This is a genomic window from Sanguibacter gelidistatuariae (assembly GCF_900096585.1).
GTDB lineage: Bacteria > Actinomycetota > Actinomycetes > Actinomycetales > Cellulomonadaceae > Sanguibacter > Sanguibacter gelidistatuariae.
Genome location: NZ_FMYH01000005.1, coordinates 281,340 through 334,834, shown reverse-complemented (window position 1 = coordinate 334,834; position 53,495 = coordinate 281,340). Strand labels below are relative to the sequence as shown.

Sequence of the window (53,495 nt, the reverse complement as noted above, 5' to 3'; positions counted from 1 at the left end):
ATCTGACGTGGGGTCCGCGACCGTTTCAGGTCCGCCAGGACCCGGGCTCGCAGGACCTTGTCGCCGGCGATCTTCCCCGTCTGAGGGCGGCTGCGGCTCCGCTCGGCCCGGCAGTCAGCCGCGACCAACCGGTACCCCAGCGTCTTCGTGGAGTTGCGCCGGATCTCCCGGCTGACCACCGACGGTGCCCGGTCGATATGAGCTGCGATCCTGCGCACCGACCACCCGGCCTTGAGGCCCGTGGAGATCTCCACCCGATCGGCGACCGTCAACATCCTGCGTCCCACACCCGCACCCCTCGCTGACCAGCACTGTTGCTACGAGGCTATGACACCAAGGAGGCGCGCGCGTGACTGCCACCGAGAGTGAACGCATCCAGCAGGTGGCCGATGCGACTACAGCTGTAATCCAGGAGCAGGGCTGGTTCCCGCTGAAGGTTCTCGTCCTGGCGTCGATCGTCCAGGAGAACGGCGAGCGTGAGGTCCTGATCGCGCTCGGCAGCGACATGAAAGCCGTGAACACGCTGGGCCTGTTTCTGTACGCCACAGTCATCGAGGATGCGTGGCATCGCTGCGGAGGCGGATCTGTGAGCGAGCCGTGGCTGCCCGTCCGCTTCTCGGCTCCGCTGACGGGCGCGGAGGACTTCACCACGCACGAGGACTGGTTGCTGCGCCTGGTGGACATCGTGTGGCGTCTGCCGTTCCGGGGCACCCGTGGAGGTCGACGAGTGGCAGCGATGGCTGCTGCGCCACATCCTCGAGACGTACCCGCCGGGCCACGCGCTCACCGGTGAGCTGCCCTACCGCCAGGTCGTGGTCTCCATGGGCCGCCAGGGACGGCAAGCGCGTCCTGTAGGCGATCCTGGGCCTTCATGGCCTGGTCCGCGAGGCAGGCGCGCTCCTCATCGGCATCGCCTTGAGCGCCGAGCAGGCCCAGATCGTCTACACGCGGCTGCTGACGGCGATCCAAGGCAACGCGAAGCTGCGCGACCGCTTCGAGCGCCTGGCCGACGAGGCGCACCTGATGAAGGCCGCCCTCTGGTCGGACCTGGTCAACGGTGTCGTGGCCGGGATCACCACGGCCGGCGACGACCAGTCGGACCTGCTCAAGACCTCAACCAGACGATCGACGGGGGCCCCAGCGAGCGGTACGGGTTCGTCGTCGGGGAGGCGCCCGAGGCGCAGGTCCCCGACGACGAGGACACCTCGTAGGCACTCACAAGCTGAGCTGGTTCAACTACGCCCCGATGGCACCTTCAAGGAAGATGCGGCTCAGGCGTGCGGGATCCAAAATGAGACGGTTACGAGCGATCGTCAGACGAACCGACGGACTAAGACGACGCAAAGCGACCCTCCGCGTCACCATGCCGAAACCCGCCGCGCATTTCCCCGAAGCTCAAGGTGAGTGCCGGACTGGAACGGAGATTGGCAGGAGGGCCGCGGCTACGAGGGTATGAATGTCCAGCTCGACCTCGCCGAGGTCCACACTGACGACAACGGAGTACGGGAGGTCTTTCTCCCACCCCTCGCGGGCATCCTCCCACCAGCCGAGGACCGGATAGACGGCAAGCAGTCGCGTGCCCGCAATATTCGCTGCCGGGACAGTGGTGTGGTCGTGCTGAAGCGTCCCGCGCGAGCGATCGTCCGCTGGAATCACCCAAGGGTAGGAGCCTGCTCCAGGGGTCACACCTTGCTCGTGCACAACCCTGTTGATGCGGGCACGGAACCCGTCCCCTGTCTCAGACGGCCCTTGGAGGTCCCACCGGAGACGGCCGCCGACGTATGCGCGCCGAGTGAGATTGTCTGTCGGTTCCGCGAAGTAGGAAAGCGTCACTGTCAATTCGACAATCGAATCGCCGATGGCGTGCAACTCGTCCTCAGGAAACGGAATCTCGATGAAGTCTGCCTGGCGATCGGGCTTTGAGCGTATGCGGCGGCTCGGCCTGAGCGAGCCTTCGTAGATCATGACTGGGCGGTTGGAGTCGCTGGCCATCGCAAGCTCGGTCCGTGGAACGCCGTAGCCGAACGAGCGCAGCAGATCACGCCGGTCAGGGAACTGCGCGACAGCGGCCTCCGGCCAGCGGGCGGTGTGTACGAGCAGGGCGCGCCATGTCGCCGGCGCGAGATCGGGATGCGCTGCAGCGATCTGCGCGAGTGCATTTGAGGCAGCAGCAGCAGCGGGGCTGGTCTTGTAGGTCCTCCGCAGAAGGCTTGCCGATCCTCCAGCGGTCGAGCGGAGAGTGAGGATACTCAGGCCTTGAGCTTCAGGGTTCTCCAAACCCCCACCAGGACCGGTGTTGCCGGCCTCCATGACGATGTCCGGTTTGATCGGGCTGTTCGCGACGGCGGCCGTCCGGCTGTGAGGACTCAACTGGCCTGGCCGCGCCAATGGTGCTGGGTAGCCCATGGAGGTGTCTTCGACCGTTAGCGCACCCAAGGCACTGTATCCGCCGACCGTCAAGACGTTCCATGCCTGCCCGGGCTGTTGCAAGTACGACGGCCCGAGGTTGATGTATGGGTAGTCGGCCGGATCCGTGATCGTGTCGGCATTCCCGCCAGCAACGACCAGGACTCGCCCTTGACCACCGTTCCAGGCCAGGACGTCAGCCGAGACTGACCAGGCGGTTCGATCGGTCCTGCCGATCGCGGGGTTGTCGGCGCCGATGCTCAGGTTGTGCACCACGGGACGATCACCGGCGAGCGACTCAGCCACTTCGACCGACTCGGCGGTCCGCTCGGCCCACATCACACCTCGTTCGGGGTCTCCCCCAGCGTCGGCAGAGGATTCAAGGAGTCGCATAGCGATGAGCCATGCATCTGCGTGCAGGTACCCGCCAGCCACCCCGTCCGCAAGCGCCGAGTATGCGGCGACTCCCGCCATCTGGGTTCCATGTCCGTCAGTGTCAGTTGCGCCGAGAACACCCGGTACAACACTCGCCGCACCAAGAAGGATGGGGTTGACATACGGATGAGATGAGTCGACCCCACTGTCGTGAACAGCGACAACGATGGCATTCTCAGGTGGTAGATCAACGCGCGCCAACTCACCGGCATCATCCCGCGACTCTGCCAGAACGATCGGAAAGACAGCGGGCGCTAGGTGTACTTCAGCGGCATCCGGGAGAAGAACTGGAAGAGCCTTCAAGGAAGCCCCGCTCGCCAAGACGACACGCACGTCGCGCTCTGGTCCATGGAAAACTGGGATCACATCGAACGAATCGGTCGTGAGTGCGGCAAACGCTGCTACGGCGGCGTCGATGCCCTGGTGCTCTGCGGGACTCAGCCGCGCTCCACCGCGCGTCCAGATCTCGACCCACAATCGATCCTCATCTGCAGTGTCGTCCGGAATCTCGCCGAGGCTCAGGTCCGCAATCGTGGCCATCGCGATCTGGTCAATGCGAGCGACCAAGTCCCCAAAACGCGGATTGCCCTTTGGTGTGTCTTCTTCCGTGTAGGCGACCGCCTTCGCCCTCAGGCCAGCCAAGTCGTCCGACACACGGAAGACCACACGGCCTTCGTCGCTGACAAGCAGCTCGCTTCCCGAATTGGCCGGCGCCAGCTGCCGAGACACCGTGTAGTCGTCCAGATGCGCTCCCCGAGCAGTCACGATCGACGAAGACCCTGGCTCCGCTCGGATCGCAGCGAACTGTTCTGCGAGACGGTCGATCTGGTCGAGCAAGGACGCGCCGTGCTGGCTCCGGTCGCGCTCCGGCGCTTTGGGCGTGCGGGCCGAGCGACGCGTAACAAACCTCTCTCGGTCTGCCGGTCGCAACGAGAGCATTGGTAGGCCGCTGACGATCATCGTCCGATTCTGTCTGGCGATCGCTTCAACCGGGCGCTGACACGCCCGACACATTCACTGCGTTACTCGCGCGACGAAGTAGATCGTCCAGCGTCAGCCCAAGCGCGCCGGCGATGGCAGCCACGACCGCGAAACCCGGGTCCGTCACGGCTACCTGCTCAATCTTCGCAATCGTGTGTCCCGAGACGCCGCTCAACTCGGACAAGCGCCGACGAGTCAGCCCGGCATCGCGACGAGCTTGCGCCAACGTGACCACCACCGCCCGAGCCAAGTCTTCGCGCGAACGCGCTTCTCGAGTCGGCCTGCCACGCTGCTGCATGCGGCCATCATAGTGCTAAATTAATACCTCAACCCTCAAAGGTCGTAGGCTACTCACGAGGAGGTGGACCATGGCAAACGCCGAGTACTTGACCGAGTTGGTGCGAGCGCACTACAGCGGAGACAATCGACGCTTCTCCAACCTCCTCAACCAGGTGATCGCCGCCGAATCGCGGGCCGGCCACTCGCGCCTGGCCGAACGCCTGAGGGAACTACGGATAGAGGGCTCTCGTCCAGACTCCGCAGCGCAAGCCACACCACTCGCGCGAGCACCTCGCAACCTCGAGCAAATCCTGTCTGTCGGCTACAGCGATACCAAACTCACCGACTTGGTGCTGACACCACAAGCCCGCGTCGCCCTTGAGCGGTATGTGGTAGAGCAACGAAGAGCACATGTACTGGCCGACCATGGCCTCAAACCCCGACGGCGTCTCCTCCTTCATGGCCCACCAGGCTGCGGGAAGACCATGACGGCGCAAGCACTCGCAGGCGAACTGCAGTTGCCATTGATCCGCGTACGACTAGAGGTCGTCTTCAGCAAGTACCTCGGCGAGACCGCGAGCACGCTGGCAGATGTCTTCGCCGAAGCAACCCGAGTTCGCGGCGTCTACCTTTTTGATGAGTTCGATGCTCTAGGTCGTACTCGCCTCGACGACAGCGAGGTCGGAGAGATGAAGCGAGTCGTCACTACTTTCCTGCAACTGCTTGATTCCGACCACAGTGACAGCCTTTTGGTCGCGGCGACGAACACCGGCCATGCCCTCGACAGTGCGCTATTCCGTCGCTTCGACGATGTACTGGAACTGCCTGAACCAACTGAGGAACAACGCCAAGAAATGCTCACCCGGTTGTTGCGCCCGTGGCGGCTGAAGGCAACCGGCGACCTCGTCGAGGAGACTGCAGGGCTGTCGTTCGCCGACATTCGTGCTGCCGTCGAAGACGCCCACAAGGACGCCATCCTCAGCGATCAACCCCGGCCGTCTCGAGAGATCGTCGTCGACAGGCTCGCGGAGCGTCGATCACGAGTGCCCACCCGCATCATCAAACGATACTGACCCTCGAAGGGTCCCCCGGGACATGGACGTCGAGGTCACGATCATCAACGACGGCAACATGACGGTGACCACCGACGGCATGGCAGGCGTCGCCGGCCGGACGGGCCTCTGAGCCAGGCTGATGGCACCCCTGTCATCGAGCTCCTTCCCGGGGACAGCCGCGTGCTGTCCTCCCGGGTGGACAGCATCTGGACTGCCGGCCTCTTCCTCGTCACGGCCTCCCTGACGACCTCCACCCAAGGAGGCACACTGCTCACCGTCGCCGGGTCCACCCAGGTCTGGGCACTTCCGTGGCCACAGCTGGCGAGCCTGCTCGGGGTAGCGCTCGTGGCCTATGCAGTTCTCCCTGATCGGCGCCGTCGTTCTACCCACGTTAGCGGGCTGCTTGACGCGGCCCGGGCCGAAGGGCGCCTGGAGTCAGCTCACACCACGTCCCACGTTGAGGAGAAGTAGCCAGGTCAGCCCCCGCGATCAGGCAACTGCTGCTGTCGACTGCCGTCGCCCCCGCTGCGGCCTCCATGCCGTGGCCCGCTCAGGCCCACACTCTCGAGGACCCCTCAGTCGTCGGGGTGACGGTCAGGATCACCCCGATGCGCACTTCTGGCCTCGGATGCCACGCACCGGTGCTGCCGCACACAGGGTCTTCCCATCCCGAGGCACCGACCCTCAGCAACACCGGGGCCAAGGCCATCCCAGTGCTCGTCGCGACGTCCCTGGTCCTCGGTGGCGCCGGCACGGTTGCGCTCCTTCGCAGACGTGCGCACCTGCGCCGCCCAAGTAGGCAGCAGCTCCCGGCGTAGTCCATGCTCCAAGCACAACGCCCCACCGACCAGACGGTCGGCGGGGCGTGGCAGTGAAAGCTAAACCGTCACTTGATGAAGAGCATCTCGCGGTACTTCGGCAGCGGCCAGACGGCGTCGTCCACCTCGACCTCGAGGGCGTCCGCATGGCTGCGGGCAGTGTCCATGAGCCCCCTGATGGAGGTCGCCGAGTGCAACATGTGAGCCTTGGTGTCGGCGAAGTCGTGGCGTTCCAGCTCGGAGCTCAGCGAGGCGACCGTCGACAGCAGCAGGTTCGCGTTCTCGGCGATGACCTTGACCTGGGTCGTGTCGAAGGACACGCCCACCTCGTTGGCGACGGCGTACGTGTTCGCGAGGTCGGCGGCGTACTTGAGCGCGGCCGGGTAGATGATCGTCTTGGCCATGTCGATGACCAGCTTGGCCTCGACCGCGATCGAGTTGATGTACTGCTCGGCGTACACCTCGTAGCGAGCGTTGAGCTCGAGGGCAGACAGGACTCCGGTCTTCTCGAACAGCGCGATGATGTCGGGCTCGGTGAAGACCGGGAGGGCTTCAGCGCTGGTCGGCAGGTTGCGCAGGCCGCGCTCCTTGACGGCGGCCTCGTGCCACTCGGAGGAGTAGCCGTCGCCGCCGAACACCGCGTCGCTGTGGAGCTCCATGAGCTCCTTGATGACGATCGCGACAGCCTCCGGGCGAGTCTTGCCGGCCTCGAGCTGCACCTCGAGCTGGTCGGCCACCCACTGGAGGGAATCAGCCAGGATGGTGTTCAAAGCGGTCAGCGGACCGGAGACCGACTGCGAGGAACCGACTGCGCGGAACTCGAACCGGTTGCCGGTGAAGGCGAACGGGGAGGTGCGGTTGCGGTCGCCCGGGTCACGCTGGAAGTTGAGGATCTGCGACAGACCGAGGTCCATCACGCCACCGTCGGAGGAGACCGAGATCTTGCCGGCCTTGATGTCGTTGAAGACGCCCTCGAGCTGGTCACCGAGATAGACCGACAGGATCGCCGGCGGGGCCTCGTTGGCACCGAGGCGGTGGTCGTTGGACGCGGTGGCGATCACGGCGCGGAGCAGCGGTCCGAACTTGTGCACACCGCGGATGACGGCACCACAGAAGAGCAGGAAGTTGAGGTTGTGCTCCGGCGAGGTCCCGGGGTCGAGCAGGTTGCCCTGGGTGGAGTTGGCCACCGACCAGTTGACGTGCTTGCCCGAGCCGTTGATGCCCGCGAACGGCTTCTCGTGCAGGAGGCAGAGGAAGCCGTGCTCAGCGGCGGTCGCCTTCATCACGGTCATCAGCAGCTGCTGGTGGTCGGCGGCGACGTTGGCGGCCTCGTAGTACGGCGCGATCTCGAACTGGCCGGGGGCGACCTCATTGTGGTGGGTCTTGGCCGGGATCCCGAGGCGGTAGAGCTTCTCCTCGAAGGCCTGCATGAAGACCTGCACGCGCTCGGGGATGGCACCGAAGTAGTGGTCGTCGAACTCCTGGCTCTTGGCCGGGGCGGCACCGAAGAGGGTCCGGCCGGCGAGCAACAGGTCGGGACGCGCAACGGCGAAGTGCTGGTCGACCAGGAAGTACTCCTGCTCGGCGCCGCAGCTCGCGTTGAACGGCGCGATATCGGTCTCCCCCATCAGGGTGAGCACGCGGCGAGCAGAAGCGTCCATGGCTGAGATGGAGCGGAGCAGCGGGATCTTCTTGTCGAGGGACTCACCGGTCCAGGACATGAAGACCGACGGGATCATCAAGGTCGCGCCGTTGGCGGTCCACATGATGTACGCCGGGCTGGTCGGGTCCCAGGACGTGTAGCCGCGAGCGGCGTTGGTCATGCGCAAGGAGCCGTTGGGGAACGAGGAGCCGTCCGGCTCGCCCTTGATCAGCAGGCTGCCGGTGAACTCGGTGATCGCGTTGCCCTCTGGGTTCGTGACGATGAACCCGTCGTGCTTCTCGGCCGTGATGTTGGTGAGCGGGTAGAACACGTGCGAGAAGAACTTCGCACCCTTGCCCATCGCCCAGTCCTTCATCGCGGCGGCAACGATGTCGGCCGTGGCCGAGTCGAGAGGCTCACCGGTCTGAACGGTCTTCTTCATGGCCTTGAAGGCGTTCTTGGAGAGCGCCTCCTCCATCTTCGCCAGGTTGAACACGTCGATCGCCCAGATCTCACTCAGCGGGCGGGTCTCCACGGTCTCCACAGCGGTGCGGTTGAGCACCTCGGTGATTGCCTGGCTTCGGACTTCGTTGGCGGTCATGGTCCAGCTCTCTGTCGACGACGTTCGCTCCGAGCATGCTAGGACCCCACTGTTACCTGAAACGACGCAATGTTTCAGGCATGTTTCCGGAGGGTGGGACGGGCTAGACCTGGCGAGGGCACTCCCCCACTGGTCGTGGAACCGAAACTCCGCAGGCAGCCCCCGCATCGTGACGGGCAGCGCGCACGGCACCATAGAGTTGCCAGACTTTGCCGAGTTGCCGACTCATAGCCCCTCGCTCCCGTCCCCCTTCCCCCAGGAGATCCCCCTTGACACTGACAACCCTCGATTCCAAGACCGCACTGATCGTCGTCGACCTCCAAAAGGGCATTGTCGCCCTGCCCACCGCCCACCCGACGGACGACGTCGTCCAACGCGCAAGCGAGCTCGCCGGCGCGTTCCGCAGCCACAACCTCCCCGTGGTGCTGGTCACCGTCGTCGGCGGTGCCCCCGGCCGGACCGAACAGCCGCCACGCGCAGGCGGCGAGCGCCCCGCTGGCTGGGCAGACCTCGTCCCAGAACTCAAGCAGCAAGCCAGCGACCACACGGTTGTAAAAAGTACCTGGGGGGCGTTCCCCACCACCGACCTTGACGACTACCTGAAAAACGCGGGCGTCACGCAGGTGGTGGTGCTGGGCGTTGCCACGAGCGTGGGCGTCGAGTCAACCGCCCGGCAGGCATACGAGAACGGCTTCAACGTGACCCTGGCCGTCGACGCCATGACCGATATGAGCCTCGACGCGCATACGTACACCGTCACCCGCGTCTTCCCGCGGCTGGGCGAAACCGGGACGACCGCGGAGATCATCGACCTCCTGACCGCCACCCGGGCATGACCACGGGCGCCGCGGCGCCCTCGACCGCCTGGGTCGGCTTGAGACCCCTTGCTACGCGGTCTCCATCAGGCAGTAGGCGTAGGCCTCCATCAGCACGTTGTACCGCCGAGCCTGACCATGGCGTCGTATACCTGGCGAGGGCTCATGGGCGGCACCGGGAGCGGATGGGCACGCTCCGCCCGGAAGGCATCGAGAACCAGGTACAGGTAGCGACGCCGGGCGTCTGGGGCGCTGCGGCGCGGAGGTGGCGGGCGAGCGTGTGACTATATTGATCTTGATTAATATAGATCAGGGTCGATACAGACCGGATGTTCGCCTTCTCGAGATTGGCCGCAGTCGTGACCGACGCCCCCACACTTACTGCACCACCGGCCCAGACGGGCAGGGCCCGTCTGTCCACCCTCGACCGGTGGCTCCCGGCCTGGATCGGCATCGCTATGGTCGCCGGCCTGGTCCTGGGCCGCTTCATCCCGGGTCTGTCGGACCTGCTCTCCCGGATGGAGGTCGGCGGGATCTCGGTGCCGATCGGCCTGGGACTGCTCGTCATGATGTACCCGGTCCTGGCCAAGGTCCGCTACGACCGGGTGGCCTCGGTCACCGGGGACAAGCGCCTGCTGATCAGCTCCCTCGTCCTGAACTGGCTCGTGGGCCCAGCCGTGATGTTCACCCTGGCATGGATCTTCCTGGCAGACCTGCCCGAGTACCGCACGGGCCTGATCATCGTTGGCCTGGCGCGCTGCATCGCGATGGTCGTCATCTGGAACGACCTGGCCTGCGGTGACCGAGAGGCCGCCGCGGTGCTCATCGCCATCAACTCCGTCTTCCAGGTCGTCGCGTCCTCCCTGCTCGGGTACTTCTACCTCACGATCCTGCCCGGCTGGCTCGGACTGGACACCGCTGGCTTGGACATCTCCATGGGGCAGATCGCGCTCAACGTCCTGGTCTTCCTCGGTGTCCCCCTCGCTGCCGGGTTCGCCTCCCGTGCGATCGGTGAGCGCACCAAGGGGCGGGACTGGTACGAGGAGAAATTCCTGCCGGTCATCGGCCCGTGGGCGCTGTGCGGGCTCCTGTTCACGATCGTGCTGCTCTTCGCCCTCCAGGGTGAGGCCGTCACCTCCCAGCCGCTCGACGTCGCCCGCATCGCACTGCCCTTGCTGGTGTACTTCGCCCTCATGTGGAGCGTGGGGATCGTGGCGGGCAAGGTCCTGGACCTGGGCTATGCGAAGTCCACGACCTTGGCGTTCACCGCGGCCGGCAACAACTTCGAGCTCGCCATCGCCGTGGCGATCGGCACCTTCGGGGCCACCTCGGGACAGGCGCTGGCTGGGGTCGTCGGCCCGCTCATCGAGGTCCCCGTCCTGGTCGCCCTGGTCTACGTGACCCTCTGGGTGGGGCGGCGCTGGTTCCACATCGACCCCTACCAGACCCTGCCCCAGAAGTAGAGGACGCCCCATGACCACCGCCATCGTCCCCTCGTGCGAGCCGGCCTCGCCGGCAGCGCACACCATGAGCGTGGACGCCGCCGCGCAGGTGGCCACCGTCCTCAAGGCCCTGGCCGAGCCGCTGCGCCTGCGCATGCTGTCCTGCATCGCCACCAGCCCCACCGGGGAGGCCTGCGTCTGCGACATCGCCACCGTCGCCGACGTCGCCCAACCCACGGTCTCCCACCACCTCAAGGTCCTCAAGGACGTCGGGATCCTCACCTCCCAGCGCCGCGGCACGTGGGTCTACTACCGCATCGCACCCGACCTGCGCGGCTCGGTGAGCACCCTCCTGGACGCCTTCGCTCCCGCGATTCTCGACGCAGCCGCCCCTGGTGCGCCAGAGGGGTTGGCCGACGTCGACGCGGTGCTGACCCGTGTCGCCGACGACCTGAAGGCCCGGTTCACCGATCTCGAGCCCCACCTCGTCACCACCACCGTCCGGGAGTCCTACGCCGCCCTCGCCCGCAGCGCAGGCGTGCGGTCCCACCTGGTCGTCACCGCCGAGCGCTTCGCTCGCCAGCGCCTGGAAGACATCACCCGGGCCGAGCAGTCCGGTACCCGACCGCCGCAGGTGCTGTTCGTCTGCGTCGCGAACGCCGGCCGCTCCCAGCTCGCCGCCGAGCTCGTGCGCCGCTATGCCGGCGACGCCGTCGTCGTGCGCTCGGCCGGGTCCGCGCCCGCCGGCGACATCCACCCCCAGGTGCGCGACGTCCTGACCGGGCTGGGCGCCGACACCGACGCCGCCTTCCCCAAGCCGCTCACCGACGACGCCGTCCGCGCCGCCGACGTCGTGGTGACCATGGGCTGTGGGGACACATGCCCCGTCCTGCCCGGCACCCGCTACGAGGACTGGATTGTGGGCGACCCGGCTCTGGCCTCCCGCGAGGGCGTCCTGGCCATCACCGCCCAGATCGACGCCCGCGTGCGCACCCTGCTCACCTCCCTGCTCCCCGACCTCACGTTTCCCGAATCCGCGTGACCGGCACCCCCATCGCACACCACCAGGAGAGACACCATGACTGACGCCACCACCGCGACCAAGCCCTCAGCCCTGTTCGTCTGCGTCCACAATGCCGGCCGCTCCCAGATGGCCGCCGGATTCCTCCAGGCGCTCTCGGGCGGGCAGGTCGAGGTTCGCTCGGCCGGGTCCCAGCCCGCCGACCAGATCAACCCGGTCGCCGTCGAGGCCATGCTCGAGGTCGGCATCGACATCCGCGCCCAGACGCCCAAGGTCCTCACCCCCGACGCCGTCCAGGCCTCCGAGGTCGTCATCACCATGGGCTGCGGCGACGTCTGCCCGATCTTCCCCGGCAAGCGCTACGAAGACTGGAAGCTCGACGACCCGGCAGGCCAGGGCATCGCATCTGTCCGCCCCATCCGCGACGACATCAAGGCCCGTATCCTCGTGCTGCTCAACGAACTCAGCATCGACCCAGCACCCCTCACCCAGCCATGACCGACCATTCCCGACGTTCCCGATCCTCGCCACGATCGCGATCCTCGTCGGCCTCACCGCCTGCGGCTCGGACGGAGTGACGACCCCGACAACCACATCCGCCGACGGCCTCGCCTTCGCCCGCTACGCCGACGCCGAGCCCGGCGTCGGGGACGCCGCGCTCCTGACCGGCGTCGTGCATGACAGCGACGGCTGCCTCACTGTCCAGGACCCCGTCACAGGCGGGACGGTCACCCCGATCTTGCCGTCGTCCGTGGAGCAGGCCGAGTCGCTCAAGGAAGGCGACACGGTCGAGCTGCGTGGCGGCGCCACGGACGAGCCCTTCGCCTACGCCGACATCCCTGACATGTGCGCCTCCTCGGGACAGTTCTGGTTGGTCGTCGCGCACGCGTAGGTCCCCCCCGAGCGCCGGGCCGGGGGACCTCCGGCCCGCGCAATCCCCGCGCGCGCCGATACGATGTCCGGGCAGCCCGGCCTCGTTCCGGGCACCGCGCACCCCCTCCCCCCGGAGCCACGACCCCCATGACCGACACCCTCGTGCACCGGATGTTCCGCAAGAGCATCCCCGCCGACGCCCTCACCACCGCAGACACCCCCAGCGGCGACCCCGCCACCCAGGTGCACCTGCGGCGGTCGATCACGACCTTCCAGCTGACGATGATCGGGGTCGGCGGGACGATCGGCACCGGGATCTTCTTCATCCTGTCCGAGGCGGTCCCTGAGGCCGGACCGGCGGTCATCGGGTCCTTCCTGCTGGCCGCGATCGTGGCTGGGCTTACCGTGCTCTGCTACGCCGAGCTTGCCTCGACCATCCCGTCGTCGGGCTCGTCCTACTCCTACTCCTACGCGACCCTCGGGGAGGCCGTCGCCTTCGTCGTCGGCGCGTGCCTGGTCCTGGAGTACGGGGTCTCCGCGGCCGCGGTGGCCGTCGGCTGGTCGGAATACCTCAACCTGCTGCTCGAAGGCACCATCGGGTGGCATTTCCCGGACGCCCTCTCCCTGGCCCCGGACAGCGGCGGCGTCATCAATCTGCCCGCGATGATCCTCGTCGCCCTGTGCGTCCTGCTGCTGCTGCGCGGGGCGAGCGAGTCCGCACGCGCCAACGCGATCATGGTGATCATCAAGATCAGCGTGCTCGTGCTGTTCATCACCGTCGGGCTCACCGGCTTCCAGGCCGACCACTTCTCCCAGTTCGCGCCCTTCGGCTTCGCCGGGGTGTCTATCGCGACCGGCTCGATCTTCTTCTCCTTCATCGGCCTCGACGCGATCGCGACCGCCGGCGAGGAGGTCCACAACCCGAAGAAGTCCATCCCGATCGCCCTCATGGCCTCCCTCGCCGTGGTCACCGTCGTCTATCTCCTGGTGGCCTTCGTCGCCGTCGGCGCCCAGCCGTGGGGCGAGTTCGAGGGGCAGAAGGCCGGCCTCGCCACGATCCTGGAGAACATCACCGGCTCCAGCTGGCCGGGTCTGCTGCTCGCCGCCGGCGCGGTCATCTCGATCTTCTCGGTCACGCTCATCTGCCTCTACGGCCAGACCCGCATCCTCTTCGCGATGGGCCGTGACGGCCTCATCCCCCCGGTCTTCGCTCGGATCGACCGCCGCACCCAGACCCCGATGACCAACACCATCATCGTCGGTGTCGTCGTCGCCGTCCTCGCCGGGGTGGTCCCGCTCGGCATCCTCGCCGACCTCACGTCGATCGGGACGCTCGTGGCGTTCTCGCTCGTCTCGGTGGGTGTCATCGTGCTGCGCCGCACCGCCCCCGACCTCCCCCGCGGTTTCAAGGTTCCCGGCTACCCGGTGACCCCCGTCCTGTCGGTCCTCGCGTGCGCCTACGTGATCAGCGGGCTCGGCTCGGTCACCCTCATCGCCTTCGTGATCTGGGCCGGGGCCGCCCTCGTCTTCTACTTCAGCTGGTCCATCAAGCACTCCGTCCTGGAGACGCTCGCCGCCGGCCCGCCCCTGGACCTCACCGACCGCATGCCACCTCAGGAGAAGTCATGACGATCGTCGTCGGGCAGGCACTGGACACCGGAGACCGCGGCGCGCTCGCCCTGGGCGGGCTGCTCGCCCGGTCCCTGGCGACCGACGTCGTCGTCTGCGGCGTTCTCCAGCATCGCTGGACCGGCCCGACGCCGGCCCACGCCGCCGCCCAGCGCGAGGCGGCCACCTCCTTCCTCACCGCCGCGCGCGCCCTCCTGCCCGCGGGTGTCCCGGCCACGGACGACGTCCGCCTCGCCCGGTCTGTCCCGGCCGCCCTGCACGACGCGGCGACCGAGCACGCGGCCACGACCCTCGTGCTCGGATCGAGCGAGGACGGGGTCCGCGGCCGGATCGCCGTCGGCTCCGTCGCAGACCGGGTGCTGCACTCCTCGCCCGTCCCCGTCGCGATCGCCCCGCGCGGCTTCTCGGCCGACGGCTCCGGCCGTCTTCTGACCCGGGTGACCGTCGCCGTGGACTCTGGCCCGTCCAGCACCGAGGTGCTGGCCATGGGCGCCCAGATGGCCCACCGGGCCGGCGTGCCGCTGCGGATGGTGACCTTCGCCATCCGCCGCAAGACCATGTTCCCGCCGGAGATGGGCTTCGACATCGAGGACTCCGTACTCGACGCGTGGCGGGAGCAGGCCGAGGCGGGACAGCGCCGCGCCGTCGCCGAGCTGTCGGGGCGCCCGGACGCCGCCCAGCTCGCCCCGGTCGACGAGTCCGCCGTGGTGAGCGGGCCCAGCTGGGAGCATGCCGTCGCGGACCTCGACTGGCAGGCCGGCGACGTGCTCCTGATGGGCTCCTCGTCGGAGTCCGCGCTGACCAAGGTCTTCCTCGGGTCGACTGCGACCAAGCTGTTGCGAGCCGCGACGGTGCCCGTGATCGTCCTGCCGCGCAACCGGAACCCGGCCGTGCGGTAGGTCGCCTGCGGTTGCCTGCCCGGGAACTTGGTCGCGCCGCGCACTAGACTGGCCGCATGTCTTCGATCGCGCTCGTCCGCCGTCCTGGTCCGCGTCTTCCCGAGGGGCTCGTCGAGCACATCGAACCCGTCCCGGTCGATCTTGAGCGCGCCATCGCACAGTGGGAGGCCTACGTCGGGGTGCTCAACGACCATGGCTGGACCACGATCGAGGTGCAGCCTGCCGACGACTGCCCCGACGCCGTCTTCATCGAGGACTCCGTCGTCATGTACGCCAACGTCTCTGTGTCCTCCCGCCCGGGTGCCCTCTCCCGGCGCCCCGAACCGGCCGGCACCCGCTCGGTCGTCGAGGACCTGGGCTGCTCGCTCAATGAGATCCGCGAACCGGGTACCCTCGACGGCGGCGACGTCCTCAAGGTCGGCTCGACGGTGTACGTGGGCCGCGGCGGCCGCACCAACGCCGAGGGCGTGCGCCAGCTGCGCGCGATCCTCAGCCCGCTCGGCGCCCAGGTGGTCGCCGTCCCGGTGACCAAGGTGCTGCATCTCAAGACCGCCGTGACCGCGCTGCCCGACGGAACCGTCATCGGCTACCCGGACTTCGTCGACGACCCCTCGATCTACCCCCGGTTCCTGCCGGTCCCCGAGCCGCACGGCACGGCTGTGGTGTGCCTGGGCGGGGCGTCGCTGCTCATGTCCGCCTCGGCGCCGGCGACCGCCGCCCTGCTCAGCGACCTCGGGTACGACGTCATCACGGTCGACATCTCCGAGTTCGAGAAGCTCGAGGGCTGCGTGACCTGCCTGTCCGTGCGGGTGCGCGGCCTCGACTAGTCTCGGGCGATGAAGCCGACGTCGCGCAGCGCGACCTTTGACTCCGCGCGCCCGCCGAGATGGTTGCCGCGGGCGTTGCTGTTGACCGTGCTCACCGTGTTCGCCGCGATCTTCGTCTGGCGGGCGATGGGGTCGCTCACGTCGCTGTTCGTCAACCTCATCATCGCGCTGTTCCTCGCCCTGGCGATGGAGCCGATGATCGTGTGGCTCGTCAAGCACGGCTGGAAGCGCGGCGGCGCGACCGCCGTCGTGCTCTTCGGCCTGCTGGCCAGCGCGATCGCCGTGCTCGCACTGTTCGGCCGGATCTTCGTCGAGCAGGCTGGGGAGCTCATCACGTCCCTGCCGAACACGTACGAGTCAGTGGCGACCTGGATCGAGGGGCAGTTCAAGGTCGAGGTCCCGGCCATGGAGGACCTGCAGGCCCAGCTCATCCAGGACTGGGGCAACGAGGTCGCCAGCCGGGCGCTGGCCATCGGCACGTCGGTGATCTCGGGCCTGTTCGCCTTCACCACGATCATGCTCGTCGCGTACTACCTGGCCGCAGCCGGGCCGAGGTTCCGCGCGTCGATCTGCGGGTGGCTCAGCCCGAAGAACCAGACTGAGGTGCTCAAGCTCTGGGAGATCACTCAGACCAAGATCTCCGACTACATCAACTCCCGCGTGGTCTTGGCGGCCGTGGCGAGCCTGTTCACCGGGGTCTTCCTGACCATCATCCAGATCCCCTACGCGCTGCCGCTCGCGCTGTTCACCGGCGTGGTCTCCCAGTTCGTCCCGACCATCGGTACGTATATCGGTGGCGCGCTGCCGATCGTCTTCGCGCTGACCACCGACGGGCCGAAGAAGGCGATCCTCGTCCTGGCGTTCATCATCGCCTACCAGCAGGTCGAGAACCTGTGGCTCTCCCCCAAGGTCTCGGCCAGGGCCCTGCAGATGAACCCGGCGATGTCGTTCGTCGTGGTGCTCGCCTTCGGTGCGGTCTTCGGCGCGCTGGGCGCGTTCTTGTCGTTGCCGATCGCGGCCACCATCCAGGCGGTCGCCACGACGTACCTGCGCCGCCACGAGCTGGTCGACTCCCACATGCTGCGCGACCCCACGGCCACCCCGGCCAACCGCGAAGCCGAAGAACCGATCACGCCCTGAGGTCCCATCCCCAGGAGACTTCGCTGAGTGCGGTGGAATGGCTGCCTCGTGTCCGGTTCGGGCAGCCTATTTCGCGCACTCAGCGAGTGGTGGCACGCCTCAGCGGCGGGTGGAGTGAGCCGCTCGTCCGACACGATGCGCGGCTCGGCGGTGGAGGACCAGGCCGACAAGGACGAACGCCAAGCCGGTGATCAGCGTCACCGTCTCACCTGACGTCCACCCTCCGCCCCGCAGCTCGGCGTCGGAGGCATACCCTTCACGAATCGCGAAGGCGCAGAACCCCACGGCGCTCAGCGCGGCGAGGGCGTAGAACCAAAACCACGCCTGGCGCAGCGGCGAAAGGTGGTCGGCGCGCGCCGCCGTCGGGTTCCCGATCGGCACGGTCACCAAGGAGCTCAGCACGGCTGGACCCGCGGACGCATCACGCTTCATCGTTCTCCCCATCGGCCGGATCCCAGACCCCGCGCAATCCGCTGAGTGCGGTCGAATGGCTGTCCGGTGTCCTTTTTGGGCAGCCTATCACCCGCACTCAGCGGGAGGGATGGACGGAGATGTCAGGCGTCTTCTTCGCCGTAGAAGAGGCGCTCCATGACCAGGCGGGCCCGGCGCGCGGTGCGCAGGAAGTCCTCTTCGAGGTCGGCGCCTCCACCCGGGTAGCGCAGCGCCGTGGCGATCCCGCGCAGGGCCCTGTGGTCGGAGGGCAGCACGTCGGCCGTCGCGCCGCCGATCCGCCCCGACCACAGCACGAGGGCGTCGCGCAGGTTCGAGGCGAGCTGCCAGGCAGCACCGAGGACTTCGGCGTCGTCGGCGCTGATGAGCTCCGCTTCGCAGGCGGCACGCAGCCCCGCGAGAGTCTCCGTGGTGCGCAGCCCCGGGACGGCGTACCCGTGCTGGAGCTGGAGCAGCTGGACCGTCCACTCGACGTCGCTGATCGCCCCTCGGCCCAGCTTGAGGTGACGTGCCGGGTCCACGCCGCGAGGCAGCCGCTCGGACTCGACGCGCGCCTTGATCCGGCGGATCTCCCGCACGGTCGCGGCGTCGATCCCGCCCTCCGGGTACCGCAGAGGGGCGATGAGGTCCATGAACGCGTCGCCGAGCCCCGGATCGCCCGCGGCCGGCCGGGCCCGCAGCAGGGCTTGGCTCTCCCAGGCGGCGGACCAGCGCCCGTAGTACTCGGCGTAGGAGTCGAAGGACCTCACGAGCGGTCCGTTGCGGCCCTCGGGCCGCAGGTCGGCGTCGACCTGGAGTGGGGGCTCCTCGTTCGCGCCTCCGAGCAGCGTGCGCATGCGCTGGGCGACTGCCTTCGCAAAGGCCTGCGCCGCGGCGTCGTCGGCGTCGTTGGCGCGGGTGTAGACAAACATGACGTCGGCGTCCGAACCGTAGCCGACCTCACGCCCACCGAGGCGGCCCATCGCGATCACGGCCATGGTCGCCGGTGCCTGGTCGTGAGGGATCCCCTGCTCGTCGCAGACGACGCGACGGGCAATCCGCAGCCCTCCGATGAGCAGCGCGTCAGCGGCGTCGGAGATGCTCGGGGCGGATTCGCTCGGGTCGCTCACCTCGAGGAGCTCCGCACACGCGATCCGGGCCAGCTCCCGACGGCGCATGGCGCGTAGCACCGTGATTGCCCGCTGCGGGTCGTCGGCGCGAGAGAGGAACGCGTCCGACTCTGTCAGCAGACGGTCGAGGCTGCGCGGGCGCAGGTCGGCGTCGTCGGCCAGCCACTTGACCGACTCGGGAGACCGGCCGAGCGCCTCGGCCACGTACTTCGACGTCGACAGCAGCGACGCGAGGCGGTAGGCGGCCGACCCGGAGTCGCGCAGCAGCTTGAGGTACCAGTGGGTGGTGCCGAGCTCGTCGGAGAGGCGCCGGAAGGCCAGCAGACCGGAGTCGGGATCCGACCCTTCGGCGAACCACCCGAGCATGACCGGCAGCAGCTGGCGCTGGATCGAGGCACGGCGGCTGACCCCGTCGGTCAGCGCGGCGATGTGCCGCATCGATCCGGCCGGGTCCCGGTAGCCGATCGCCGCGAGGCGCGCCTTGGCTGCCTCGGGCGCGAGGCTCGCTTCCTCTGCCGAGAGCTGGGCGGTCGCCGGCAGGAGCGGGCGGTAGAACAGCTCCTCGTGCAGGGTCCGCACGTCGCGGCGGACCGTCCGCCAGCGGGCGAGCAGACCCTCGGGCCCGTCCAGGCGCAGCCCGGCCGACCGGGCCAGGCGGCGCAGGTCGTCGTCGGCGGTCGGCATGAGGTGCGTGCGGCGCAGGTGGAACAGCTGGATGCGGTGCTCAAGGACCCGCAGGAACCGGTAGCACACGGCCAGCTGGGCGGCGTGCTCCCGGCCCACGTACCCGGCGCTGGCCAGCGCCGCGAGCGCCGTCAGGGTGTTCGAGCTCTGGATCGAGGGGTCGGACCGGCCGTGCACCAGCTGGAGCAGCTGGACCGTGAACTCGACGTCGCGCAGGCCTCCCTTGCCCAGCTTGAGCTGGCGGTCCGCCTCGGCGGCCGGGACGTGGTCCTCGACCCGGCGGCGCATCGCCTGGGAGTCCTCGACGAAGTTCGCCCGGCTCACCGCGGACCACACCATCGGCGTGATCGCCTCGACGTAGGCGTACCCCAGCTCGGCGTCCCCTGCCACGAGCCGCGCCTTGAGCAGGGCCTGGAACTCCCAGGTCTTCGCCCAGCGCTCGTAGTAGGAGACGTGGCTGGCCAGGGTGCGCACGAGCGGGCCGTTCTTGCCCTCGGGGCGCAGCGCGGCGTCGACCGGCCACAGGGCCGGCTCACCGCTCGGGGCCCCGCACACCCGGGTCAGGCCCGCCGCGAGGCGCGCACCGACGGTCGAGGCGTAGTCCTCGGTGAACCCGTCAACGGGTTCCGCGACGTAGATGACGTCGACGTCGCTGACGTAGTTGAGCTCACGGCCCCCGCACTTGCCCATGCCCATGACGGCGAGGCGAACACCGACCCCGTGGTCGTCGATCTCCGCACGGGCCACCGCGAGAGCGGCCTCGAGGGCTCCTGCCGCGAGGTCGGCCAGGGCCGCGGCCACGGCCGGCAGGATCGACAGCGGCTCGGTCGACGTGAGGTCGGTCGCCGCGATGCGTAGCAGCCGGCTCCGGTAGGCCCGGCGCAAGGAGTCGGTCACCTCTGGGCCGGCCGAGGAGGCGACCGGCACGACCGCGTCGGCGTCGGCACCGACGGCCGCCAGCATCTCCGCCCGCACGGCCCGTACGTCGACGCCCACCGCAGAGGTGGCGTCCGCGACGACGTCGACGAGCTCGGGATGGCGCACCAGCTCGTCGCCGAGCGCGATCGACGCTCCGAGGACGGCCACGAGCCGGCGCCGGGTGAGCACCCCGGCGTCGTCGCCGTCCCAGATCGTGCTGGTCAGGCTCGTGGCGACAAGCTCCGCGCGCCGCACGGAGTCCGCGGAGTCCTCCGCGAGCAGCGCCGAGCACAGCCGCACGAGGGAGAGCAGCGCGAGGTCGGGGTCTGCGGCGTCGCCGAGCGCGACGACGAGGCCGGAGTCCGCGGTGACCTCACCCACGACCGCGACGAGGTCGGAGTCCGCGCACAGCTGCGCGGCGCGCCTCGCGTCGGAGAACCCGAGCCGGGTCAGTCTGCCGGTCAGCGACGTGGTCCGGCCCGTGCTCACCATGGTTGTGCGGCTCCAGCTCTTTCGTGCAATGTGCTGCGATGTGGGACAGGACCGTCAGAGGACCTGCAGGAGCCGCTTGATCTCGAAGGGGGTGACCTGCGCGCGGTACCCCTCCCATTCCTGCCGCTTGTTCTTGAGGAAGAAGTCGAAGACGTGCTCGCCGAGGGTCTCGGCGACCAGCTCGGACTTCTCCATGATCGCGATCGCGTCATCGAGGGACTGCGGCAGGGGCCTGATGCCCATGGCGCGGCGCTCGGCGTCGGTCAGCTCCCAGACGTCGTCCGACGTCGCGTCGGGCAGTTCGTACCCCTCTTTGATGCCCTTGAGACCGGCCGCGAGCATGAGCGCGAAGGCGAGGTACGGGTTCGCAGCGGTGTCCAGCGCGCGGTACTCGATGCGGCTCGAGTTGCCCTTGCCGGGCTTGTACATCGGCACGCGCACGAGCGCGGACCGGTTGTTGTGCCCCCAGCAGATGTAGCTCGGCGCCTCGGCGCCTCCCCACAGCCGCTTGTAGGAGTTCACGTACTGGTTGGTGACCGCGGTGATCTCGGCGGCGTGCATGAGCAGCCCCGCGATGAACTGGCGGCCGGTCTTGGACAGCTCGTACTGCGCGCCGGGCTCGTGGAAGGCGTTGCGGTCGCCCTCGAAGAGCGACAGGTGCGTGTGCATCCCGGACCCGGGCTGGTCGGCGAGCGGCTTGGGCATGAACGAGGCGAACACGCCCTGCTCGAGCGCGACCTCCTTGATGACCGTGCGGAAGGTCATCAGGTTGTCGGCCGTGGTCAGTGCGTCCGCGTACCGCAGATCGATCTCGTTCTGCCCCGGGCCGGCCTCGTGGTGGGAGAACTCGACCGAGATGCCCATGGACTCGAGCATCGTGATCGCGGCGCGACGGAAGTCGTGGCCCTGCGTGCGGGCGACGTGGTCGAAGTACCCACCGTGGTCGATCGGCACGAGGGGGCCGTTCGCCGTCGGCGGCTCAAAGAGGTAGAACTCGACCTCGGGGTGGGTGTAGAAGGTGAACCCCTGGTCGCTGGCCTTGGCCAGCGCTCGCTTGAGCACATTGCGGGAATCAGCCAGTGACGGCTCGCCGTCGGGGGTGAGGATGTCGCAGAACATGCGGGCGGTCCCGTGCGTCTCGCCGCGCCACGGCAGGATCTGGAACGTCGTCGGGTCCGGGCGGGCGATCATGTCCGCCTCATAGACGCGGGTGAGCCCCTCGATCGCGCTGCCGTCGAAGCCAATGCCCTCGGTGAAGGCGGCCTCGAGCTCAGCCGGCGCGATCGCGACGGACTTGAGCATCCCGAGCACGTCGGTGAACCAGAGGCGGATGAAGCGGATGTCGCGCTCCTCGACCGTGCGGAGCACGAACTCTTGCTGCCTGTCCATGAGTACATCCTGCCTGATGCCACACCCACTCGGGGCGCGGCACGCATTCGGGTCCGCCAGAGCTGAATCCATCCGTGCAACGCCTCACTGTATAGACGTCGGGAGATTGGATCCATGGCTGGCAATAGGGTGAGACGGATCGATGTCTAGACGCCAGGCAATAGGGTGAGACGCATGGACATCCGGATCGCGCTCGCGCAGATCGACACCTGCGTCGGCGACATCGAACAGAACACCCAGGCGATCCTCGAGTGGTCGGCCCGCGCGGCCGCCGCCGGCGCCCACGTCGTCGCCTTCCCGGAGATGACGGTCACGGGCTACCCGATCGAGGACCTCGCCCTGCGGGCTTCCTTCCAGCGCGCCGCGCAGGCCGCGATCGCGGCGATCGCCGCCGAGCTGGACCGCACCGGCCTCGGCGGCCTCACCGTCGTGGTCGGCTCGGTCGGTGCCCCGCAGGCCTCCCCCAGCAGCCCGGGCCTGCGACCCACCAACGAGGCCGTGGTGCTCAGCGGCGGCCAGGTCCGCGCCGTCTACGGCAAGCACCATCTGCCCAACTACGGGGTCTTCGACGAGTTCCGGATCTTCGCCCCCGGCTCCGAGACCTGCGTGATCGAGGTGTCCGGGCGTCAGATCGGCATCGTCATCTGCGAGGACATCTGGCAGGACGGCGGGCCGGTCGCGCAGATGGATGCCGCCGACGTCGACCTGCTGCTCGTCCTCAACGGCTCGCCCTTCGAGCAGGGCAAGGGTCACCTGCGCACCGAGCTCGCCGCCCGCCGCGCCCGAGAGGTCAACGCCCCGGTCGCCTACATCAACATGGTCGGCGGGCAGGACGACCTGGTCTTCGACGGCGGGTCCTTCGTCGTCGGCGTCGACGGGTCGGTCCTGGCGAGTGCCCCGCAGTTCGTCGAGCACCTGCTCGTGTGGGACCTGGCCGACGACGGCGCTCCTGCCTACCGCGGCGAGCTCACCCCCGCGCTCGATCCCCATGAAGAGATCTACCAGGCCCTGGTCACCGGGCTGGCCGGCTACGCGCGCAAGAACGGCTTCAGCTCCGTCGTGCTGGGCCTGTCCGGTGGGATCGACTCCGCGCTGGTCGCCGCGATCAGCGCCGACGCGATCGGCGGCGCGAACGTCTTCGGCGTGTCGATGCCCTCGGTCTACTCCTCCGACCACTCCAAAGACGACGCCGCCGACCTGGCCAAGCGGATCGGCGCGGACTACCGCGTGCAGTCGATCGCCCCCATGGTCGACGCCTTCCAGGACCAGCTGCACCTGGAGGGTGTGGCCGCGGAGAACCTGCAGGCCCGGGTGCGCGGGATGATCCTCATGGGGCTGTCCAACGCCGAGGGTCACCTCGTGCTGGCGACCGGCAACAAGTCCGAGCTTGCGGTGGGGTACTCGACCATCTACGGGGACGCCGTCGGCGGCTACGCCCCGCTCAAGGACGTCGACAAGTCCCTCGTGTGGGCCCTGTCCCGGTGGCGCAACAACGCCGCGATCGACCGCGGCGAGCTGCCCCCCATCCCGGAGAGCTCGATCACCAAGCCACCCTCAGCCGAGCTCCGCCCGGGGCAGGTCGACCAGGACTCCCTGCCGCCCTACGACCTGCTCGACGAGGTGCTCGACGCCTACATCGAGCACGCCGAGGGGCGCGCGGAGCTCCTGGCCCGCGGCTTCGACGCCGACGTGGTCGACAAGGTCGTCACGCTCGTGGACCGGGCAGAATGGAAGAGGCGCCAGTACCCGCTCGGCCCGAAGGTCACCGCCCTCGCCTTCGGGCGGGACCGGCGCATCCCGATCACGTCCCGGTGGCGCGAGCCCCGGCCCTGACCTTCGTCAGAACTTTTCTCGGAACTCGACCCGCGATGCAGAGGTAGTCACCATGGTCCAGCAGTCCCTTCCCGGTTCCCAGCCCTCCCCCGCCGAGCCTGCCGCGCGCAAGCGGTTCCGGGTGCAGCACCTTGCCGAGCACAAGACGGCCGGGCGCAAGCTCACGATGCTCACCGCCTACGACACGATCACCGGGCGGATCTTCGACGCCGCTGGCGTCGACATGCTCCTGGTGGGCGACTCGATGGGCGACAACGTCCTGGGTTACGAGAACACGATCCCGGTCACCCTGGACGAGATGGTGCTCGCCGCCCGCTCCGTGGCTCGGGCCGCCAAGCACTCGATGGTCGTAGCCGACCTGCCCTTCGGCTCCTACGAGTCCTCCCCGCAGCAGGCCTTCGCCAGCGCGGTGCGGATGTTCAAGGAAGCCGGCGTCCAGGCGATCAAGATGGAGGGCGGCACCCGCATCGCCAAGCACGTGGAGCTGCTGACGCAGTCAGGCATCCCGGTGTTCGGGCACCTCGGCTTCACCCCGCAGTCGGAGAACATGCTCGGCGGCAAGCGCATCCAGGGTCGCGGTGATGAGGCGGCCGAGCGGCTCTGCGAGGATGCGCTCGCCCTGCAGGAGGCCGGCGCGGTCGCGGTCGTGCTCGAGATGGTCCCAGCCCCGGTCGCGGCCCGGGCCACGGAGATCCTGCGGATCCCCACGATCGGCATCGGCGCCGGCTCCGAGGTCGACGGCCAGGTTCTCGTGTGGACCGACATGGCGGGGATGGGCGACTGGTCGCCTCGCTTCGCCAAGCAGTTCGGCCAGGTCGGGGCGGCCCTCGCGGGCGCAGCACAGGCCTACGTCAGCGAGGTGCAGGCCCAGACCTTCCCGGCCGCGGAGCACCAGTACGAGCACTGACCCTTCGCCGCCCTCGCTCCCCCTCGCTGATTGCGGTCAGACGGCTGCCTGACATCCGATTTGTCCAGCCTTTCGGCCGCACTCAGCGGAGTGTGAGGACGGGCGTCAGGTGTCGTCGGGCTTCTCGTCGTCGGCTGACTCGTCGTCCCAGGTCTCGGTGCGGACCTGTGCGATCTGCAGCGCACGTTCGGCCGCCTCTCGGGTGGGGTAGGGCCCCATCCGGTGGCTCCAGGTCGACGGCTTGCCGACCTCGACCTGGCGGGTCTTGGTGTTGAAGTAGAACTCCTCGGCCATCTGGCTCCTCCTCCTGGTCAGTGCGGCGCCTCGGCAGCGCTGCGCACACGCCCATCGTTCCACGGCCCGGGTGAACCGGGTTGCTCAGCGGTCGCGGTCCTCCGCGAGTCCGTAGACTGCGAGTATGTCTTCAGCGTCAGTCACCCGTCCGTTGCTCACCCCGGGAACCGTCACCCCGGTCCTGTCCGTCCCGGCCTCGATCCCCCGGCCCGAGTATGTCGGCAAGAAGAACCCCGCGCCCTACGAGGGCAGCGACGTCGTCGCGCCTGAGGTGATCGAGCGGATCCGGGTGGCGTCGCGGATCGCGGCCCAGGCGCTGGAGGAGGTCGGCAAGCATGTGGCGCCGGGCGTGACGACCGATGCGCTCGACCGGATCGGTCACGAGTTCCTGCTCGACCACCACGCCTACCCCTCGACCCTCGGGTACCGCGGGTTCACCAAGTCCCTGTGCACGTCGATCAACGAGGTCATCTGCCACGGGATCCCGGACTCCACGGTTCTGCTCGACGGCGACATCGTCAACGTCGACATCACCGCCTTCATCGGCGGGGTGCACGGTGACAACAACGCGACCTTCGGGGTCGGCCAGCTCGATGAGGAGTCCGCCCTGCTGATCGAGCGGACCCGCGAGGCCCTGGCCCGCGCCATCAAGGCCGTGAAGCCCGGGCGTGAGGTCAACGTCATCGGCCGGGTCATCGAGAAGTACGCCGACCGTTTCGGCTACGGGACGGTCCGCGACTACACCGGGCACGGCGTCGGCGAGGCCTTCCACTCCGGCCTGGTCATCCCGCACTACGACGCCGCACCGAACTACGACACCGTGATCGCGCCCGGCATGGTGTTCACGATCGAGCCGATGCTCACCCTGGGCACGAATGACTGGAAGATGTGGGACGACGGCTGGACCGTCGTGACCGCAGACGGACGCCGCACGGCGCAGTTCGAGCACACCCTGGTCGTCACCGAAACCGGAGCGGAGATCCTGACCCTGCCATGAGCAACCACCACGATCACAAGAAGAACCACCACGCCTTCGGCATCGACGTCGGCGGCAGCGGGATCAAAGGCGCCCCGGTCGACCTGCGCACGGGTGAGTTTGCAGCCGACCGGCTGCGCATCCCCACCCCCGAGGGCTCGACGCCGGAGGCCGTGACTGCGGTCATCGCCGAGCTCGTCGCCAGCTTCGACCTGCCCTCCAGCACCCCGGTCGGGGTCGCCTTCCCCGCACCGATCCTGCACGGCCTGGTCCCCTCGATCGCGAACCTCGACCAGTCCTGGGCCGGGGTGAACCTCGACGAGGTCGTCTCCGCGGCGTTGGGCCGCCGGGTCGTCGGAGTGAACGACGCCGACGCGGCCGGCGTCGGCGAAGCGGCCTACGGCGCGGCCAAGGACGTGGACGGGGTCGTGTTCGTCGCCACGCTCGGCACAGGCATCGGCAGCGCGCTGCTCGTCGACGGCCTTCTGGTCCCCAACACCGAGCTGGGACACCTGCAGATCGACGGGCACGACGCCGAGAGCCGGGCCGCGGACAGTGCCCGGTCCCGGGAGGACCTCAGCTGGGAGGAGTGGGCGCAGCGCCTGCAGCGCTACTTCGAGACGATCGAGTTCCTCTTCTCCCCTGACCTCATCGTCGTGGGCGGCGGGGTGAGCAAGCACCACGAAAAGTTCCTGCCGCTGCTCGACCTACGCGCCAGGATCATCCCGGCCACGTTGCGCAACGCAGCCGGGATCGTCGGCGCGGCGTCGCTGGCGTCGAAGGCGCGCTAGCGGGCTGGGACGGGCACGGGCCCGCGGGTGAGGAACTCGTCGACGCCGAGCATCGCCAGCACGTCGCTGACCACGGTCGGCGGGTTGCGCAGGGTGACCTTGAGGCCTTCTTCCTGGCCGATCGTGTAGAACTGCACCAGGAAGGCGATCCCGGTGGAGTCGATGAACGTCACTCGAGAGGTGTCGATGATCACCGGCAGGTCGCGGTCGAGGGCGCGGGCCAGAGCCGCGCTCGCCTCGGGGCGGAGCGCTCCGTCGACCTCACCCCACATGTCGACGATCGAATAACCCAGCTCTTCCTGCAGCCGGATGCCACCGATAGTTGTGCCCAGCTTGTCCATGCCACTCCGCTCTCGCACTCTCGTGCGGTGAGGCACGCCCCCGAGCTCAGACCCTGAAGTGGGTTCACCCGCCGCGCCTCTCGCTTCGAGTTTAAGCAGCCATCGACGATCTTGGCAATATCTTGACCAACTCAATACTTTAGTTGCGCATTCAACCGTCGTGGCCTGGGTCACGGCGCAGCCGTCATCGCCGCGCCGTCGCGATCAACTGCGGCGCGCGCAGGATCGCCGGCCTCGACCGGTACGTGGGGGTGTGCGGATGAGCTGGCCGGTACGCCGGGTTCTGTTCCCACGCACGGTTACCCCCGCGCAGGCGACGACCATCCATCTACGACGTACGTTGCCGCACGCCTCCAGCGGTCTACCCAAGTGCTCGGGCGAGCAGCCCTCAAACGCACTCTGTCTGACCTTGCTCCAGGTGGGGTTTACCTAGCCGCGCCGGTCACCCGGCGCGCTGGTGGTCTCTTACACCACCGTTTCACCCTTACCGGATGCGCAAGCGCTCCGGCGGTCTACTTTCTGTGGCACTGTCCCGCGGGTCACCCCGGGTGGGCGTTACCCACCACCTTGCCCTGTGGAGCCCGGACGTTCCTCGGCAGGGCCGAAACCCTGACGCGGCCGTCTAGCCAACTCATCCGCGTGGTCAAGGATACGGGACCGCGGGATCGCATCCGTCCCGATCACCGCAGCCGTGTCGCAGCCGAGCCGCGGCCCGGCCGTAAGGCCGCACGCGTGTCGGAGGTGCGTGCAAGGATTGACGCCATGGCAACCTGGCAGACCCGCTCATCCTCAGTCGTGTACGAGAACCCCTGGATCCGGGTCCGCGAGGACTCCGTCGAGCGGCCTGACGGCTCTGACGGCATCTACGGAGTGGTCGAGATTCGCAACCCTGCGGTCTTCATCGTCCCGCTCACCGACGCGGGCGAGGTCGTGCTGGTCGAGGTCGAGCGGTACACGACGGGTCGGGTCTCGCTCGAGGTCCCCGCGGGCGGCTCGGACGGGGAGGACCTGCTCGTCGCCGCGCAGCGCGAGCTGCGCGAGGAGACCGGCCTGGTCGCGGACTCCTGGGAACGCATCGGTGACATGTTCACGCTCAACGGCGTCTGCCACGCACCCGAGCACGTCTTCCTGGCGCGCGGGCTGCACGAGTCCGGCGAGCCGAACGAACAGGCGGAGGAAGGCATCGTCGGCCTCCGCCGCGTGCCATGGGCGCAGGCGCTCGACCTCGTGAAGGACGGCACGATCACCGACGGCGAGACCGTCGCCGCCCTCATGTACGCGGCGATCGCCCTCGGCCGAGTGTCCTAGCCTTCAGCGCCTGGCGCAGGTTCCGCGGTGATGAACCAACGACCCACGGGTGTATAGGCGGAGTCGGACACCACCTCGGTCGCACCGGGCTCGAACGGGTAGTGCTTCACGTTCCCAGCCCAGTACCGCAGGATCCGGGACAGCTCCTCGGCAGGGTCTCCCACCACCTCGTCAAGATCGACGTCCAGAACAAAACGAACCATCTGAAGCGCTCCTCTGCTAGTTGCCATGTGATGACTGGCGCACGGGCGCGCGCCTGCGCCGCTCACACCGTGACGGTGTACCCGAGCGCGAGCTCGTCGCCGCTCGTGCCGCGGATCCCCCAGTTCATCTGTGGGCTCTCCAGGATCACCAGCTCGAGGTCGGCGACGGGCAGGTCGAAGGCGCCGCAGACCCGGGTGTAGACCTGCCGGATGAGTTCGCGCTTGGCCTCGGGCGAGCGACCGGTGAAGGCCACCAGCTCGATCACGAGGTATCCCGGCCCGCGCTGCGGGGCGACCAGGTCGTCGTCGTCCATCCAGAGGAAGCGCTGAAAGCGCTTCTCCTGGGGGAACTGCCAGGCGCTGACCAGGGCCGCGTGCAGCTGATCGCTCAGTGCCTCGCGTCGGTCGATCCACTCTGATCGCCTGCCGTACACCTTGAACTGGCCCATGAGGCGCGAATCTACTGCCCACCGTCAGGCCACGCAAAGGCAGCCGTAGGTCGGGTGCGCTCACCGCAGACCTCAGGCGACGCCTAGACTCACCTCGTGCTCATCCTGCTGCCCCCGTCCGAAGGCAAGACCCCCGCGACCTCCGGCAGCCCCGTCGACCTGGCACGGCTGAGCGCCCCCTCGCTCACCCGGCACCGCACCAAGGTGCTGCGCGCGCTCGCCCGCGCCAGCGCCCGCCGGAACGCACTCGACATCCTCGGCGTCGGCCCGAGCCTGGCCGACGACGTCGCGCGCAACACCCGCCTGGACACCGAACCAGCAGCCCCTGCCGGTCAGGTCTACACCGGGGTCCTCTACGCGGCGGCCGGCCTCGACGACCTCTCCCCTGCTCAGACCGAGCTGGCCGCGGCGAGCGTGCGGACCATCTCCGCCCTGTGGGGCGCGGTAGGACCGGGCGACGTCGTGCCCGCCTACCGGCTGTCCATGGGGACCGACCTGCCCGGCGTCGGCCCGCTCGCGCCGACGTGGCGGCCGCTGCTGGAGAAGGTCCTCGCCCCACGCGCAGCCGGCGACGTCGTCGTCGACTGCCGCTCGGCGGCGTATCTGGCCGCGTGGAAGCCGGGGAAGGGGACCGACTGGGTGAGCGTGCGGGTCCTGCGCGAGCTCGACGGCAAGCAGTCGGTCGTCTCCCACAACGCCAAGCACACCCGGGGCCTGCTCACCCGGCACCTGCTCACCCGCGACGGTGCGGAACCCCGCACGGCCGAGGATGTCTACAAGGCCGCCCACGAGCTCGTCGGCACGACGCTCATCGACGCCACCCTCATCGAAGGCAAGAACGGCGCCTCAACCCTCGAACTCGTCGTCGCCTGACAACTCGGTCCCAACCGACCTGACGCCACCTCCAGGGAGCCGGATCCCACCGAGATACGACGACGGGGTCGTCCATTTTGCTTGGGGTCGTCTATTCAGATAGACGACCCCAAGCAAAATGGACGACCCCGTCGGCTGCCGGCGGCCGAGAGTTGAGGGCGCTCTACTCCGTGACGCGCTTCTCGGGGATGCGGACCAAGATGCGGCCGCAGTCCTCGCAACGGACGACCTCGTCAGCCGGCTGGGCTCGGATGGCCTCGATGGCCGTCTGGTCGAGGTCGAGGCGGCAACCGTCGCAGCGGCCGGCGCGCAGCGCTGCGGCACCCTGACCGCCCAGGTGGGCGCGGACCTTCTCGTACAGCGCGACGAGCGCGGCGTCGAGGCCGGTCACGGCGGTGGCGCGCTGGGTCGCCACACCGGCAGCCTCGGCATCGATCTCGGCGTAGGCGGCGTCGAGCTCCGCGACGGCCGCGGCACGGGCGTCGAGGGACTTCTGGTTGGCCTCGTCGAGCTTGGCGAGGGTGTCCTCGTGGGCCTCGAGACGCTCCATGACCTCAAGCTCGACCTCTTCGAGCAGGCCCTGGCGGCGCCCGAGCGACTCGAGCTCGCTCACGAGCGCCTGGGCGTCCTTGGCGCTGACCGCTCCGGAGTCGAGGCGGGTCTGGTCGTGGGCCGCGCGGGTGCGGACCTGCTCGACGTCGGTCTCGGCCTTGGCAAGCTCGCGGCGCAGGTCGTTGGCCGCGGTACGGGAGGCGACGAGGGCGGTGTTGAGGTCGGCCAGCTGGCTGTCGATCTCGGCGACCCGAGCCTGCTCCGGCAGGTTCTTGCGACGGTGCGCAAGCTGTTGGAGGCGGGTGTCGAGCGCTTGGACGTCCAGAAGTCGACGCTGGTCCTCGACGGGTGCCTTGGTCACGGGTGGTGTCCTCTCATGCGGGTGTGGGGCCCGGTCGCGCGAAGCGCGCGGTCCAGGGGTCGGTCGTCACAGTACTGACTCTGGTCTCAACCGTAGTGCCGTCGGTGGCCAGGTCGTGCACGAGGTCCGCGGCGGCGTAGGCCAACCACGGCCATTCACTGGCAAAGTGCGCGGTGTCGATGAGGAACGGGCGCCCGTCGCGGGCGGGACGGCCGTCTGCGGCCGCGTCGAGGGCGGCCTGCTCACGGGCGTCGGAGACGCCGTGGTGCTTGAGGTCGGACGTGACGTACACGTCCACGCCGCTCGCCCGGGCGGCCCCGAGGTGGGAGTCCCCCGAGCCGCCGAGCACGGCAACCGTGGACACCTGCGCGTCGAGGTCGCCCGCGACCCGGATGCCCTGGGCGGTCTCGGGCAGCGCGGCGGCGACGTGGGCGGCGAAGGCGCCGAGCGTCGTCGGGCGGGCGAGGCGGCCCACGCGGCCCAGTCCGACGCCGGGCGCCGCGCCGGGGGCGGGCTCGAGCGGCGCGGTCTCGACGAGCCCCAGCACTGCGGCGAGGGCGGCCGCGACGCCGCGCTCGGCCGCGTCGGCGTTGGTGTGCGCGGCGAAGAGCGCGCAGCCTGAGGTGATGAGCGTGTGCACGGCCTGGCCCTTGAGCGTGCCGGCCGCGACCGAGTGCACGCCGCGCAGCAGCAACGGGTGGTGGGTGACCAGCAGGTCCGCGCCCCAGGCGGCCGCCTCAGCGATGACCGCCGCGACCGGATCTACGGCGAAGAGCACCTTGCGCACCGGCGCGGCCGGGTCGCCGGTGACCAGCCCGACGGCGTCCCAGTCCTCCGCCGTGGACGGCGGATAGCGCGCCTCGAGCAGCGCGACGACGCGGGCGAGGGAGGGTGCTTGGCTCACGGTCGCAGACTAGCCGACCAGTGCGGAGGCGCGGTCGGGCACGTAGGTCTGCAGGCTGCGATCGGTACGCCGGTAGCCGGTCGAGGCCGGCCGCTTGGGCAGGTCGATCGGGGGGTGGATGACGCTCTCGTACGGAATCGAGTCGAGCAGGTGGGAAATCATGTTGATCCGCGAGCGCTTCTTGTCGTCGCTCTCCACGACGAACCACGGCGACGCCGGGGTGTCGGTGTGGGTGAACATGTCGTCCTTGGCGCGGGAGTAGTCCTCCCAGCGGCTGATCGACTCGAGGTCCATCGGGGACAGCTTCCACCGGCGCATGGGGTCGTCCTTGCGGGAGGCGAATCGCTTCTCCTGCTCCTCGTCCGAGACCGAGAACCAGTACTTGCGCAAGATGATGCCGTCGTCGATGAGCAGCTGCTCGAAGACGGGGCACTGGGCCATGAAGCGCTTGTGCTCGGCTGGGGTGCAGAAGCCCATGACCTGCTCGACGCCGCCGCGGTTGTACCAGCTGCGGTCGAAGAGCACGATCTCCCCCGCGGCCGGCAGGTGGTCGATGTACCGCTGGAAGTACCACTGAGACTTCTCACGCTCGGTCGGGGCGGGCAGCGCGGAGACGCGGACATGGCGGGAGTTGAGGTACTGCGTGACGCGCTTGATCGCGGAGCCCTTGCCCGCCGCATCCCGCCCCTCGAAGATCACGACGACGCGCTTCCCGGTGGTCTTGACCCATTCCTGGAGCTCGACAAGCTCGGCCTGCAGGCGGAAGAGCTCGGCCTCGTAGGCGCTCTTCTTGAGCTTGGGGAGCTTGCCCGTTGCTGATTCCGGGTCCTGTGCGGCGCGAGTGGTGTCCTTCTTCGACATCGAAGCTGCTCCCTGAGTCGTGGCTGTCAGCGCAGTGTGAGGCCCTGCAGTGTGGAAACCATTAGATACCCGATCGCGGCCGACGGCGCGCAACCGCCCCGCCGCCTCACCGGAGATGTCCGACGAGGTGGCAGGGCGGTTGGTCAGGCAGGCGACCGACCTCAGCCGAGAGTGACCACGACCGCGACCTCCGAGCCCGCGGGCCGGGCCGGGATCGGCTCGCCGGCCGGGTGCTCCACGCCGTCGACCGTCACCGAGACGACGCCCGTGGAGACGTGGCCGGGGTTGCGGACCTCGATCTGGTAGACCGCGCCGCGCCACTCCCGGCGCATCTCGAAGCCGTCCCAGGCCGTGGGGATGGACGGGTCGACGATCAGCCCGTCCAGGCTGAGCCGCACGCCGAGGATGTACTTGGTCGCCGCGGTGTACATCCACCCCGCGGTCCCGGTCAGCCACGGGTTCTGCGCCTTGCCGTACCACTCGTGGTCGCGGCCGTAGATGAACTGCGCGTAGGCGTAGGGCTCAGCCCCACGGACCTCGATGTTGTCGTTCTGGTTGTACGGCAGCACGGAGTCGTAGAACGCGACCGCCTCGTCGCCGCGCCCGAGCATCGCCTCGGCGATGATCGGCCACGCGTTGGGGTGGGAGAAGATCGCGGCGTTCTCCTTGATCCCCGGGTAGACGCGGGTGACAAAACCGATCGTGTCGTCGACCTTGGTGAAGGCCGGCCAGTTGAGGTGGCTGCCGTACTCCGAGCCGAGCAGCTCGCGGACGGCATTCATCGACGCCTCGCCGCGCTCCTGGGAGGTGATGCCGGCGATCACAGGCCAGGCCTGGTGCTCGAGGAAGATCTTGCCCTCGTCGTTGTCGTTCGAGCCGATCTTGACGCCGTCGCGGGTGTACCCGCGGATCCACCAGTCGCCGTCCCACAGCTGGGTGTCGGCGACGTCGGCGATCCGGGCCAGCTCGGCCTCGTAGCGGGCGACGTCCTCGGTGCGGCCCAGGGGGCGGGCGAGCTCGAGGAAGGCCTGGATGGCCCAGGCGTGCAGGAAGGTGACCAGCGACGTCTCCCCTCCCCCGAGGTTGAGGCAGTCGTTCCAGTCCGCGCGCAGACCCAGGGCCACGCCGTTCGGGCCGACCTGCGCGGCGGAGAAGTCGAGCGCCGCCTTGAGGTGGTCGTAGACCGTGGCGGGCTTGCCGTCGGCGTACGGGATGACCTCGTCGAGGAAGGCGACGTCGCCGGTCTCCTTGACGAACTCCACGATCGAGGAGACGAGCCACAGGTGGTCGTCGGAGCACGTGTCCTCGAGGCCGTGGATGAGGTCGTCCATGGACGGGGTGGGCACGATGGTCGGCGATGGGATGTCGGGGAGCTTCTCGGCGTCGGGGTCGAAGACGACCGGGTCGAAGAGGTGCAGGCCGTAGCCGGAGGACACCTGGGCGCGCAGCAGCTCCACGATCCGCTGGCGGGTCTTGACCGGGTTGGTGTGGATCACGCTCATGACGTCCTGGGCGGTGTCGCGGTAGCCGAGGCCGTTGCGCCCGCCCACCTCGACGAAGGACGCGAACCGCGACCACTGCACGCACGTCTCGGCCTGGAGCAGCGTCCAGGTGTTGATCATGGTGTTCATGCCCTCGTGCGGGGTCTTGATGGAGAGCTTGGCCTGCTTGGCCTGCCAGTACCCGCGCAGGCGGGCGAGCTCGGCGTCGACCGTGGCCAGGTCGGTGTACTTGGCCTGGATGGTGCGCCCGACGGCGTCCCGCGAGCCGTAGCCGAGCATGTAGACCAGGCGCTTGGTCTCCCCGGGCGCCAAGGTGATCTTGTGCTGGAGCGAGCCGCAGTGGTTCTGCGTGGTCGCGGAGGTGTTGGAGCCGTGGCCGCGCTCGATCGCGATCGGGTTGGTCTCGCTGCGGTACGGGCCGATGAAGCTGTCCCGCAGGGTGTCGTAGGAGGACGGCTCCTGGGACGACGTGAAGAAGTGGAACGTCCACGGCTCGTAGAAGAAGTCGTACTCGATGACCCCGTCGGCGTAGCTGGACCCCGAGGAGTACAGCGACATCTGCAAGTTCTGGTTATCGATGGTGATCGTATGGAAGCTGAACTCCACGTAGGAGCCGACCGTGATCTCGCGGACCTCCTCAGACGTGTTCGTCACCCGGGTGTCCCAGAGCTCGACGTCGTCGTCGAGGGGGATGAAGACGGTCTGGCTCGCGTCGATGCCCTTGTAGGAGGACTCGAAGCGGGTGTAGCCCATGCCGTGGCGGGTCGTGTACTGCGCGGCGTCGGGGCCGTCGATCGGTTTGCCCACCGGCTGCCAGGACACGGACCAGAAGTCGCCGTCGGCGTCGTCGCGCAGGTAGACGTAGTGGCCCGGGCGATCCAGGGGGACGCCGTTGGGGCGGAACCGGGTGATGCGTCCCTGCTGGGCGCTCTTGTAGTAGGAGTACCCGCCTCCCGTGTGCGAGAGCACGGTGCACAGGTTCTTGGTGCCGAGATAGTTCGTCCACGACACCGGGACGTCGGGTCGGGTGATGACGTACTCGTCGACGGCGGTGTCGAAGTAGCCGTATTTCATGGGCGGGGCCGGTCCTGTCTAGTCAGTGGTGGGGTGAAAGAACAGCTAGGCGGTGACGAAGCCCTTGAGCCAGTCAAGGAGCTCCTGGGCCTTCTCGGGCGAGTCGGCCTCGACGAACATGCGCAGCACCGGCTCGGTCCCGGAGAAGCGCAACAGCGCCCAGTTGTCGTTCTCGAGCAGGATCTTGGTTCCGTCGGTGTGGTCGATCCCGACCACCGCATAGGGCCCGACGGCGGTCAGCGGGTCCGCCGCGAGGCGGCGCGGCACGGCCACGCGCATCTCGGGCGTCGAGGGCACGCCCGCCTCGAGCGTGTACAGCCGGCCGGTGATCTCGTAGATCATCGAGCGCAGCTCGGAGATACGCTTGCCGGTCACCGCGAGCATCTCGACCACGAGGGCGCAGGCGAAGATCCCGTCCTTGCCCAAGATCCAGCCGCGGATGGTCAGGCCGCCCGAGGACTCCCCACCGAGCACGGCGCCGATCTCCTCCATGCCCGCGGTCACGTGCTTGAAGCCGACCTTGACCTCGCGGGACTCCTCCCCGAAGTGCCGGGCCAGGCGGTCGAGCAGGTGGGTCGTGGCGATGTTGCGGACCACACCGCCCTTCTCCCCGCGGACCTCGTGCAGGTACCAGAAGAGCAGCAGCAGCAGGTCGTTGGTCGAGATGTACTCTCCGGTCTCGTCGACGATCCCGATCCGGTCGGAGTCGCCGTCGGTCGCCATTCCCAGGTCGTAGGTGCCCTTGCCGTTCTCGATCATGCCGATGAGGCTGCTCAGGCGCTGCAGGTCGGGGGCCGGTGCGTGGCCGCCGAAGAGCGGGTTGTGGGCGCCGTGGATGAACTCCGCGCGCACCCGCATGTCGTTGAGGATCGTGCCCAGGGTCAGCTGGGACGTGCCGTACATCGGGTCGACGATGACCCGCAGGTCGGAGCCGCGCACGGCCTCGACGTCGACGATCTTTTCGATCGCGTCGATGTACGGCTCGGTCAGCGCCCGGTCGACGACCATCCCGGCCTTGCGGGCCAGGTGAATGTCAAGGGTGATGACCTCGTCGACGCGCAGCGCGTTCGCCTCGTCCTGGAAGCGGTCGGTCTCGTCGTCCAGCGGCAGCGAGCCGTCGGCACGGAACACCTTGACCCCGTTCCACTCCGGGGGGTTGTGGGAGGACGTGATGATGATGCCGTAGGCCGAGCCGGTGTAGGGCGCGGCGAACGTGACGAGCGGCGTCGGGACGTCGTCGGGCAGGAGGAGGACGGAGATGTTGTTGCCGGCGAAGACCTCGGCTGCTGCCACGGCGGACTCGCGGGAGAGGAAGCGGCGGTCGCCGCCGACGACCACGCCCTGGTGGTCGATCCCCTTGCGGGTGGCCTCGTTGGCGATCGCCTGGCACAGCCGGCGCAGGTTCCCCAGCGTGTAGCCCTCCCCGATCACGGCGCGCCAGCCGCCGGTGCCGAAGACGATGGACGTGTCGGTGTTCTTGGTCGGCACGAAGAGGCGCTTGAGGACGATGTCCGCGGCCAGGGCGAGCTCGGCCTCGGAGTTGATGCCCTGGACCTCGTCGGTGTCGTAGATCTGGTAGGAGACGATCACGTCGTCTGCGTCGAGGAAGCGCTGGGCGATCTTGGTCAGGCGGTGCTCACCGGTCGCGGCGAGCGCGTCGATCTGGGCGAAGAGGTCCGACGGCGCGGCGACATAGGCGCCGACGTTGATCTCGTGGATCGCGGCCTCGTCGGCGTCGAGGTCTTCGACCTCGACGATCGCGCGGACCCGCCCGGCCTCGTCGCGCTCGATCCGCCCGTAGGGCAGGGGTTGGTCGACGACGGCCGTGAGCAGCGAGAAGTCCGCCCCCTTGAGCTGATGACGGTTGACCACCCCGCGCAGGGAGTCCACTCGCAGCAGCGGGGTGTCGGCATAGGCGACGAGGACGACGTCCGTGTCCGCGGGGACGGCGGCCCGGGCGACGCCGACCGCGTGGCCGGTGCCCAGCGGCTCGGTCTGCTCGACGTAGGTGAGGTCGTCCCCGAGCAGGGCGCGCAGCGTGGTGTCGCCCGCGGCGACGACCACGATGATGCGGTCGGGGCTGAACATCTTCCGCACGGTGGCGACGGCGAGCTCGGCGACGGTGCTGTCGCCGAGCGGGCTGACGAGCAGGCGACGCGAGGCGTCGTCCGCTCCGGCGGCGAGCACGATCGCCGTGCCTCGGTCGATCGTGGACGCGGCGGGCTGCTGCTGGGTCATATTCCTCACTCGTCTCATGAGATCTTTAGTTAGTAAGCCTACCGATCTTTATAGTCGATGAACAGGACTTTGGAACTATCGCGTGCGACCCTGGGGGCACACGCTCGAAGGGGGCGACGGCGCTCCCCCGGAATCCACCGGGTGTTCACGAGCGGTTCATCGACGAGGGGCACTGTCTGTCCGTGAACACCGTCGGCGGTTCCTCTCTTCTCCCCCCTGTCCCGTCACCGCTGCTGCGCTCGGCCTACGCCCCCGCCCCGCGCACGCTCGTGGACGTCTTCAACCAGACGGTCGAAGACTTCCCCGACGCTCCGGCCCTCAACAACGGCGCACAGGTGCTCACCTACGCCGAGTTCGCCGACGCCGCGGACGAGCTTGCCGCCGAGCTCGCCGATGCCGGGGTGGGCACGGGTGACCGGGTCGGCATCCGCATCGCCTCGGGCACGACCGAGCTGTACATCGCCATCATGGCGATCCTCGTGGCCGGGGCCGCCTACGTCCCGGTCGACGCGGACGACCCCGACGAACGCGCCCGCACCGTCTTCACCGAGGCGGACGTCGCCGCGGTGATCGGCAACGACCTCGTCATCGCCCCGCGCCGGGCCGTCTCGCCGGGGCGGGCCTCGGCTGCTGGCTCGGCCGCCGACGACGACGCGTCCGGTCCCGGCCTGACCGACGACGCGTGGATCATCTTCACCTCCGGATCGACCGGCACCCCCAAGGGGGTTGCCGTCTCACACCGCTCGGCCGCGGCCTTCGTCGACGCCGAGGCCCAGATCTTCCTGCAGGACGCCCCGCTCGGCCCGGGCGACCGGGTCATGGCCGGGCTGTCGGTCGCCTTCGATGCGAGCTGCGAGGAGATGTGGCTCGCCTGGCGCTATGGCGCATGTCTGGTGCCCGCGCCCCGGTCTCTGGTCAAGAGCGGGATGGACCTGGGTCCGTGGATGATCGCCAACGACATCACCGTCGTATCGACCGTGCCCACCCTCGTCGCGCTCTGGCCGCCCGGCGCCCTCGACGCCGTCCGCCTGGTCATCCTCGGCGGGGAGGCCTGCCCGCCCGAGATCGGTGCCCGCCTGGCCACCTCCGACCGTGAGCTGTGGAACACCTATGGCCCCACCGAGGCGACCGTCGTGGCCTGTGCGGCCCGGCTGACCGCCGAGCCACCCGTGCGAATCGGGCTGCCGCTCGAGGGCTGGGACCTCGCCGTCGTCGACCCCGCAGGGGTGCCCGTGCCCGCTGGCGAGCCCGGTGAGCTCATCATCGGCGGCGTCGGGCTGGCCCGCTATCTCGACCCGGCCAAGGACGCCGAGAAGTACGCGGCCATGCCCACCCTCGGCTGGGACCGCGCCTACCGCAGCGGCGACATCGTCAGCTTCGACGGCACCGGGCTGCTCTTCGTGGGGCGCGTCGACGACCAGATCAAGCTCGGCGGACGACGCGTCGAGCTCGGCGAGGTGGACAGCGCGCTGCTCTCCCTGCCCGGGGTCGAGGGCGCCGCGGCCGCGATCCGCAGCACCGGCTCGGGCAACAAGATCCTCGTCGGCTACATCACCACCACGCCCGAGTTCTCCGTGACCGCCGCGATGGACCAGCTGCGCGCGTCCATGCCGGCGGCCCTCGTCCCGCGCCTCGCGCAGGTCGAGACCCTGCCGACCCGGACGTCGGGGAAGATCGACCGCGACGCCCTCCCCTGGCCGCTGCCCGCCGTGCGTGCGACCGGCGATGCCGGTCCGAGCGCGGCGCCCGCCCTGACCGGCACCGCGGCCTGGATCCAGGAGCTGTGGCTGGAGATCCTCGGCGCCGTGGTCACATCCGGTCAGGACGACTTCTTCGCCTTCGGTGGCGGCAGCCTCACTGCCGCCCAGCTCGTCTCCCGGCTGCGTGCCCGCTTCCCCGAGGTGACTGTCGCCGACGTCTACCAGAACCCGACCGTGGCGGCGCTGGCCACCGGCCTCGACGACATGAGTGCCCCCACCGGGCGTCAGAACACCGAGGTGTACCCCGTCCCGCGCCGGACTCAGGTGGGCCAGGTCGCCTTCTCCCTCGTGCTGCGCACGATCGGCGGGCTGCGCTGGCTCGTCTGGGTCGCGGCCGCCAGCACGGCCGTGGCCGGCGTGTGGGACGTGGCCTGGCTGCCGCGGGCCTCGTGGTGGGCGATCGCGGCCGGCTGGCTGGCGCTGATCTTCCCACTCGGGCGGATGACGCTCGCCGCGCTCGGCGCCCGGGCGCTGCTGGTCGGCGTCGGGCCGGGTGAGTATCCGCGCGGCGGGCAGGTGCACCTGCGGCTGTGGCTCGCGGAGCGGTTCGTCGACGAGCTCGGCGCGGCCAACCTGTCCGGAGCCGCGTGGATGCCCTACTACGCCCGCGCGCTCGGCGCCACGGTCGGCGACGACGTGGACCTGCACACGATCCCGCCGGTCACCGGGCTGCTCACGCTCGGCGACGGCTGCTCGGTCGAGCCCGAGGTCGACCTCAACGGGCACTGGCTCGACGGCGACGTCCTGCACATCGGCGCGATCACGATCGGGGCCGGCGCCCGGATCGGTGCGCGCAGCACCCTGGTCGGAGGGTCCCGAGTGGGCGACCGCACCGAGGTCGCCCCCGGCTCTGCCGTCCTGGCCACCGCGGGCGACGACGAGTTCTGGTCGGGCGCGCCCGCCCGGCGGGCAGGCACGGCGCGCGGACCCTGGCAGGCGGAGCGACCGCCGCGCCGGCGCCGGTGGGTCTGGGCCTACGCGGCTATGTCGGCCCTGATCGCCGCGCTGCCGGGAGTCGCGGTCGCCGCTGTACTGGCCCTCGTCGTCGGGCAGGTGACGCAGGCCGACTCGATCGGGGCGGCCGCGGGTCGCGCGCTCGCCTTGCTGCCGCTCGCCACGATCGCTGCGGTGATGATCCTCGCGCTCCTCATCTGGGCGCTCGTGCGGCTCCTCTCGATCGGTCTGACCAGCGGCATCTACCCGGTCCAGGGGCTGCGCGCGTGGCAGGCCTGGTCCATCCTGCGGGTCCTGGACGAGGCCCGGACCTGGCTGTTCCCGCTGTACTCGAGCTCGCTGACCCCCGCGTGGCTGCGAGCGCTCGGCGCCCAGGTCGGTCGCGACACGGAGGCCTCGACCGTGCTGCTCATCCCGTGCCTCACCTCGGTCAACGACGGGGCGTTCCTGGCCGACGACACGATGCTCGGCATGTACGAGCTGGGCAACGGCTGGCTGCGGATCGAGTCCGTGAAGATCGGCAAGCACGCCTTCGTCGGGAACTCCGGCATGACGGCCCCCGGGCGCAAGGTGCCCAAGGGCGGTCTCGTGGCCGTGCTCTCCGCGGCGCCGCGCCGCACCAAGGCAAAGTCGGGCACGTCGTGGCTGGGCAGCCCGCCCACCCGCCTGCGCCGGGTTGCTGCGGTGGCCGACGTGTCCCGCACCTACGCCCCTCCGACCCGGCTGCGGGTCGCCCGGGCGCTCATCGAGGTGTGCCGCCTCGTCCCGGTCATGGTGCACGGCGCGCTGTGCCTCGCCGTGGTGACCGTGCTGCTGTCTGTGGCGGGGGCCGGGGAGCGGGGTGGCTGGTGGGTCGCCGCGCTCGTCTCCGGTGGGCTGCTGCTCGTGGTCGGTGCGGTCGCCGCGGCGATCACGACGGGCGCGAAGTGGGCGCTCGTGGGCCGTGTGCGGGCGACCGACCACCCGCTGTGGAGCTCCTTCGTGTGGCGCAACGAGCTGGCTGACACCTTCGTCGAGGTGGTCGCCGCACCGTTCTTCGCCCGGATAGCGGTCGGGACGCCCGTGCTCAATGTGTGGCTGCGGTCCCTCGGTGCGCGGATCGGGCGCGGGGTGTGGTGCGAGACGTACTGGCTGCCCGAGGCCGACCTCGTCGAGCTGCGCGACGGCGTGACCGTCAACCAGGGCTGCGTGGTCCAGACCCACCTCTTCCACGACCGCACCCTGAGCCTGGACACGGTCATGCTGCGGGAGGGGTCGACCCTCGGACCGAACGGCGTCATCCTGCCCGCGGCTACCCTCGGGCGGCACGCTACTGTTGGTCCGGTGTCGTTGGTGATGAGAGGCGAGTCCGTGCCTGACAAGACCCGGTGGATCGGGAACCCGATCGGGCCGTGGGTCGAAGACGAGGTCATCAAGGGCGCGGTCCCCGGCGCGCCGGGTGTCCCCGCATGAGCGGCGGGCCCCAGGACCTCGGAGCCGACCCCTACGTGCCCGGCCACGGGGACCTGACCTTCGACGTGCTGGCCTACGACCTGGCCCTGGACTACAAGGTCGAGACCAACAACCTGTCCGGCACGGCGACCCTGCGCGCGGTCGCCCTCGTCCCGCTCAGCCGCTTCACGCTGGACCTCTTCGGTCTGCGCGTCACCCGGCTGACCGTCGACGGCGGGCCTGCCGCCAAGTACTCCCAGCGTCCGGGCCGCCTCGCGGTCAAGACCCGCGTGCCGCTGGTCTCCGACCAGGAGTTCACCGTGCAGGTCACCTACTCCGGTTCCCCACGGCCCATGCCCGGCTTGGACGGCGAGGCCGGCTGGGAAGAGCTGGCCGACGGCGTGATCGTCGCCTCCCAGCCGCACGGCGCGCCGTCGTGGTTCCCGTGCAACGACCGGCCCTCGACCAAGGCGACGTACCGGACGGCGCTGACCACCGCCTCGGAGTACCACGTCGTGGCGAACGGCGTGCTCACGGCCGCCCGGCGCCGGGCGAGCTCGACGACCTGGACCTACGAGCAGGACGAGCCGATGGCCACATACCTGGCCACCGTGCAGATCGGGCGGTACGTGGAACGCGTGGCCGAGCCTGCGTCGTCGGGCACGGAGTCCTTGGGCGCGGCGGTGCGCCAGCGCACGGTCTTTCCGCCCGCACTGGCCGCCGACGTCGAGGTGGCCTTCGCCCGCCAGGGCGAGATGATCGACACCTTCGCTCGGCTGTTCGGCCCCTACCCCTTCGCTGAGTACACAGTCGTGGTGACCGAGGACGTCCTGGAGATCCCGCTCGAGGCCCAAGGGCTGTCGATCTTCGGGGCGAACTTCCTCACGGCCGGCTGGGAGTCAGAGCGGCTCGTCGCCCACGAGCTGTCTCATCAGTGGTTCGGGAATTCCCTTACGCTCAGGCACTGGCGCGACATCTGGCTGCACGAGGGCTTCGCCTGCTACGCCGAGTGGCTGTGGTCCCAGGAGTCTGGCGGCCCTGCTGCCGCGGCGCACGCGACCGAGCAGTGGACGCGCCTGGCCACCCTCCCCCAGGACCTGCTGCTGGGCGATCCCGGCCCCGACGACATGTTCGACGACCGGGTCTACAAGCGCGGCGCACTCACGCTGCACGCGCTGCGTCTCACGATCGGGGATGAGGCGTTCTTCCGGGTGCTGCGCGAGTGGGTCGTGCGGTTCGCCTACCGGTCGGTGACGACCGAGGACTTTGTGGCTCTCGCCGAGGAGATCTCGGGGACAAGCCTGCGAGCGCTGTTCAATGCGTGGCTCGACGCTCGGGCGCTGCCGGTGCTGCCGGTTGCACGCTGACCTGCGGGTCCACCTCCGCGAGGACTGTGACCGCGAGGACGTAGCCCTCCGGCCCGTCGATGTCGTGCATCCACACCGGTGCGTCCGGCGGGCGTAGCGCATCCCAGGTGAGAATCCGGGGTGCGTCCGCTGGCTCGGTGAGCCGGACGAGGCGCAGGTCGACGCCCAGCCCGTCGCCGGTGGCCTTCACGAGCGACTCCTTGCGCACCCAGGTGACGGTCTGCTCCTCGGGTCCACTTGCTCGTTCGAGGGAGTGCAGCCCGACGGTCGCGAAGTCCCCGAAGGCCGCCGCCTCAGACCGTTCGCAGTCCACCCCGACCGGCCCCGCGTCGGTCACCGCGACGCAGACGAGGCCATCCGCGCGGCTCAGGCTGACGTGCGGGGCCACGCGACCGACGACGGTGACGTGCGGTCTCCCGTGCGCGGAGCTTCCGCAGCTGGGGCACAGCCTTCTCACCTCGATGTCAAAGGGGGCCACCCCGCAGAAACGGCCGACGACGCGGCGCAGCGTGTCATCCGCCCCCGCCGACGACACGCCCACTGGCGACCAGGCGACAACGAGCCGGGTCGCTGTCACCTCCCCGACCGGCGAAGACGGTGCCGTGGCGTTCATCCCGCCAGTGTCTCAACGATCCGGGCCGGATCGGAACAGTACGGCCCGGTCCCCATCTGCAGAGCCAGCTCTGCTCCCCGTATCGTGTCCCTGACGGAGAGGCCTCCCCATAAATGCTTAGCGAAGAGAAGGGCGGCAGCGGTGCGATACCTCACCCACGTGACCAGTCATCTTCTGACGCTCCGTGGAGCCATCTGGTGGCCACCCCCATATGACGACCCTGTCGTCGGACTGCTGCTTGATATTGAGGCGGTTCCAACCGTGATCACTGGCATCGCCGTCGGACCGGTCGATGTCACGGTGGTGCGCCTCGACGACCCCCCGGCCACGGAGTTGGACGGGTGGGAGGACATGGTCGAGATCAGCATCGTTGCCGCTGGCCGGGTTCATGCGGTGGGGATGGAGGACCCGCCGCCAGCAGACGGGCGTCTCGATCGAGATGGCCCCGGCTGGTACCGGTTGCGAATCCATGCAGCCGGGCGCGACATCGCCTACGACAGCGTGGTCGACGAGCCTGTGGAGAAGTATCTCGTCCAGTCGTGGCCCGCACCCCCTGAGTCCCCGAGGGCGCTGTCGCTGTCGCCGTCAGCGCTCGCCACGGTTGCGGCAAGGAGGTCCAACCCACCTCCGCCACGGCGTGCATTTGTCACCCCCGAGTGGGAGACGCGAGAGCGCGAGAGGGCGTTCCTCGCACGGGAGAATCTCTTCCGCCACAGTCCGCAGGGCCAGTCCGACCCCGATGCACCGTCTCGGCAGTAGGCCGGTCACACCGCGACCGGGGTCGCCTCTTCCTCCGGCACGTCCTCCTTGCGCCCGAGCGCGCTCGGCCACCACATGTGCCGCCCGACGTCGAGGTTGAGCGCCGTCACCAGGACCGACCGCACGACGATCGTGTCGAGCAGCACCCCGAAGGCGACTGCGAAGCCGATCTCGGCGAAGGCCACGAGCGGCAACGTCCCCAGGACCGCGAAGGTCCCGGCGAGGACCAGACCCGCCGAGGTGATGACCGCGCCCGTCGCCGCGAGCCCGATCAGCGCGCCGCGCCGGGTGCCGAACTTCAGCGCCTCCTCGCGCACGCGCGTCATGAGGAAGATGTTGTAGTCGATGCCGAGCGCGACGAGGAACACGAAGACGAAGAGCAGCAGGGACGGGTCCGCACCCGCGAAGCCGAAGACGTGCCGGAACACGAGGGCGCTGACGCCCATCGCGGCCGCGAAGGACAGCACGACTGTCGCCACGAGGATCAGCGGCGCGGTGATCGCCCGCAGCAGCAGGCAGAGGATGAGGAAGACCGTGGCCAGGATGATCGGGATGATGAGGCGGTTGTCGGCCGCTGATGCCCGTTTGACGTCCAGGGTCAATGCGGTGACGCCCCCGACGAGGGCGTCGGCGCTCGGGACCGCATGGACGGCCTCACGGGCCCGGTCGACCGTGTCGAAGGCCGCCTGGCTGTCCGGCTCGGAGGTGAGCGTGCCCTCCATGTATGCGTGGCCCCCCACCACGACGGGCTCGGAGACCGAGCTGGCCTCGATGCCCTCAACCCCCGCGAAAGCTGCGCGGACAGCGCTGGCCGCTGCGGCGTCGGACACGACGACCACTGGCGAGCCTGTGCCCGCCGGGAAGTGCTCGGCGAGCACCTGCTCGCCGGCGATCGAGGGCTGCTCGCCCCGGAAGGACTCCGCACTGGTCAACCCGTTCGCGTTGAGCTGGACGATGCCGATGCTCAAGACCGCCAGGATGAGCGAGGTGACGACCCACGTGCGGCGCGGCGCGTGGGAGATCCGCTGGCCGACGCGGGCCCACATCCCGTGCTCGCTGGGCTGAGGGTCGCCCAGGTGGGGTACCCGAGGCCAGAACACCCAGCGCCCGCAGGCCACAAGCAGCGCCGGCAGCAGGGTCAGGGTGACCAGCAGCGCCACAATGATCCCGATGGCGGCGACCGGACCGAGTCCACTGGTCGACCGCATCTGCGCGAAGAGCAGGCAGAGCATGCCGACCGCGACGGTCGCCCCGCTCGCGGCGATGGCCGGGGCCGCCCGGTGCAAGGCAAGGGACATGGCCTCGTGCTTGCCGGAGTGGCGGCGCAGCTCCTCCCTGTACCGGGCGATGAGCAGGAGGGCATAGTCCGTCCCTGCACCGAAGACGAGCACGGTGAGGATCCCCGCGCTCTGGGCGTTGACGGTCAGCGTGGTGTGGCCAACCATGACGTAGATGACCGCCTGGGCGACGGTGAGCGCGACGCCCGCGGTGATCAGCGGCAGCAACCACAGGATGGGGCTGCGATAGGTGAGCAGCAGGATGATGATGACGACTCCGGCGGCCGCGTAGAGCAGCGTCGACTCGATCCCCTGGAATGCCTTGGAGGAGTCGGCGGCCTGCCCGGCCGGGCCAGTCACGTAGACCTGTAGACCGTCGGCGCCCTGCTCGGCGGTCGCACGCAGGCTTGCGACGGCGTCGGCCGCGAGGTTCCAGCCCTCGGAGCCGAGGTCGAGGGGAACGATGACCTGGGCGGCCTGACCGTCCTCGGACGGGATGGGGCCGGTGACCTTGCCGTCGAGGGTGCCGAGAGCACCGAAGGTCGCGGCGTCGGCGGTGACCTTCGCGAGGTCCTGCGGCGTCAGGCCGGACTCACGGACGTAGACGACGACCGCGGGGATCGTGTTCGGGGAGGTGAAGCTGCTCGCGATGTTGAGCACCTGGGTCGACTCCGCGCTCGCCGGGAGCCACGACTTCGCGTCGTTGTCCTGCGCGGCGGTGAGCTTGCCCGCGAGCGGGCTCAGCGCGAGCGCGACCACCACCCAGAAGCCGATGACGACCCACTTGGCGAAGGGGTGGGTGATCCAGCCTGCGATGCGCGACATAGTGACTCCCCGGTGGAGCGGCAACGGGCATTCGGGCGAGCGGTCCGCCGCGGCCCGGGCAAGACCTTCCCTTTGTCGAGAATCCGCGCACTCCCCGGGGCTGTCAACCGGTAGGATCGGCCCGTCGGCGTGCTGTCTGTCCGACCGGGGCGATCAGGTGGGCGCGGGCTGCGGCCTCGACCGCCCTGGTCACCTCGTCGAGCAGCGGTGACGCCAGGGACCACCGCTGCCAGAACAGCAGGACGTCGACCGGAGCGCTCGGGGCCAGCTCGACGAGGTCTCCGGAGGCGATGTGGTCGAGGCACTGCTGCTCGGGCAGCAGGCCCCAGCCGAGGCCGCTGACCACGGCTCGCGCGTACCCGTCCGAGGTGGGCACGTAGTGTCTCGGCGAGCGCGCGGCGGACGCGCCGGCGTCGCGCAGGAAGCGATCCTGGAGGTCGTCCTTGCGGTCGAAGACGACCATCGGCGCATCATCGAGTCGGGCCGGATCCGGGGCCGCGCCTGCACGGTCAGCGCCTGCACGGTCGGCGCCTGCACGCCCGATCAGGGCGGGGCTGCACACCGCCCGGTAGCGCATGGTGCCCAGCGCCCGCGACGTGCAGCCCTGGACGGCGTCCGGGGTTGCGGTCACGGCGGCCATGACGGTCCCCGACCGCAGCAGGGCAGCGCTGTGGTCCTGGTCCTCGCGCCGGATGTCGAAGACAACGCCGAGCTCGCGTGGCACCGCTGCGAGCGCATCGAGGAACCAGGTCGCGAGGCTGTCCGCGTTGACTGCGATCGCCATCGAGGTCCGTCCCCGGTCCTGGGCCTCGAGCCCCAGCTCGGCCTCGGCGTCCCGCGCGAGCAGCAGGACCTGCCGGGCGTAGCGCAGGACGACGTCGCCGGCTGGAGTGGTCCGCACCGGGGTGGTGCGCTGCACGAGCGTCTTCCCGGCCACCTGTTCCATCGCGCGCACCCGCTGGGAGACGGCGGAGGGCGTCACGTGCAGGCGGCGCGCGGCGGCGTCGAAGGTGCCCTCGTCGACGAGCGCAGCCAGGGTCTGCAGGTGATCGAGCTGAAACGTCGTCATTAGCAACCCTTCATCACTCAGAGAAACATTCACTGTACTGCAGATGATTTGGGCTCTAGCGTGAGAGCCGTGACCTTCACGACCACCGCCGTCCCCGCCCTGACCGGCCTGGCCACGGGCCTCGCCCTCATCGTGGCGATCGGCAGCCAGAACGCCTATGTGCTGCGGCTGGGGATCAGCGACCGACGCCGCACGGTGCTGCCCGTCGTCCTCGTGTGCGCCTTGTCCGACGCCGTGCTCATCACTGCGGGAGTGGTCGGAGTCGGCTCCGTCATCGAGTCCGCCCCATCCGTCCTGCTGGTCGTGCGCGTGCTCGGGGCCGCCTTCCTCATCACCTACGGCGCACTCGCGGCGCGGTCGGCGGCCCGCCCGGCGACCCTCGTCCCTGACGCAACGTCGTCGTCGGTGCCGCTCCGTATCGCGATGACCACGGTGCTCACCCTGACCTGGCTGAACCCGCACGTCTACCTCGACACGGTGGTCTTCCTCGGCTCAGTCGCCAACCAGCAGGGACCCGACGAGCGCTGGTGGTGGGTGGGCGGAGCCATCACCGCGAGCTTCGTGTGGTTCTTCGCCCTCGGCTTCGGCGCCCGGCTGCTACGGCCGGTCTTCGCCCGGCCGCGGTCCTGGCAGGTGCTCGATGCGCTCATCGCCGTCGTCATGGTGACGCTCGGGGTACGGATGGCCGTCTGGGGATGACCGGGCACGACGTGGCGCCCGGTCGGCGGCCTCAACGGCCAGGGCTGGGCTGATGCGTCTCGCTCAGGAGAATCGCCTCCGCTGCCAGGCACGTCCCCGAGCCGAGGGCTCCCACCCCTTGATAGAACGATGTCGTCGCGACCTTCTCTGTGCGGGCGAAGCAGTCCGGCGCCCACACGAGCAGGTGTTCGTCAAGGAAGGCGAGGAGGCCGCGCAGCGTCCCGACGAGCACGGATTGGTCCTTCGCCTCGATCGCCTCCAAACCGCGTACACACAACGTCGACACGAAGCCGAGCTCGAGTCCCAGATGGTCATCGGGCTCCTTGTTGAGCTTCGGCGCCACCAGGCCGAAGCCTGCATAGGCGTCGCGCACCTGCAAGGTCTCCTCGTCGAACAGCAGGCCCTCTGCGGACCGGTGCACCGACTCGTACGGGGAGACCTTGACCCGGTGCGGGCCCACGTACAACTCGTTGTAGTCGCGATGGATCACCTCTACGCTTTCCGCGTTGGCACCGGATTCCAGGAGCAGGCTGATGCCCCGCTGGCAATCAGGCTGTTCCTTCAGGGGCCACTGCGCCAGCAGCTCAGGTTCGCGGACCCGATTCTGCACATCTGGGACCGGCGCAGCCAGCAGGAGCCCGGCCAGGGCTCCAAAGCTGGCTGCAAAGGCGTCGAGAGTCTGAGCGAGCGCCCCGGTGTCGGAGGCCAGTGCGGCCACCCGGGAGTCCACCGGGCCGTCGGTTGCGGACAGGTGCATGAGTCAGGCCTTCACTACTTGGACGAGTGCCGTGTGCTGCGGGTTCCCCTTGGAGATCGGTGTCGGGTGGATCTTGGTCAACGTGTTGACCGCGCCACCGATGTCGACGCCGTCCGCGTCGAGCTTGAACCACGCACCCTGCGGGACCGAGAGCACCCCGGGCATGATGCGCGGTGTGACACGCGCCGGGATGCGGATGCGGCCGCGGTTGTTGAAGACCTCGACGAGGTCGCCTTCGACGATTCCGCGCGCGTCAGCATCCATCGTGTTGATCCACACCATCTGGGGGTGAGCCTCCTTGAGCAGGGTGAGGTTCCCATAGGTCGAGTGGACGCGTCCCTTGAAGTGGTGTCCGATCACCTGGAGTGGGAACTCCTTGTTCGTTCGAGCCTCGACTGGCCCTTCCCAGGTATCGACGTGCTCGGGCAGGGCGGTGATGACATCACCGGGCAGCGGGTCCGGGAACTCCCAGGTCTTGGCCATCTCCCACAGACCGGTCGAGAAGATCTCGATCTTGCCCGACGGCGTCGCGAGCGGGTTCGCATCCGGGTCGTCCCGGAAGTCCTTGAGCGCAACAGTGAGGCCCTCGGGGTTGTAATACCGGTAGACGCCCTGCACGCGCAGCTCGTCAAAGGTGGGGAACTCGGGGTGCTCACGCACTGTCTCCGCCTGCATCCAGCGGGCCCACTCCTCGAGAGTGCGCCCCTCGGTGAACTCCTGCTCGATTCCCATCCGCTGGGCGATCCCGACGCACATCTCATAGGCCGGTTTGGAGTCGAAAAGCGGTTCGATCGCCTTCTCCGCCATGATCAGGTACGCCATGTCGCCGGTGTACTCGCTCGGCACGAGGTCCCAGCGCTCCGCGGTTGTGGTGTCAGGAAGGATCAGGTCCGCCATGTTGGCGGACGCTGTCATCTGGTTGTCCACGACGCAGATGAACTCGCACAGGGATTCATCTGTGAGGATCTTGCGCGTTCGGTTGATATCCGCATGCTGGCTCGAGAGCATGTTCCCGCCGTACTGCAGCATGAACTTGATGCCGACGTCGAGCTTGTCCTTGCCGCGGATGCCGTCCTTCAGTGCCGTCAGTTCCGGCCCGCGCTCGACCGCGTCGGTCCAGCCGAACATGGAGATCTGGGTCTTGACGGGGTTCTCCCCGTCGGGGAACCAGCTGGTGATCGGCCAGTAGTAGCCCTCGCGCCCACCTGTGCCACCGCCGGGGATCCCGACGTTCCCGGTCATCGCGGCCAGCGTGTAGATCGCGCGTGCCTGGTTCTCACCGTTGGCGTGCCGTTGCGGTCCCCACCCTTGAGTGATGTTCGCGGCCCGGGCGTTGGCGAGGTCTCGAGCGAAGCTGGCGATCTGCCGTTCGGTGACGCCGGTGATCTGCGCTGCCCAGGCGGGGGTCTTCTCGATCCCGTCCGGTCCCAGGCCCATGACGTAGGACATGTAGGAATGCCCCGCGGGGACGCCCTCGGGCATGTGCGCCTCATCGAAGCCCTGGCAGTACTTGTCCAGGAACGCCTGATCGTGCAGATTTTCGCTGATCATGACGTGTGCCATCCCGGCCACGAGAGCGGCGTCCGAGCCGGGGCGGGGGGCAAGCCACTCATCAGCCAGGACCGCGGCTGAGTCCGAGTGACGGGGGTCGACCACAACGATCTTGAGGTTGTTGTTCTTCATCGCCGCGGCCGACGTGAACGTGTTTCCGCCCCCGGACATACGGGTCTCCTGCGGGTTGTTGCCCCACAGGACGAGCATGTCCGAGTTGGTCACGCTGTCCTCGAAACTGTTCGAGATCTGCTCATCCGGTGCACCGTAGTGGTATTGGGTGACGGTCAGGATCTGCGCGTAGCTGTAGTTCCCGTAGTAGCCGAGGAAGCCGCCGAGCAGGTTGAACAGGCGCTCCCACCCACCGCTGGTTCCGAGATGAGCATTCCACACGCCTGATCCGTAGTTCTTATAGATCGACTCGTTGCCGTACGTGTCGATCGTGTGCTTGAGCTTGTCGGCGAAGAGGTCGAGCGCCTCGTCCCAGGAGATCGCCTCGTACTGCCCGCTGCCGCGCGGGCCGACCCTCTTGAGCGGGGTCTTGATGCGGTCCGGGTTGTAGATGCGCTGGCGCATGTTGCGTCCGCGGACACATGCGCGGATCTGGCGCGTGAGCAGACCGTCGTCGCCCGTGTTGTCCGGGAGGACCCGCACGATCGTGCCATCTTTGACCTGGTATCGCAGAGGGCAGCGCGAACCGCAGTTCACGACGCACGCGGACCACACTGTGCGATCGATCCCCGAGCCGGACTCGGCGTGCGCCGCATTCTCCGGACCGATGCCGGGCAGCACCCCGAAGTACGCGCCGGCCCCGAGCGCCGCCGCGCCACCGCCTACAGCAGCGGACCACTTCAGGAACGAGCGGCGTGGGGTGCCGCCGTCCTGTGTGAGAAGGTCGTCGATCGCAGCGTCGGGCATGAATCCTCCGGGGGCGTTCTTAACTCAAGAAATTGCGTCTCCGCTCAATCTAGGCAGGGGAATCTGCACTTCTGAGGGCACAAGGTCCCGGCAGCGCGCGCCGAAATGGCCTAGGCCACCGCCACGCGCCGCCGCCGGAGCTTCGTCGCGGCCCACGCGTAGTGGCTCGACGTCGCCGAGACGACATACGACCCGAGCGACGTGCTCCCCGTCCATGGATACCGCGTCTTCTCGAAGAGCTCGTCCTCGGTATGGGACATGATGATCGCCCTCAGTCGCGCGTGGGTCTCGGCGAGCCCCTCGCGCACCTCCAGCTCGGTCGTGTCCTGGTAGCGCACCCAGATCTCCGCATTGAGGGCCGGCGTCGTCCGCCACGTGTGACCGGGGGCGGGCATCACAGGCGCGCGGCCGGCCATCCCGTCGTCGTACCAGCCGAGCATCATCCGCTGCCACTCACGTAGATGTCCGACGACGTCTCGCACGCTGTGGTCGCGGTCATCGGGGTCGTCCCACCGCGCACCCTCCCCGAGCTCGGCGGCTCCGTCCCACACCGCCTGGAGACCGTCGTCGCTCGCACGGAGCAGCTCTTCCTTGGTCGTCGGTCGCACCATGATCCACCTCCATCTCGACACTAACCACGCAGCGTTCGTGGCGGACGGGACCTAGGACCCGTCGTACCGCCGTGGCCCGGTCCTACGATCCGAGCGATGCTGGTCGAAGGAGGAACTCGCCGTGCCGCTCTCACCCCCTGACCTCGGATCCCTTTCCGTGTTCGACCTGCGCGCCCATCTCCTCGCCGGCTCGGGCCTGCCCGGCCCGCGCGCCAACCTCTCCCTCGTCGACCGCTGCGCCGCCGAGGTGGACCTCACCACCCTTCGTCGCCTGTCTGGCGAGACGGACGAGTACCTGGCCACATGCGGCACCGCGGGCGTCGGACGCGCGATGGCGGGCACCGAGGTCGGCACTGAAACCTTCGCGGCGCTCCTGGGCGTCCTCACGGAGCGCGCTCGCGACGACCGGTGGCGCGTGCGCGAGGGCGTCGCGCGAGGCCTGCAGCTCGCGGCTGACGTCATCGCGCCGGCGAGCGCGGTCTGGGGCCCCGCATCACCGGTCGCGTCCGCCATCAGCACGTGGACGCTCTCCGAGGACCCGCGGCTCGTGCGCGCGGCCCTCGCCACGATCTGCGAGCCCCGCCTGCTCCACGCCCCCGAGGCGGCGGCCGCCGCCCTGGCGTCCTGCGGCAGGGCCACCACACTGTTTGCCTCCGCGGACGCGGCGACCCGGCGCACGGATGCATGGGTGTCGCTGCGCAAGACGCTCGAGTACGCCTGGAGCGTCGCTGTGGCCGCCGACTCCGCCGCCGGCCTGCCGGTCTTCCGGCGCCTGTTAGACGACCCGTCGCCGGTTGTCAGGTCCCTCGCCTCGAAGAACCGCACCCGCTCTCGCCTCGCCAAGATCGTCGACCGGGCTCCCGATCCACCGGCCCCTCAAGCCACAGCGGCACCGCAGGCCGCCGCGCCTGCCGGGCGGGCGCCGTCGGGCAGGTAGCGTGGAAGCCCACACCCAGCCCGACGTCGAAGGAGGCCCCGCACGATGGCGGTCCGCGCCCCCGCTCTGCAGGAGACCGACCTGTACCCGCCGGTCAAGGCGTTCCTGGAGGGCCTCGGCTACGAGGTCAAGGGTGAGGTCAAGGACTGCGATGTGACCGCCGTGCGCGGCGAGGAGCTCATCGTCGTCGAGCTGAAGACCGGCTTCACGATCGAGCTGCTGTTCCAGGCCTCGCGTCGCCAGCTTGTCGCCGACGGCGTGTATGTCGCGATCCCGCTGCCCAAGGGCGGGTACCGGGCGCCGCGCCATGACGACATCGTGCGGCTGTGCCGGCGACTGGAGATCGGGTTGCTCTTCGTCGCGTTCACCGAGGCCGGCGTCGGTCAGGTGGACGCGGCCGTCCACCCCGCCCCCGCGCGGGCGGTGCGCACCAACGTCAAGAAGCGTCTCGCGGTGCTCACCGAGCACACCGGACGCACCGGGAGCCGCAACGCCGGCGGCGTTGTCCGACGTCGTATCCTCACCGTCTACAAGGAACGGAGCCTGGCGATCGTGGCCATCCTCGACGCCCACGGCGAGCGCACCACGACCCAGA

Annotated in this window: 48 protein-coding genes and 1 other RNA gene (1 of these 49 only partly in view); 26 read left to right on the top strand and 23 right to left on the bottom strand. The window is 69.1% G+C overall.

The window, feature by feature from the left end; genetic code table 11:
- Positions 1-275: helix-turn-helix domain-containing protein (locus BLQ50_RS13065; RefSeq protein ID WP_139185809.1), on the bottom strand; the 275-nt coding region annotated here is incomplete at its 3' end.
- Positions 276-349: 74 nt separating this feature from the next.
- Between BLQ50_RS13065 and BLQ50_RS13060 the strand changes: the two genes are divergently transcribed.
- Entirely contained in the window at positions 350-793 is a 444-nt protein-coding gene (locus BLQ50_RS13060) for a hypothetical protein (RefSeq protein ID WP_093184306.1), read from the top strand.
- 122 nt (positions 794-915) lie between these two features.
- Positions 916-1,404: a hypothetical protein gene (locus tag BLQ50_RS18665; RefSeq protein ID WP_175559127.1), complete on the top strand. Its 489-nt coding sequence runs from the start codon at positions 916-918 to the stop codon at positions 1,402-1,404.
- Here BLQ50_RS18665 and BLQ50_RS13055 read toward each other — a convergent pair.
- Both BLQ50_RS13055 and BLQ50_RS13050 read right to left on the bottom strand, forming a co-directional pair.
- Positions 1,396-3,801: a S8 family serine peptidase gene (locus BLQ50_RS13055; protein WP_175559126.1), complete on the bottom strand. Its 2,406-nt coding sequence runs from the start codon at positions 3,799-3,801 to the stop codon at positions 1,396-1,398. The genes BLQ50_RS18665 and BLQ50_RS13055 overlap by 9 nt on opposite strands.
- A gap of 25 nt (positions 3,802-3,826) precedes the next feature.
- Positions 3,827-4,120 carry a helix-turn-helix domain-containing protein gene (locus BLQ50_RS13050; protein WP_093184299.1) on the bottom strand — a complete coding sequence of 98 codons (294 nt, stop codon included), beginning with the start codon at positions 4,118-4,120 and terminating at the stop codon, positions 3,827-3,829.
- 70 nt (positions 4,121-4,190) lie between these two features.
- Between BLQ50_RS13050 and BLQ50_RS13045 the strand changes: the two genes are divergently transcribed.
- The 3 genes from BLQ50_RS13045 (at position 4,191) to BLQ50_RS18660 (ending at position 5,974) form a co-directional block, all read left to right on the top strand.
- Positions 4,191-5,174, top strand: coding sequence for an AAA family ATPase (locus tag BLQ50_RS13045; RefSeq protein WP_093184296.1), 984 nt, complete (start codon positions 4,191-4,193; stop codon positions 5,172-5,174).
- Positions 5,175-5,336: 162 nt separating this feature from the next.
- Positions 5,337-5,627 (top strand): hypothetical protein, encoded by a 291-nt coding sequence (locus BLQ50_RS13040; RefSeq protein ID WP_093184294.1) that lies wholly within the window; start codon positions 5,337-5,339, stop codon positions 5,625-5,627.
- Positions 5,628-5,764: 137 nt separating this feature from the next.
- A complete protein-coding gene (locus tag BLQ50_RS18660; RefSeq protein ID WP_175559125.1) occupies positions 5,765-5,974 on the top strand; it encodes a hypothetical protein in 210 nt (69 codons plus the stop codon).
- 68 nt (positions 5,975-6,042) lie between these two features.
- Here the strand turns inward: BLQ50_RS18660 and BLQ50_RS13035 are convergent, their stop codons facing one another.
- Positions 6,043-8,217, bottom strand: coding sequence for a glutamine synthetase III family protein (locus tag BLQ50_RS13035; RefSeq protein ID WP_093184291.1), 2,175 nt, complete (start codon positions 8,215-8,217; stop codon positions 6,043-6,045).
- Between the two features lie 269 nt (positions 8,218-8,486).
- Here BLQ50_RS13035 and BLQ50_RS13030 point away from each other — a divergent pair, with 269 nt between their 5' ends.
- The 9 genes from BLQ50_RS13030 (at position 8,487) to BLQ50_RS12990 (ending at position 16,863) form a co-directional block, all read left to right on the top strand.
- Positions 8,487-9,053 (top strand): isochorismatase family protein, encoded by a 567-nt coding sequence (locus BLQ50_RS13030; RefSeq protein WP_093184289.1) that lies wholly within the window; start codon positions 8,487-8,489, stop codon positions 9,051-9,053.
- Positions 9,054-9,391: 338 nt separating this feature from the next.
- The gene (gene arsB / locus BLQ50_RS13025; RefSeq protein WP_093184384.1) at positions 9,392-10,495 is read left to right on the top strand and encodes an ACR3 family arsenite efflux transporter; all 1,104 of its coding nucleotides are present in this window, start codon (positions 9,392-9,394) and stop codon (positions 10,493-10,495) included.
- A 10-nt stretch (positions 10,496-10,505) separates the two neighbouring features.
- A complete protein-coding gene (locus BLQ50_RS13020) occupies positions 10,506-11,516 on the top strand; it encodes a metalloregulator ArsR/SmtB family transcription factor (protein WP_093184286.1) in 1,011 nt (336 codons plus the stop codon).
- Between the two features lie 36 nt (positions 11,517-11,552).
- Complete coding sequence (locus BLQ50_RS13015) at positions 11,553-11,993, top strand: arsenate reductase ArsC (protein WP_093184284.1); 441 nt, start codon at positions 11,553-11,555, stop codon at positions 11,991-11,993.
- Positions 11,994-12,069: 76 nt separating this feature from the next.
- Positions 12,070-12,387, top strand: a complete 318-nt coding sequence (locus BLQ50_RS13010) for a hypothetical protein (RefSeq protein WP_093184281.1) — start codon at positions 12,070-12,072, stop codon at positions 12,385-12,387.
- Positions 12,388-12,515: 128 nt separating this feature from the next.
- Positions 12,516-13,997 carry an amino acid permease gene (locus BLQ50_RS13005; protein ID WP_093184279.1) on the top strand — a complete coding sequence of 494 codons (1,482 nt, stop codon included), beginning with the start codon at positions 12,516-12,518 and terminating at the stop codon, positions 13,995-13,997.
- Positions 13,994-14,896, top strand: a complete 903-nt coding sequence (locus tag BLQ50_RS13000; protein ID WP_093184277.1) for a universal stress protein — start codon at positions 13,994-13,996, stop codon at positions 14,894-14,896. Before BLQ50_RS13005 ends, BLQ50_RS13000 begins: the two co-directional genes overlap by 4 nt.
- Before the next feature lie 56 nt (positions 14,897-14,952).
- Complete coding sequence (ddaH, locus tag BLQ50_RS12995) at positions 14,953-15,723, top strand: dimethylargininase (RefSeq protein ID WP_093184274.1); 771 nt, start codon at positions 14,953-14,955, stop codon at positions 15,721-15,723.
- 9 nt (positions 15,724-15,732) lie between these two features.
- The gene (locus BLQ50_RS12990; protein WP_093184271.1) at positions 15,733-16,863 is read left to right on the top strand and encodes an AI-2E family transporter; all 1,131 of its coding nucleotides are present in this window, start codon (positions 15,733-15,735) and stop codon (positions 16,861-16,863) included.
- Positions 16,864-16,962: 99 nt separating this feature from the next.
- On the opposite strand, the gene BLQ50_RS12985 is transcribed toward BLQ50_RS12990, so the two are convergent.
- The 3 genes from BLQ50_RS12985 to BLQ50_RS12975 form a co-directional block, all read right to left on the bottom strand.
- A complete protein-coding gene (locus BLQ50_RS12985) occupies positions 16,963-17,295 on the bottom strand; it encodes a hypothetical protein (protein ID WP_139185821.1) in 333 nt (110 codons plus the stop codon).
- Positions 17,296-17,417: 122 nt separating this feature from the next.
- Positions 17,418-20,516, bottom strand: coding sequence for a bifunctional [glutamine synthetase] adenylyltransferase/[glutamine synthetase]-adenylyl-L-tyrosine phosphorylase (locus tag BLQ50_RS12980; RefSeq protein ID WP_093184268.1), 3,099 nt, complete (start codon positions 20,514-20,516; stop codon positions 17,418-17,420).
- A gap of 54 nt (positions 20,517-20,570) precedes the next feature.
- The gene (locus tag BLQ50_RS12975; protein ID WP_093184265.1) at positions 20,571-21,905 is read right to left on the bottom strand and encodes a glutamine synthetase family protein; all 1,335 of its coding nucleotides are present in this window, start codon (positions 21,903-21,905) and stop codon (positions 20,571-20,573) included.
- A 174-nt stretch (positions 21,906-22,079) separates the two neighbouring features.
- On the opposite strand from BLQ50_RS12975, the gene BLQ50_RS12970 reads away from it, so the two are divergent.
- Both BLQ50_RS12970 and panB read left to right on the top strand, forming a co-directional pair.
- Entirely contained in the window at positions 22,080-23,738 is a 1,659-nt protein-coding gene (locus BLQ50_RS12970; protein ID WP_093184262.1) for an NAD+ synthase, read from the top strand.
- 52 nt (positions 23,739-23,790) lie between these two features.
- On the top strand, positions 23,791-24,645 hold the full coding sequence (panB, locus tag BLQ50_RS12965) for a 3-methyl-2-oxobutanoate hydroxymethyltransferase (RefSeq protein WP_093184260.1): 855 nt from the start codon (positions 23,791-23,793) through the stop codon (positions 24,643-24,645).
- Positions 24,646-24,750: 105 nt separating this feature from the next.
- On the opposite strand, the gene BLQ50_RS12960 is transcribed toward panB, so the two are convergent.
- A complete protein-coding gene (locus tag BLQ50_RS12960; RefSeq protein WP_093184257.1) occupies positions 24,751-24,939 on the bottom strand; it encodes a hypothetical protein in 189 nt (62 codons plus the stop codon).
- A 124-nt stretch (positions 24,940-25,063) separates the two neighbouring features.
- Between BLQ50_RS12960 and map the strand changes: the two genes are divergently transcribed.
- Positions 25,064-25,936 (top strand): type I methionyl aminopeptidase, encoded by an 873-nt coding sequence (map, locus tag BLQ50_RS12955; RefSeq protein WP_093184255.1) that lies wholly within the window; start codon positions 25,064-25,066, stop codon positions 25,934-25,936.
- Complete coding sequence (ppgK, locus tag BLQ50_RS12950; protein ID WP_093184252.1) at positions 25,933-26,706, top strand: polyphosphate--glucose phosphotransferase; 774 nt, start codon at positions 25,933-25,935, stop codon at positions 26,704-26,706. Before map ends, ppgK begins: the two co-directional genes overlap by 4 nt.
- Here the strand turns inward: ppgK and BLQ50_RS12945 are convergent.
- On the bottom strand, positions 26,703-27,047 hold the full coding sequence (locus BLQ50_RS12945) for an STAS domain-containing protein (protein WP_093184250.1): 345 nt from the start codon (positions 27,045-27,047) through the stop codon (positions 26,703-26,705). The genes ppgK and BLQ50_RS12945 overlap by 4 nt on opposite strands.
- 256 nt (positions 27,048-27,303) lie before the next feature.
- Positions 27,304-27,681: RNase P RNA component class A (rnpB, locus tag BLQ50_RS12940), an RNA gene on the bottom strand.
- A gap of 128 nt (positions 27,682-27,809) precedes the next feature.
- Here rnpB and BLQ50_RS12935 point away from each other — a divergent pair.
- Positions 27,810-28,355 (top strand): NUDIX domain-containing protein, encoded by a 546-nt coding sequence (locus tag BLQ50_RS12935; RefSeq protein ID WP_093184247.1) that lies wholly within the window; start codon positions 27,810-27,812, stop codon positions 28,353-28,355.
- On the opposite strand, the gene BLQ50_RS12930 is transcribed toward BLQ50_RS12935, so the two are convergent.
- Positions 28,352-28,558, bottom strand: coding sequence for a hypothetical protein (locus BLQ50_RS12930; RefSeq protein WP_093184245.1), 207 nt, complete (start codon positions 28,556-28,558; stop codon positions 28,352-28,354). The genes BLQ50_RS12935 and BLQ50_RS12930 overlap by 4 nt on opposite strands.
- Positions 28,559-28,620: 62 nt before the next feature.
- A complete protein-coding gene (locus BLQ50_RS12925; protein WP_093184242.1) occupies positions 28,621-29,007 on the bottom strand; it encodes a tautomerase family protein in 387 nt (128 codons plus the stop codon).
- A 96-nt stretch (positions 29,008-29,103) separates the two neighbouring features.
- On the opposite strand from BLQ50_RS12925, the gene BLQ50_RS12920 reads away from it, so the two are divergent.
- On the top strand, positions 29,104-29,880 hold the full coding sequence (locus BLQ50_RS12920) for a YaaA family protein (RefSeq protein ID WP_093184240.1): 777 nt from the start codon (positions 29,104-29,106) through the stop codon (positions 29,878-29,880).
- Positions 29,881-30,043: 163 nt separating this feature from the next.
- On the opposite strand, the gene BLQ50_RS12915 is transcribed toward BLQ50_RS12920, so the two are convergent.
- The 5 genes from BLQ50_RS12915 to BLQ50_RS12895 all read right to left on the bottom strand — a co-directional run bounded on the left by BLQ50_RS12915 (position 30,044) and on the right by BLQ50_RS12895 (position 37,372).
- Positions 30,044-30,793, bottom strand: coding sequence for a zinc ribbon domain-containing protein (locus BLQ50_RS12915; RefSeq protein WP_093184237.1), 750 nt, complete (start codon positions 30,791-30,793; stop codon positions 30,044-30,046).
- 13 nt (positions 30,794-30,806) lie between these two features.
- Positions 30,807-31,697, bottom strand: coding sequence for a Nif3-like dinuclear metal center hexameric protein (locus BLQ50_RS12910; RefSeq protein WP_093184235.1), 891 nt, complete (start codon positions 31,695-31,697; stop codon positions 30,807-30,809).
- A gap of 9 nt (positions 31,698-31,706) precedes the next feature.
- Positions 31,707-32,558 carry a polyphosphate kinase 2 gene (gene ppk2, locus BLQ50_RS12905; protein ID WP_093184232.1) on the bottom strand — a complete coding sequence of 284 codons (852 nt, stop codon included), beginning with the start codon at positions 32,556-32,558 and terminating at the stop codon, positions 31,707-31,709.
- Positions 32,559-32,719: 161 nt separating this feature from the next.
- Positions 32,720-35,134, bottom strand: coding sequence for a glycoside hydrolase family 94 protein (locus BLQ50_RS12900; protein WP_093184230.1), 2,415 nt, complete (start codon positions 35,132-35,134; stop codon positions 32,720-32,722).
- Between the two features lie 45 nt (positions 35,135-35,179).
- Positions 35,180-37,372: an NTP transferase domain-containing protein gene (locus tag BLQ50_RS12895; protein WP_093184228.1), complete on the bottom strand. Its 2,193-nt coding sequence runs from the start codon at positions 37,370-37,372 to the stop codon at positions 35,180-35,182.
- A gap of 182 nt (positions 37,373-37,554) precedes the next feature.
- On the opposite strand from BLQ50_RS12895, the gene BLQ50_RS12890 reads away from it, so the two are divergent.
- Both BLQ50_RS12890 and BLQ50_RS12885 read left to right on the top strand, forming a co-directional pair.
- Positions 37,555-41,538 (top strand): Pls/PosA family non-ribosomal peptide synthetase, encoded by a 3,984-nt coding sequence (locus BLQ50_RS12890; protein WP_175559124.1) that lies wholly within the window; start codon positions 37,555-37,557, stop codon positions 41,536-41,538.
- Positions 41,535-42,884: a M1 family metallopeptidase gene (locus BLQ50_RS12885; protein ID WP_093184222.1), complete on the top strand. Its 1,350-nt coding sequence runs from the start codon at positions 41,535-41,537 to the stop codon at positions 42,882-42,884. The genes BLQ50_RS12890 and BLQ50_RS12885 overlap by 4 nt, the downstream gene beginning before the upstream one ends.
- On the opposite strand, the gene BLQ50_RS12880 is transcribed toward BLQ50_RS12885, so the two are convergent.
- Positions 42,832-43,497 (bottom strand): 4'-phosphopantetheinyl transferase family protein, encoded by a 666-nt coding sequence (locus tag BLQ50_RS12880; RefSeq protein WP_093184220.1) that lies wholly within the window; start codon positions 43,495-43,497, stop codon positions 42,832-42,834. The genes BLQ50_RS12885 and BLQ50_RS12880 overlap by 53 nt on opposite strands.
- Positions 43,498-43,638: 141 nt before the next feature.
- On the opposite strand from BLQ50_RS12880, the gene BLQ50_RS12875 reads away from it, so the two are divergent.
- Positions 43,639-44,256 carry a hypothetical protein gene (locus BLQ50_RS12875; protein ID WP_139185820.1) on the top strand — a complete coding sequence of 206 codons (618 nt, stop codon included), beginning with the start codon at positions 43,639-43,641 and terminating at the stop codon, positions 44,254-44,256.
- Between the two features lie 5 nt (positions 44,257-44,261).
- Here BLQ50_RS12875 and BLQ50_RS12870 read toward each other — a convergent pair whose 3' ends face one another.
- Together BLQ50_RS12870 and BLQ50_RS12865 are read right to left on the bottom strand one after the other, a co-directional pair.
- On the bottom strand, positions 44,262-46,358 hold the full coding sequence (locus BLQ50_RS12870) for an MMPL family transporter (RefSeq protein ID WP_093184214.1): 2,097 nt from the start codon (positions 46,356-46,358) through the stop codon (positions 44,262-44,264).
- 103 nt (positions 46,359-46,461) lie between these two features.
- Complete coding sequence (locus BLQ50_RS12865) at positions 46,462-47,427, bottom strand: LysR family transcriptional regulator ArgP (protein WP_093184212.1); 966 nt, start codon at positions 47,425-47,427, stop codon at positions 46,462-46,464.
- Positions 47,428-47,496: 69 nt separating this feature from the next.
- Between BLQ50_RS12865 and BLQ50_RS12860 the strand changes: the two genes are divergently transcribed.
- Positions 47,497-48,126, top strand: coding sequence for a LysE/ArgO family amino acid transporter (locus BLQ50_RS12860; RefSeq protein WP_245701185.1), 630 nt, complete (start codon positions 47,497-47,499; stop codon positions 48,124-48,126).
- A gap of 31 nt (positions 48,127-48,157) precedes the next feature.
- On the opposite strand, the gene BLQ50_RS12855 is transcribed toward BLQ50_RS12860, so the two are convergent.
- The 3 genes from BLQ50_RS12855 to BLQ50_RS12845 all read right to left on the bottom strand — a co-directional run bounded on the left by BLQ50_RS12855 (position 48,158) and on the right by BLQ50_RS12845 (position 51,963).
- Positions 48,158-48,844 (bottom strand): TorD/DmsD family molecular chaperone, encoded by a 687-nt coding sequence (locus BLQ50_RS12855; RefSeq protein WP_175559123.1) that lies wholly within the window; start codon positions 48,842-48,844, stop codon positions 48,158-48,160.
- 42 nt (positions 48,845-48,886) lie between these two features.
- On the bottom strand, positions 48,887-51,352 hold the full coding sequence (locus tag BLQ50_RS12850; RefSeq protein WP_093184208.1) for a DMSO/selenate family reductase complex A subunit: 2,466 nt from the start codon (positions 51,350-51,352) through the stop codon (positions 48,887-48,889).
- A 110-nt stretch (positions 51,353-51,462) separates the two neighbouring features.
- Positions 51,463-51,963 (bottom strand): ClbS/DfsB family four-helix bundle protein, encoded by a 501-nt coding sequence (locus BLQ50_RS12845; RefSeq protein WP_093184207.1) that lies wholly within the window; start codon positions 51,961-51,963, stop codon positions 51,463-51,465.
- A 121-nt stretch (positions 51,964-52,084) separates the two neighbouring features.
- On the opposite strand from BLQ50_RS12845, the gene BLQ50_RS12840 reads away from it, so the two are divergent.
- Positions 52,085-52,900: a hypothetical protein gene (locus tag BLQ50_RS12840; protein WP_093184205.1), complete on the top strand. Its 816-nt coding sequence runs from the start codon at positions 52,085-52,087 to the stop codon at positions 52,898-52,900.
- Between the two features lie 45 nt (positions 52,901-52,945).
- On the top strand, positions 52,946-53,495 hold the 5' portion of the coding sequence (locus BLQ50_RS12835; RefSeq protein WP_093184204.1) for a DUF2161 family putative PD-(D/E)XK-type phosphodiesterase. It continues 164 nt past the right edge of the window; only the first 550 of its 714 coding nucleotides appear in the window; it begins with the start codon at positions 52,946-52,948; its stop codon lies beyond the right edge, outside the window.

Excerpts from the sequence above, each read along its gene's own strand:
- BLQ50_RS13055 (WP_175559126.1), bottom strand. The coding sequence starts at position 3,801 with ATGATCGTCAGCGGCCTACCAATGCTCTCGTTGCGACCGGCAGACCGA.
- BLQ50_RS13050 (WP_093184299.1), bottom strand. The coding sequence starts at position 4,120 with ATGCAGCAGCGTGGCAGGCCGACTCGAGAAGCGCGTTCGCGCGAAGAC.
- BLQ50_RS13045 (WP_093184296.1), top strand. The coding sequence starts at position 4,191 with ATGGCAAACGCCGAGTACTTGACCGAGTTGGTGCGAGCGCACTACAGC.
- BLQ50_RS18660 (WP_175559125.1), top strand. The coding sequence starts at position 5,765 with ATGCGCACTTCTGGCCTCGGATGCCACGCACCGGTGCTGCCGCACACA.
- BLQ50_RS13035 (WP_093184291.1), bottom strand. The coding sequence starts at position 8,217 with ATGACCGCCAACGAAGTCCGAAGCCAGGCAATCACCGAGGTGCTCAAC.
- BLQ50_RS13020 (WP_093184286.1), top strand. The coding sequence starts at position 10,506 with ATGACCACCGCCATCGTCCCCTCGTGCGAGCCGGCCTCGCCGGCAGCG.
- BLQ50_RS13015 (WP_093184284.1), top strand. The coding sequence starts at position 11,553 with ATGACTGACGCCACCACCGCGACCAAGCCCTCAGCCCTGTTCGTCTGC.
- BLQ50_RS13005 (WP_093184279.1), top strand. The coding sequence starts at position 12,516 with ATGACCGACACCCTCGTGCACCGGATGTTCCGCAAGAGCATCCCCGCC.
- BLQ50_RS13000 (WP_093184277.1), top strand. The coding sequence starts at position 13,994 with ATGACGATCGTCGTCGGGCAGGCACTGGACACCGGAGACCGCGGCGCG.
- ddaH (WP_093184274.1), top strand. The coding sequence starts at position 14,953 with ATGTCTTCGATCGCGCTCGTCCGCCGTCCTGGTCCGCGTCTTCCCGAG.
- BLQ50_RS12990 (WP_093184271.1), top strand. The coding sequence starts at position 15,733 with ATGAAGCCGACGTCGCGCAGCGCGACCTTTGACTCCGCGCGCCCGCCG.
- BLQ50_RS12985 (WP_139185821.1), bottom strand. The coding sequence starts at position 17,295 with ATGAAGCGTGATGCGTCCGCGGGTCCAGCCGTGCTGAGCTCCTTGGTG.
- BLQ50_RS12980 (WP_093184268.1), bottom strand. The coding sequence starts at position 20,516 with ATGGTGAGCACGGGCCGGACCACGTCGCTGACCGGCAGACTGACCCGG.
- BLQ50_RS12975 (WP_093184265.1), bottom strand. The coding sequence starts at position 21,905 with ATGGACAGGCAGCAAGAGTTCGTGCTCCGCACGGTCGAGGAGCGCGAC.
- BLQ50_RS12970 (WP_093184262.1), top strand. The coding sequence starts at position 22,080 with ATGGACATCCGGATCGCGCTCGCGCAGATCGACACCTGCGTCGGCGAC.
- panB (WP_093184260.1), top strand. The coding sequence starts at position 23,791 with ATGGTCCAGCAGTCCCTTCCCGGTTCCCAGCCCTCCCCCGCCGAGCCT.
- BLQ50_RS12960 (WP_093184257.1), bottom strand. The coding sequence starts at position 24,939 with ATGGCCGAGGAGTTCTACTTCAACACCAAGACCCGCCAGGTCGAGGTC.
- map (WP_093184255.1), top strand. The coding sequence starts at position 25,064 with ATGTCTTCAGCGTCAGTCACCCGTCCGTTGCTCACCCCGGGAACCGTC.
- ppgK (WP_093184252.1), top strand. The coding sequence starts at position 25,933 with ATGAGCAACCACCACGATCACAAGAAGAACCACCACGCCTTCGGCATC.
- BLQ50_RS12945 (WP_093184250.1), bottom strand. The coding sequence starts at position 27,047 with ATGGACAAGCTGGGCACAACTATCGGTGGCATCCGGCTGCAGGAAGAG.
- BLQ50_RS12935 (WP_093184247.1), top strand. The coding sequence starts at position 27,810 with ATGGCAACCTGGCAGACCCGCTCATCCTCAGTCGTGTACGAGAACCCC.
- BLQ50_RS12930 (WP_093184245.1), bottom strand. The coding sequence starts at position 28,558 with ATGGTTCGTTTTGTTCTGGACGTCGATCTTGACGAGGTGGTGGGAGAC.
- BLQ50_RS12925 (WP_093184242.1), bottom strand. The coding sequence starts at position 29,007 with ATGGGCCAGTTCAAGGTGTACGGCAGGCGATCAGAGTGGATCGACCGA.
- ppk2 (WP_093184232.1), bottom strand. The coding sequence starts at position 32,558 with ATGTCGAAGAAGGACACCACTCGCGCCGCACAGGACCCGGAATCAGCA.
- BLQ50_RS12900 (WP_093184230.1), bottom strand. The coding sequence starts at position 35,134 with ATGAAATACGGCTACTTCGACACCGCCGTCGACGAGTACGTCATCACC.
- BLQ50_RS12895 (WP_093184228.1), bottom strand. The coding sequence starts at position 37,372 with ATGACCCAGCAGCAGCCCGCCGCGTCCACGATCGACCGAGGCACGGCG.
- BLQ50_RS12885 (WP_093184222.1), top strand. The coding sequence starts at position 41,535 with ATGAGCGGCGGGCCCCAGGACCTCGGAGCCGACCCCTACGTGCCCGGC.
- BLQ50_RS12880 (WP_093184220.1), bottom strand. The coding sequence starts at position 43,497 with ATGAACGCCACGGCACCGTCTTCGCCGGTCGGGGAGGTGACAGCGACC.
- BLQ50_RS12870 (WP_093184214.1), bottom strand. The coding sequence starts at position 46,358 with ATGTCGCGCATCGCAGGCTGGATCACCCACCCCTTCGCCAAGTGGGTC.
- BLQ50_RS12865 (WP_093184212.1), bottom strand. The coding sequence starts at position 47,427 with ATGACGACGTTTCAGCTCGATCACCTGCAGACCCTGGCTGCGCTCGTC.
- BLQ50_RS12850 (WP_093184208.1), bottom strand. The coding sequence starts at position 51,352 with ATGCCCGACGCTGCGATCGACGACCTTCTCACACAGGACGGCGGCACC.
- BLQ50_RS12845 (WP_093184207.1), bottom strand. The coding sequence starts at position 51,963 with ATGGTGCGACCGACGACCAAGGAAGAGCTGCTCCGTGCGAGCGACGAC.